Source organism: Phytohabitans maris, assembly GCF_031085175.1.
Classification (GTDB): Bacteria; Actinomycetota; Actinomycetes; order Mycobacteriales; family Micromonosporaceae; genus Phytohabitans; species Phytohabitans maris.
In genome coordinates, this window is record NZ_JAVHUY010000039.1 from 1 (window position 1) to 56,955 (window position 56,955).

General features: G+C 71.8%; 50 protein-coding genes and 2 pseudogenes (1 of these 52 only partly in view). 22 read left to right on the plus strand and 30 right to left on the minus strand.

What is annotated here, in order from left to right; all coding sequences use genetic code 11:
• The 5 genes and pseudogenes from RB614_RS32245 to RB614_RS32265 all read right to left on the minus strand — a co-directional run.
• Nucleotides 1-641, minus strand: a pseudogene (locus RB614_RS32245) (hypothetical protein); the annotation flags it as partial.
• Nucleotides 638-1,018: a hypothetical protein gene (locus RB614_RS32250; protein ID WP_308716462.1), complete on the minus strand. Its 381-nt coding sequence runs from the start codon at nucleotides 1,016-1,018 to the stop codon at nucleotides 638-640. The gene RB614_RS32250 and the pseudogene RB614_RS32245, both read right to left, overlap by 4 nt.
• 100 nt (nucleotides 1,019-1,118) lie before the next feature.
• The gene (locus tag RB614_RS32255) at nucleotides 1,119-1,688 is read right to left on the minus strand and encodes a hypothetical protein (RefSeq protein ID WP_308716463.1); all 570 of its coding nucleotides are present in this window, start codon (nucleotides 1,686-1,688) and stop codon (nucleotides 1,119-1,121) included.
• Nucleotides 1,685-2,365, minus strand: a complete 681-nt coding sequence (locus RB614_RS32260) for a hypothetical protein (RefSeq protein WP_308716464.1) — start codon at nucleotides 2,363-2,365, stop codon at nucleotides 1,685-1,687. Before RB614_RS32260 ends, RB614_RS32255 begins: the two co-directional genes overlap by 4 nt.
• Before the next feature lie 80 nt (nucleotides 2,366-2,445).
• Nucleotides 2,446-2,880, minus strand: coding sequence for a hypothetical protein (locus RB614_RS32265; RefSeq protein ID WP_308716465.1), 435 nt, complete (start codon nucleotides 2,878-2,880; stop codon nucleotides 2,446-2,448).
• 96 nt (nucleotides 2,881-2,976) lie between these two features.
• On the opposite strand from RB614_RS32265, the gene RB614_RS32270 reads away from it, so the two are divergent.
• Nucleotides 2,977-3,267, plus strand: coding sequence for a hypothetical protein (locus RB614_RS32270; protein ID WP_308716466.1), 291 nt, complete (start codon nucleotides 2,977-2,979; stop codon nucleotides 3,265-3,267).
• A 133-nt stretch (nucleotides 3,268-3,400) separates the two neighbouring features.
• On the opposite strand, the gene RB614_RS32275 is transcribed toward RB614_RS32270, so the two are convergent.
• On the minus strand, nucleotides 3,401-3,670 hold the full coding sequence (locus RB614_RS32275) for a DUF6343 family protein (protein WP_308716467.1): 270 nt from the start codon (nucleotides 3,668-3,670) through the stop codon (nucleotides 3,401-3,403).
• A gap of 371 nt (nucleotides 3,671-4,041) precedes the next feature.
• Here RB614_RS32275 and RB614_RS32280 point away from each other — a divergent pair, with 371 nt between their 5' ends.
• Both RB614_RS32280 and RB614_RS32285 read left to right on the plus strand, forming a co-directional pair.
• Entirely contained in the window at nucleotides 4,042-4,995 is a 954-nt protein-coding gene (locus tag RB614_RS32280; protein ID WP_487379839.1) for a hypothetical protein, read from the plus strand.
• Nucleotides 4,992-6,176 carry a 4-hydroxybenzoate 3-monooxygenase gene (locus tag RB614_RS32285; RefSeq protein WP_308716469.1) on the plus strand — a complete coding sequence of 395 codons (1,185 nt, stop codon included), beginning with the start codon at nucleotides 4,992-4,994 and terminating at the stop codon, nucleotides 6,174-6,176. Before RB614_RS32280 ends, RB614_RS32285 begins: the two co-directional genes overlap by 4 nt.
• Nucleotides 6,177-6,201: 25 nt before the next feature.
• On the opposite strand, the gene RB614_RS32290 is transcribed toward RB614_RS32285, so the two are convergent.
• Entirely contained in the window at nucleotides 6,202-7,152 is a 951-nt protein-coding gene (locus RB614_RS32290) for a 50S ribosomal protein L11 methyltransferase (RefSeq protein ID WP_308716470.1), read from the minus strand.
• A 69-nt stretch (nucleotides 7,153-7,221) separates the two neighbouring features.
• Here RB614_RS32290 and RB614_RS32295 point away from each other — a divergent pair, with 69 nt between their 5' ends.
• Nucleotides 7,222-8,388, plus strand: coding sequence for a nucleotide disphospho-sugar-binding domain-containing protein (locus tag RB614_RS32295; RefSeq protein ID WP_308716471.1), 1,167 nt, complete (start codon nucleotides 7,222-7,224; stop codon nucleotides 8,386-8,388).
• 69 nt (nucleotides 8,389-8,457) lie between these two features.
• Here RB614_RS32295 and RB614_RS32300 read toward each other — a convergent pair whose 3' ends face one another.
• Together RB614_RS32300 and RB614_RS32305 are read right to left on the minus strand one after the other, a co-directional pair.
• Nucleotides 8,458-9,291, minus strand: a complete 834-nt coding sequence (locus tag RB614_RS32300; protein WP_308716541.1) for a helix-turn-helix domain-containing protein — start codon at nucleotides 9,289-9,291, stop codon at nucleotides 8,458-8,460.
• 282 nt (nucleotides 9,292-9,573) lie between these two features.
• Nucleotides 9,574-9,813 (minus strand): DUF397 domain-containing protein, encoded by a 240-nt coding sequence (locus RB614_RS32305; RefSeq protein WP_308716472.1) that lies wholly within the window; start codon nucleotides 9,811-9,813, stop codon nucleotides 9,574-9,576.
• 323 nt (nucleotides 9,814-10,136) lie between these two features.
• Here RB614_RS32305 and RB614_RS32310 point away from each other — a divergent pair, with 323 nt between their 5' ends.
• On the plus strand, nucleotides 10,137-10,322 hold the full coding sequence (locus tag RB614_RS32310; RefSeq protein ID WP_308716473.1) for a hypothetical protein: 186 nt from the start codon (nucleotides 10,137-10,139) through the stop codon (nucleotides 10,320-10,322).
• A 148-nt stretch (nucleotides 10,323-10,470) separates the two neighbouring features.
• Nucleotides 10,471-12,072: a flavin monoamine oxidase family protein gene (locus RB614_RS32315; protein WP_308716474.1), complete on the plus strand. Its 1,602-nt coding sequence runs from the start codon at nucleotides 10,471-10,473 to the stop codon at nucleotides 12,070-12,072.
• A gap of 151 nt (nucleotides 12,073-12,223) precedes the next feature.
• Here the strand turns inward: RB614_RS32315 and RB614_RS32320 are convergent, their stop codons facing one another.
• The 11 genes and pseudogenes from RB614_RS32320 to RB614_RS32370 form a co-directional block, all read right to left on the minus strand.
• Nucleotides 12,224-14,050 (minus strand): GH39 family glycosyl hydrolase, encoded by a 1,827-nt coding sequence (locus tag RB614_RS32320; protein WP_308716475.1) that lies wholly within the window; start codon nucleotides 14,048-14,050, stop codon nucleotides 12,224-12,226.
• Between the two features lie 58 nt (nucleotides 14,051-14,108).
• On the minus strand, nucleotides 14,109-15,632 hold the full coding sequence (locus tag RB614_RS32325; protein WP_308716476.1) for a glucoamylase family protein: 1,524 nt from the start codon (nucleotides 15,630-15,632) through the stop codon (nucleotides 14,109-14,111).
• A gap of 8 nt (nucleotides 15,633-15,640) precedes the next feature.
• Complete coding sequence (locus RB614_RS32330; protein ID WP_308716477.1) at nucleotides 15,641-16,468, minus strand: carbohydrate ABC transporter permease; 828 nt, start codon at nucleotides 16,466-16,468, stop codon at nucleotides 15,641-15,643.
• 1 nt (nucleotide 16,469) lies between these two features.
• Nucleotides 16,470-17,411: a carbohydrate ABC transporter permease gene (locus RB614_RS32335; protein ID WP_308716478.1), complete on the minus strand. Its 942-nt coding sequence runs from the start codon at nucleotides 17,409-17,411 to the stop codon at nucleotides 16,470-16,472.
• A gap of 3 nt (nucleotides 17,412-17,414) precedes the next feature.
• Complete coding sequence (locus tag RB614_RS32340; protein ID WP_308716479.1) at nucleotides 17,415-18,683, minus strand: sugar ABC transporter substrate-binding protein; 1,269 nt, start codon at nucleotides 18,681-18,683, stop codon at nucleotides 17,415-17,417.
• Entirely contained in the window at nucleotides 18,680-19,738 is a 1,059-nt protein-coding gene (locus tag RB614_RS32345; RefSeq protein ID WP_308716542.1) for a LacI family DNA-binding transcriptional regulator, read from the minus strand. The genes RB614_RS32340 and RB614_RS32345 overlap by 4 nt, the downstream gene beginning before the upstream one ends.
• Nucleotides 19,739-19,782: 44 nt before the next feature.
• Entirely contained in the window at nucleotides 19,783-20,754 is a 972-nt protein-coding gene (locus RB614_RS32350) for a carbohydrate-binding protein (protein ID WP_308716480.1), read from the minus strand.
• A gap of 65 nt (nucleotides 20,755-20,819) precedes the next feature.
• Nucleotides 20,820-22,076: an acyl-CoA dehydrogenase family protein gene (locus RB614_RS32355; RefSeq protein ID WP_308716481.1), complete on the minus strand. Its 1,257-nt coding sequence runs from the start codon at nucleotides 22,074-22,076 to the stop codon at nucleotides 20,820-20,822.
• A 45-nt stretch (nucleotides 22,077-22,121) separates the two neighbouring features.
• Entirely contained in the window at nucleotides 22,122-22,577 is a 456-nt protein-coding gene (locus RB614_RS32360; protein WP_308716482.1) for a DUF6232 family protein, read from the minus strand.
• Nucleotides 22,578-22,770: 193 nt separating this feature from the next.
• Nucleotides 22,771-26,478 (minus strand): annotated as a pseudogene (hrpA, locus tag RB614_RS32365) (ATP-dependent RNA helicase HrpA); the annotation flags it as partial.
• Nucleotides 26,479-26,606: 128 nt separating this feature from the next.
• Nucleotides 26,607-27,026 carry a DoxX family protein gene (locus tag RB614_RS32370; protein ID WP_308716483.1) on the minus strand — a complete coding sequence of 140 codons (420 nt, stop codon included), beginning with the start codon at nucleotides 27,024-27,026 and terminating at the stop codon, nucleotides 26,607-26,609.
• Between the two features lie 762 nt (nucleotides 27,027-27,788).
• Between RB614_RS32370 and RB614_RS32375 the strand changes: the two genes are divergently transcribed.
• From RB614_RS32375 to RB614_RS32390, 4 genes are all read left to right on the plus strand, one after another.
• Nucleotides 27,789-29,048, plus strand: coding sequence for an ABC transporter substrate-binding protein (locus RB614_RS32375; protein ID WP_308716484.1), 1,260 nt, complete (start codon nucleotides 27,789-27,791; stop codon nucleotides 29,046-29,048).
• An 86-nt stretch (nucleotides 29,049-29,134) separates the two neighbouring features.
• Nucleotides 29,135-30,001 (plus strand): carbohydrate ABC transporter permease, encoded by an 867-nt coding sequence (locus RB614_RS32380; RefSeq protein ID WP_308716485.1) that lies wholly within the window; start codon nucleotides 29,135-29,137, stop codon nucleotides 29,999-30,001.
• Nucleotides 29,998-30,828, plus strand: a complete 831-nt coding sequence (locus RB614_RS32385) for a carbohydrate ABC transporter permease (RefSeq protein ID WP_308716486.1) — start codon at nucleotides 29,998-30,000, stop codon at nucleotides 30,826-30,828. The genes RB614_RS32380 and RB614_RS32385 overlap by 4 nt, the downstream gene beginning before the upstream one ends.
• The gene (locus tag RB614_RS32390) at nucleotides 30,825-31,388 is read left to right on the plus strand and encodes a DUF624 domain-containing protein (protein ID WP_308716487.1); all 564 of its coding nucleotides are present in this window, start codon (nucleotides 30,825-30,827) and stop codon (nucleotides 31,386-31,388) included. Before RB614_RS32385 ends, RB614_RS32390 begins: the two co-directional genes overlap by 4 nt.
• A gap of 46 nt (nucleotides 31,389-31,434) precedes the next feature.
• On the opposite strand, the gene recQ is transcribed toward RB614_RS32390, so the two are convergent.
• Nucleotides 31,435-33,282, minus strand: coding sequence for a DNA helicase RecQ (gene recQ / locus RB614_RS32395; protein ID WP_308716488.1), 1,848 nt, complete (start codon nucleotides 33,280-33,282; stop codon nucleotides 31,435-31,437).
• 233 nt (nucleotides 33,283-33,515) lie between these two features.
• Here recQ and RB614_RS32400 point away from each other — a divergent pair, with 233 nt between their 5' ends.
• The 3 genes from RB614_RS32400 to RB614_RS32410 all read left to right on the plus strand — a co-directional run bounded on the left by RB614_RS32400 (nucleotide 33,516) and on the right by RB614_RS32410 (nucleotide 38,341).
• Nucleotides 33,516-36,611, plus strand: a complete 3,096-nt coding sequence (locus tag RB614_RS32400; protein WP_308716489.1) for a M14 family metallopeptidase — start codon at nucleotides 33,516-33,518, stop codon at nucleotides 36,609-36,611.
• A gap of 178 nt (nucleotides 36,612-36,789) precedes the next feature.
• Entirely contained in the window at nucleotides 36,790-37,332 is a 543-nt protein-coding gene (locus RB614_RS32405) for a hypothetical protein (protein ID WP_308716490.1), read from the plus strand.
• A gap of 37 nt (nucleotides 37,333-37,369) precedes the next feature.
• The gene (locus RB614_RS32410) at nucleotides 37,370-38,341 is read left to right on the plus strand and encodes a hypothetical protein (RefSeq protein WP_308716491.1); all 972 of its coding nucleotides are present in this window, start codon (nucleotides 37,370-37,372) and stop codon (nucleotides 38,339-38,341) included.
• Nucleotides 38,342-38,345: 4 nt separating this feature from the next.
• On the opposite strand, the gene RB614_RS32415 is transcribed toward RB614_RS32410, so the two are convergent.
• From RB614_RS32415 to RB614_RS32430, 4 genes are all read right to left on the minus strand, one after another.
• The gene (locus tag RB614_RS32415) at nucleotides 38,346-40,841 is read right to left on the minus strand and encodes a DEAD/DEAH box helicase (RefSeq protein ID WP_308716492.1); all 2,496 of its coding nucleotides are present in this window, start codon (nucleotides 40,839-40,841) and stop codon (nucleotides 38,346-38,348) included.
• A 21-nt stretch (nucleotides 40,842-40,862) separates the two neighbouring features.
• Nucleotides 40,863-41,855 carry a TrmB family transcriptional regulator gene (locus RB614_RS32420; RefSeq protein WP_308716493.1) on the minus strand — a complete coding sequence of 331 codons (993 nt, stop codon included), beginning with the start codon at nucleotides 41,853-41,855 and terminating at the stop codon, nucleotides 40,863-40,865.
• 222 nt (nucleotides 41,856-42,077) lie between these two features.
• Nucleotides 42,078-42,767 (minus strand): tRNA (guanosine(46)-N7)-methyltransferase TrmB, encoded by a 690-nt coding sequence (gene trmB / locus RB614_RS32425; RefSeq protein WP_308716494.1) that lies wholly within the window; start codon nucleotides 42,765-42,767, stop codon nucleotides 42,078-42,080.
• A 60-nt stretch (nucleotides 42,768-42,827) separates the two neighbouring features.
• Nucleotides 42,828-43,460: a hypothetical protein gene (locus tag RB614_RS32430; protein ID WP_308716495.1), complete on the minus strand. Its 633-nt coding sequence runs from the start codon at nucleotides 43,458-43,460 to the stop codon at nucleotides 42,828-42,830.
• A gap of 121 nt (nucleotides 43,461-43,581) precedes the next feature.
• On the opposite strand from RB614_RS32430, the gene RB614_RS32435 reads away from it, so the two are divergent.
• The 5 genes from RB614_RS32435 to RB614_RS32455 all read left to right on the plus strand — a co-directional run bounded on the left by RB614_RS32435 (nucleotide 43,582) and on the right by RB614_RS32455 (nucleotide 48,266).
• Complete coding sequence (locus RB614_RS32435) at nucleotides 43,582-44,694, plus strand: cellulose binding domain-containing protein (protein ID WP_308716496.1); 1,113 nt, start codon at nucleotides 43,582-43,584, stop codon at nucleotides 44,692-44,694.
• 121 nt (nucleotides 44,695-44,815) lie between these two features.
• Nucleotides 44,816-45,304: a hypothetical protein gene (locus RB614_RS32440; protein WP_308716497.1), complete on the plus strand. Its 489-nt coding sequence runs from the start codon at nucleotides 44,816-44,818 to the stop codon at nucleotides 45,302-45,304.
• Between the two features lie 3 nt (nucleotides 45,305-45,307).
• The gene (locus RB614_RS32445) at nucleotides 45,308-45,922 is read left to right on the plus strand and encodes a class F sortase (RefSeq protein WP_428983152.1); all 615 of its coding nucleotides are present in this window, start codon (nucleotides 45,308-45,310) and stop codon (nucleotides 45,920-45,922) included.
• A 40-nt stretch (nucleotides 45,923-45,962) separates the two neighbouring features.
• Nucleotides 45,963-47,453, plus strand: a complete 1,491-nt coding sequence (locus tag RB614_RS32450; protein WP_308716498.1) for a PQQ-dependent sugar dehydrogenase — start codon at nucleotides 45,963-45,965, stop codon at nucleotides 47,451-47,453.
• Between the two features lie 60 nt (nucleotides 47,454-47,513).
• Entirely contained in the window at nucleotides 47,514-48,266 is a 753-nt protein-coding gene (locus tag RB614_RS32455; RefSeq protein ID WP_308716499.1) for an ROK family protein, read from the plus strand.
• Nucleotides 48,267-48,280: 14 nt separating this feature from the next.
• Here the strand turns inward: RB614_RS32455 and RB614_RS32460 are convergent, their stop codons facing one another.
• A complete protein-coding gene (locus RB614_RS32460) occupies nucleotides 48,281-49,204 on the minus strand; it encodes a proteasome assembly chaperone family protein (protein ID WP_308716500.1) in 924 nt (307 codons plus the stop codon).
• 31 nt (nucleotides 49,205-49,235) lie between these two features.
• Complete coding sequence (gene add, locus RB614_RS32465; RefSeq protein ID WP_308716501.1) at nucleotides 49,236-50,207, minus strand: adenosine deaminase; 972 nt, start codon at nucleotides 50,205-50,207, stop codon at nucleotides 49,236-49,238.
• Between the two features lie 479 nt (nucleotides 50,208-50,686).
• On the opposite strand from add, the gene RB614_RS32470 reads away from it, so the two are divergent.
• Nucleotides 50,687-51,544 (plus strand): peptidase M23, encoded by an 858-nt coding sequence (locus RB614_RS32470; RefSeq protein WP_308716502.1) that lies wholly within the window; start codon nucleotides 50,687-50,689, stop codon nucleotides 51,542-51,544.
• 38 nt (nucleotides 51,545-51,582) lie between these two features.
• Nucleotides 51,583-52,338, plus strand: a complete 756-nt coding sequence (locus tag RB614_RS32475) for an EcsC family protein (RefSeq protein ID WP_428983153.1) — start codon at nucleotides 51,583-51,585, stop codon at nucleotides 52,336-52,338.
• Here RB614_RS32475 and RB614_RS32480 read toward each other — a convergent pair.
• Nucleotides 52,310-53,161: an SGNH/GDSL hydrolase family protein gene (locus RB614_RS32480; RefSeq protein WP_308716504.1), complete on the minus strand. Its 852-nt coding sequence runs from the start codon at nucleotides 53,159-53,161 to the stop codon at nucleotides 52,310-52,312. The genes RB614_RS32475 and RB614_RS32480 overlap by 29 nt on opposite strands.
• 140 nt (nucleotides 53,162-53,301) lie before the next feature.
• Between RB614_RS32480 and RB614_RS32485 the strand changes: the two genes are divergently transcribed.
• Together RB614_RS32485 and RB614_RS32490 are read left to right on the plus strand one after the other, a co-directional pair.
• A complete protein-coding gene (locus RB614_RS32485; protein ID WP_308716505.1) occupies nucleotides 53,302-54,864 on the plus strand; it encodes a Na+/H+ antiporter in 1,563 nt (520 codons plus the stop codon).
• Between the two features lie 12 nt (nucleotides 54,865-54,876).
• Nucleotides 54,877-55,134, plus strand: a complete 258-nt coding sequence (locus RB614_RS32490; protein ID WP_308716506.1) for a UBP-type zinc finger domain-containing protein — start codon at nucleotides 54,877-54,879, stop codon at nucleotides 55,132-55,134.
• 17 nt (nucleotides 55,135-55,151) lie between these two features.
• On the opposite strand, the gene RB614_RS32495 is transcribed toward RB614_RS32490, so the two are convergent.
• Complete coding sequence (locus RB614_RS32495) at nucleotides 55,152-56,030, minus strand: LLM class flavin-dependent oxidoreductase (RefSeq protein ID WP_308716507.1); 879 nt, start codon at nucleotides 56,028-56,030, stop codon at nucleotides 55,152-55,154.
• 15 nt (nucleotides 56,031-56,045) lie between these two features.
• Nucleotides 56,046-56,955, minus strand: the 3' portion of a protein-coding gene (locus tag RB614_RS32500; RefSeq protein ID WP_308716508.1) for an NAD-dependent epimerase/dehydratase family protein. The gene runs 83 nt beyond the window's last position; only the last 910 of its 993 coding nucleotides appear in the window; the start codon falls outside the window, past its right edge — the gene reads right to left on this strand; it ends in the stop codon at nucleotides 56,046-56,048.

A 56,955-nucleotide genomic window follows, 5' to 3' on the forward strand; every position in this document is an offset into this window, starting at 1 on the left:
AGGCGGGCGGCGACCTCGTCCAGGTCATACACCGTCACCGCGATGTCGGCGGCGGCCGGCCCGGTCGCCTGCCGGATCTTCGCGTGCAGCACCTTCGACAGCGCCCGCTGCCGCCGCTCCGTACGCACCGCGGCCTCAGCGGCGGCGAGACTGCCGTACAGGCCCAGCGTCGGGTCGACGAGGGCGAGGTGCCGCGCACGCCGGGTCAGCCACGGGTGCCGCAGCCAGTGCACCAGGCCGTAGACCGGCGGGGTCGGCGGCAGCTTCCCGGCCGCGCGCAGAGCATCCCGGCGACGGGCCGCAGAGTCGATCAGCCAGACCGAGTACCCCAGGGCGGACATGCCGGCGAAGAACGCTGCCTGGCCCGGTTCTTCCCAGTGTCCGAGGAGGTTCACCAGCACCGCCCCGACTGCCACTGCGGCGGACAGCAGCCGGGACCACATCGCCCGCTCGCCGAGCTGCCGGCGGCGGTCGGCGTGCATCGACAAGACGGCTCCGCCGAACTCGACCGCGCCGACGGCCAGGAACGCGAACGGCGCCCACCAGTTCAGCCAGCCGGTAGCGGCCTGCCCGGAGCCGACCAGCGCGACGCCGAACACGACCACGTAGAACAGCCGCAGCGCGGTGCGGGTGTCGCTCATCGGGTGATCTCCTTGAGCTTGCCGGTGGCGATCGCGTGCTGCGTGGCCTTGGCATGGTGTGCGGCGAGGTAGCCGGTCGCCGCGAGGACACCGCCCACCGTGGCGACGTAGCCGATGCCGGCCATCGCGAGGACCCACGCGGCGACCGGCCCGGCGGCGACCCGGATGACGAACCAGCCGGTGACGTACGCGGTCGTGGTCGCGAAGAGGGTGAGGCGGGCCCGATACGACGCGCGCTGCCACCAGCGAACGAGCGTGACGGTCAGCCACGCGTGGTTGCCGACCAGGCCCAGGACGATCAGGGCCGTGCCCCAGCCGCCGCCGACGCAGATGCCAGCGGTGATCAGCGCGGTCGCTGCCGCGCACAGGGCGATCACCCGGCACCACCGAGGCGGGACAGGTCGGACCAGGCGGCCAGCCCAGCGAGGGCCACAGCGACGGCGACGGTGCGGTAGACGAGGCGGTTCACGAACGCGGTCACAGGTCCCTCACCGCCCGCTGGCCGTCGCGGACGACGTGGACGAGGAGCGGGTAGGTGGGCCCGTCGTGCCACGGCTTGATCTCGCGCCGGGTCAGGACCCGCCGTAGCCGGAACCCGGTGAGCGGGTCGGTGGGCACGTCGGTGCGGATCTCCACCTCGTCGCGGGTGACGCGGACGTCGAACACGGTCCGCCAGCCGACGTGGAGCAGGACCAGGTCGCCGACCTGGAGGGTGGCGACGTCCTCGGCGGCTGCGAGGTACACGCCGCCCTCGGCGTGGATGAACGTCCGTGCACAGCGGCGGCACGACCAGGACATGCCGCCCTTCGCCGGCCCGTGCTGGTCGAGGATGTACGGAAGCTTGCACCACGGGCAGCGCGGAGCGGTCGGGTCCGGATCCGCAGCTTCGCCGTACAGGTCGAAGGTGACGTAGCGGCGGACCCAGTCGCGGTGGGCGGCGTCCCGGGCCGCGTCGGGCCCGGCCGCCGACCGCCCGGTCACGCTGGGGCGAAGCAGGTCGGCGAAGGCGGCGACCTCGGCGGCCATGCCATAGACGCGGAGCTTCACCACTCACCGACCTCACGGTCGGCGTCGGACTCGGCGCGCAGCTTGGTGAGGTACTCGATCAGCGCCTCGCCCTCCAGTGGCTTCACCGGGGCCGACCGCCACGCCTCCGCCGTATCGTCGGCTCCGCCGAGGGCCAGCCGAGCACCGGACGCGAACGCCTTCCACAGCCCCTCGATGTCCTCCTCCTCGGTGAGGACCCGGAATGCCACCGATCCGTCCTGCCCGTCGTAGGGGGCGAGGTGGGCCAGTGCCTCCCTCCGCTGCTCGTCGGTGAGGTTCTGGTCGGCGACCACGGCCGCCTTGATCTGGTCGTGGGTGCGGGCGAGGAACGCCACGTCCTCCGCGATCTTGATCATGCGTTGGATGCCGGAGCGGATCTCCGCCTTGCTGTCCGGGTTGCTGCCCGGGTCCTGCAGGAACGCCGACAACTGGTGGGCGATCGCGACGTCCTCCGGGTCGATGCCGGCGGCGCGGGTCAGGTGTTCGACCGCCCGTTCGGCGGACTCGCCCTCGAACGGCACCGAGGGGGAGAGGCGCGCCATCTTCTCCTGGGCAGTCAGTACCGGGTCGACGAGCAGGGCGGTCGCCGTGGCGGCGTCGAACACGGGCAGGGTCAGGGTGTCGGCCCGGTCGATGCGCGAGTGCGCGGGGACCGGCGCGGTTGCGATGATGCTCACGGGTTCGTCCTCCTGGTGTTGGCAGGTATGGGCGGATCAAGGGCTCCGGCTGGTCTCCACACCGGTCGGGGCCCGTCTTGCTAGACGAGGGCCAGCTGCTCGGCCCTCGCCATCCGGTCGCGCTGCACGGCCGCGAGGTGCGCGGCCCGGATCTCGGCGAAGGTCCGGGGGCGCCGCCCCTCGGCGGTCGCCTTGAGCCCGGCCTCGATCTCGCGGATCGTCTTCTCCTCGGCCTTGACCTCGGCCGGGGTGAGGAGCGCGTCGGCGAGCTTGTTCAGGCGGCGCAGGCCGACCTGGTCCCGGCGGCGCATGACCTCGTGGATGTCCTCCTGCACGACCGCCTTGACGCGGTGTGCGCAGCGGAGGCAGAGGGCCGGGGTGTTGTCGGCGGTGAGCTCGCGGGCCGGGCCGATGATCCGGCCGTTGCCGCTGCCGCAGTGGGCGAGGCCGTTGAGGGAGAGGTGGAGCTTGGCGCCCTTGCGGGTGCTGACCTGGCCGACCATCACGTTCTGCATGGTATTCAGTCTAGAGGCAGAATGCATTGTAGTCAAGGTCAGACTGCATTCTGCCTCTATGGTGGAGGCATCCCGGTCCATGCGAGAATGGCGTCCATGCCAGAGACTGACGCCGTCAAGATCGAAGCCGCGAAGCGCGCCGTGGCCGATGCCGCTGCCGCGTATCAGGCCGCGGTCGAGGAGGAAAAGGCCGCCCTCACCGCCCTCGCCGAAGTCAAGGCGCGGCGAGATGCGGCGGGCGAGGCGGTGGCGAAGGCGCGGGTCCCGCTGCACGACGCGATCGTGGCGGCGGCGGCGCTGGACATCCGGCAGGTCGACCTGGTCAAGCTGAGCGGGTACACCCGCGACCGCATCTACAAGATCGTGCAGTCGTCCACTGTGGAGTGACTGCCTGCCCGTGGGCACATCCTGGACACAACAGCGCCGGATGCGACGTGATCCCGCGTGATGTGACGTGATGCTTGCGATGCAGGTCACAGGGCATGTCGATCTATCCCCCCAGGACCCGCTTTTGGGCGCTCTATTCGAAGAGCGAGTAGTGGTGGTTCGGGTCCTGGCGGTGGCGGATGCGGATGCGGCGGCTGACGACGACGATGTCGATCACCGCGACCGCCGCCAGCGCGGCGGCGATGACCGTCAGGACCGGGTGGTCGGCGAGGGCGAGCAGGACCGCCAGCGCCACCATGATCACGAGGCCCATCGAGGCGAGGAGAAGCCGCAGGTTGAGCGCGCTGTAGGCGTGTCCGACCGTCCCGCGCCGGCCACGGGGCTGCCCGGGTTGTGTGGTCATGCGATTCGGATACCCGATCCTGCGACTTCCACACTTGATAAAAGATTCTGCACGGCCGCTACCTGCGAATATGCAGAAGATCGCGGCGAGGGATTGACAGCGGTAAGGCACTCGCCGAGAATCTTGAGGGACTGCAGCGCCGCTGTCCGAATGGCATTTGAGTTTGGCCTGCGTCGTCCAATTCTCGTCGCCTGAAACCTTCTCGGAAGGGCGGGGACGCCGTGCATGGTGGCCTATTGTGCTTGCCTTATCCTGCGCTATTACCGACGACAAGAGAGCAGGTCGCGGGCGTTACACGCGACCTGTCTTATTCAGGGGTAATTGAGACCCTCTTCGATCCCGGTCTATGGGATGGAGAGTGGTCGGACAATGTGTCCACCCAAGATGGCGACCCCGAGTATGTCGAGCATGACCGTTATTTCCGGGTCACCCGAGTGAAACACAGGCCGGCCTTCGCGTTTGTGCGAGGCCTCCTCCAAACCCATTCTTGGGTACACGAAAACGGCCTGGCCATGGGTGTTTCGATTCTCGATCCGGTGGAGTGGCAGGAGATGTTCGCCGGGCTGGACGCGCTCCTGCGGTACGCGGCCGGCGACCGTCTCAAGGAGGGCGTGCCGGTCGTCCTGCGCCCCGCGCCGCGGCACGTCCGCGCCGGGTACGACCCGGAGCGGCGCTGGCTGGTCGGCCACCAGTTCATCTTCGCGCTGCTCCAAGGCGTGATCGTCGGCCTCAACTGCTACCTCGAGGCGGGCGGCGACGACCCGGACGGCGAGGCGGCGGCCGACGCCAACGCCGCGGTGCTGGTGGCGGCCGCGTTCATGCGCAGCTCGGCGGCGGCCATCAAGTTCACCGCCGACTTCGGCCCGGTCGACTACGACGCGCGCATCCGGCCGGCGATGAGCCCGCCCAGCGTGCGCGAGGGCTTCAGCGGCCTGCAGACCCGCGACCACGCCTACCTGGTCAGCCTCTTCACCCGGCTGCGGGAGACCGCCGCGGCGCACGGGGAGGGGGTGGCGGGCGAGGCGTTCGAGCAGTTCGTCGAGGCGACCGTGACGGCGTACGAGGCGCACAAGTTCATCTGTTCCCGCTTCGGCGGCGACATCCTGCCCAGCCTGCGCATGGCGGCCGCCTCCCGGGGCCGCTCGACCCAGTCCGGTGTCACCGCGCTCCGCCAGCTGATGCGGGCCCGCCTGTTTGCGCTGACCCCCGAGGGCACGCCGGCCCGCGCGGCCGTACCGGCCTCGATGCTCGGCTCGGTGCTCTCGGCTCCCGCCTCGACGCCGGCTTCGGGGTGCGCCTCCGCCGAAGGGAACGAGGTCCGATGACAACCACACAGGTCGGCATCGTCGGCGCGGGACCGGCCGGGATGCTCGTCGCCACCCTCCTGCGCCGGGCCGGCGTCGACTGCGTCGTGGTCGAGCAGCGCGACCGGGCGTACGTGGAGCAGCGCTCGCGCGGCGGCACCGTCGAGCACCGGGTGGTCGACCTGCTGCGCCGGCACGACCTGGCCGGCGGGCTGCTCGCCACCGGGCAGGTGGAAAACAAGATCGAGTTTCGGATGGCGGGTCGCCGCTACCCCCTGCGGTACGACCCGGTCGCGCAGGGGCGCAGCCACTACATCTACCCCCAGCAGTTCCTGGTGCGCGACCTGGTCGAGGCGTACCTGGCCGACGGTGGCGACCTCCGCTTCGAGACGCCGGCCCGGGTGATCACCGGTATCGAGGGCGACCGCCCGCGGATCGAGGTGGAGAGCCCGTCCGGCGGCTCCGAGGTGATCGAGTGTGACGTCGTGGTCGGCGCCGACGGCGAGTACGGCGTGGCCCGCCGCACGGTGCCCGCCGGCGCCCTGCACGCCTACGAACACCAGTACGGGTACGCGTGGCTGGCCGTGCTCGCCCAGGCCCCGCCCTCCAGCGACTGCGTCATCAACTCCATCCACGAGTCCGGCTCCTGCGTGCACGTGCGGCGTACCCCGGAGGTGAGCCGCTTCTACCTCCAGTGCGCGCGCGACGACACGACCGAGGACTGGCCGGAGGAGCGGATCTGGAAGGAGATCCGGCTGCGGCTGGCGCTGGACGAGCCGTGGACCCTCCACGAAGGACCGATCCTCTCCACCGGTACGGTGCGCATGCGCAGCCTGGTCTGCGCGCCGATGCGGCACGGCTCGCTCTTCCTGGCCGGCGACGCCGCGCACGTCGTACCGCCGGTCGGGGGCAAGGGCTTCAACGTGGCGCTGGCCGACGCCGAGGAGCTCGCGCTCGGGCTGATGGACCGCTTCCTGCGGCACGACCACGAACGGCTCGACGCGTACTCGCCGACCCGGCTGGCCCGCATCTGGCGCGTACAGGAGTTCGTGCACTGGATGATGGACCTGGTCAACACGCCAGGGCTGGGCACGCCGGCCGCACCGTTCCTGCACCGGGTGCAGATGGCCCGGCTGGAGCGGATCGTCGCCTCACCGCCGTACGGCGCGGCCTTCCTGGAGGACTACATCGGCTACTGGTGAGCCGGCACGCGGGTGGCGCGCCCGGCTACTGGTGAAGCACGTTGGTGGCGCGCCACTCGTCGCCGGTGGCGAGGGTGACCTCGTCGCCGGCCGTCACCGCCCGGGGAGTCGCCAGTGGACTGTACGCCTCGGCGGTCCACACCGACCGCCCGCCGCAGAGCAGCTCCTGCGTCCAGATCACCCCGCTCAGCCGCCCGGGTGTGGCGATCGTCAGCCGCAGCTCGGGCGGAAAGCCGGTGAACGCCGGCCCGGTGTAGTCGAACGTCGCGAAGTCGTGGCTCGCGGTCAGCACCCGCACGTCCTCGCGCGGGAAGCGGAGCGAGCCCATCGTCGTGGGGGAGCGCCACTGTGGACGCACGGCGCTCTCCGGCCGGCTCGCCGAACGTGCCACGCCCTGCTTGGCCGCGTCGACCAGCGGCTGGAAGTCGAGCCCGTACGCCCCGCGGAGGGCGCCGGCCGCGTCGTCGAGGTCGGCGAGCTCGGTCGGCAGGTCCCAGTCGAGCCGGTCGCAGCCCACCGCCCGGTAGCGCACCGCCTCGGGCAGCACCGTGCAGCCCTCGGCGCAGAAGCGGTCGCGCACCTCGTGGACCGTGCGGGCGCGCTCCTCGTCGACCAGCGGGTTGTTGACGTGGATGAACGCCAGCAGCAGGTCGAAGCGGCGGCTCAGGTCGACGCCGGAGAGCTCCAGCTGGGACAGGTCACCCTCGACCACCGTCATCCGGTCGGTGAACCCGTTGTGCGCGGCCAGCGTGCGCGCCATCGCCACGTGGTGCCGGTCGACCGCGACCGCCTCGCCCGCGCCGGCCGCCAGGGCCACAAAGGACAGCAGCCCGCTGCCGGTGCCCGCGTCTAGCACCCGCATGCCCGGCCGCACTGCGGCGGCGACCGCCCGCTGCACGGCGTGGCCGCGGTCGAGGCTGAGCAGCAGTCGCATGTGGAGGTCGACGGTGAACGGGATGTCGCCCGGCTTGGCCACAGATCCTCCACGATGGACGGTCAGGCGGGGTCGCAGGGGTCGGCGCGTGTCAATGCTAGCCTAAGGCCGGTGCGAGTGCTCTTCGCGGTTTCTCCGGGGATCGGCCACCTCTTCCCGACCATCCCGCTGGCCTGGGCACTGCGCGCCGCCGGCCACGAGGTGCTGGTGGCGACGGCGGCCGAGGGTGTCGAGGCGGCCGTCCACGCCGGGCTGCCAGCCGTCGAGACCGCGCCGGCCAGCGCGATCGCCGCCATCTTCGGCGCCGCGACCGGCCCACCCGACGAGCGGGCCCGGCGGATGAGCGAGCGCGGCCGGCGGATCGCCGAGGCCGGCCACGCGGTGCACGATCTGCTGCTGCGCACGTTCGGCGAGGTGTCCGCGGTGACCGCCGGCGTGACCGCGGAGGTGGCCCGCCGCTGGCGCCCCGACCTGGTGGTCCACTCCCGGCTGCAGGGCGCCGGCCTGGCGGTGGCGAGCGCGCTCGGCGTGCCCGCGGTCGAGCACGGCTTCAACTTCCAGAGCGAGCCCGACCTCGCCGCCCGCTTCCTGCCCCACCTGGCGGCGGCGTACGAGCGGGTGGGCGCACCACTCGCCCTGCCACCCCGCCGGGTGGTCGTCCACGTCGCGCCACCGGAGATGATGCTCGGCCCGGCCGGTGGCGAGGCCTGGTCGATGCGATACGTGCCGTACAACGCCGGCGGCGACCTGCCGCGGTGGCTGTGGGAGCCACCCGAGCGCCCGCGCGTGCTCATCACGATGGGCACGGTCGTGCCGCGCCTGCAGGGCGTGGGTGGCCTGTCCCGGATGCTGGCCGCCGCGCCCGACGTCGACGCCGAGTTCGTGCTCGCCCTGGGCGGCGACGCCGACCTGGCCCCGCTGGGCCCGCTGCCCCCCAACGTCCGCCCGGTCGGCTGGGTCCCGCTCCACCACCTGCTCACCGGCAGCGCCGCCGTCGTCCACCACGGCGGCTCCGGCACCACGATGGCCGCCCTGGCCGCCGGCGTCCCGCAGCTGGTCCTCCCGCACGGCGCCGACCAGTTCGTCAACGGGGGACAGGTAGCCGCCCTGGGCCTGGGCCTCTGGTGCCCACCCGCCGAGGTCGACGCCGCCACGGTCACGAAGCTCCTGGCCGACGAGACGATCGCCCGCTCCGCGCGGTCCGCGGCCACGCGCATGGCCGGACTCCCCGCGCCCGCCGACCTCGTCACCCCCCTGACGACCCTCACCCACCCCTGACGGCCCGACCAAGAGCCTTGGGCTACCGCAACGGACGTCGCGGTAGCCCAGATGTCCGGAATGGACCTGCTACGGCTCGCGGTCGTAGTCGCGGAGGATGCTCTCGAGCAGCGCCAGCGTGCGGTCGGGGGGCTCGGCCTCGACGCAGAGGCGCTCCATCGCGGCCGCGTACTGGTCGACGTCGTCGCGCTTGTCGAGGTAGAGCGCGCTGGTGAGCTGCTCCATGTAGACCACGTCGGGCAGCTCGGCGTCGGGGAAGCGGAGGATCGAGAACGCTCCACCCGCCGCCGCGTGGCCGCCCGCGCTGAACGGGACGATCTGGATGGTCACGTTGGAGAGCTTGGTGGCGTCGATCAGCGCGGCGATCTGGGTGCGCATCACGGTGTGGCCGCCGATCGGGCGGCGCAGGACGGCCTCGTCGAGCACGGCCCACAGGTGCGGCGCGCCCGGGCGGGTGAGCAGCTGCTGGCGGGCCATGCGCACGTCGACGCGGCGGTCGATCTCGTCGAGGCCGGCGGCGCCGTGGCTGATCATCACGACCGCCCGCGCGTAGTCGCGGCTCTGCAGCAGGCCGGGGACGAACTGCACCTCGTACGTCCGGATCATCCCGGCGTTGGACTCCAGGCCGAGGTAGGCCTGGAACCAGCTGGGCAGCACGTCGCCGAAGCGGTGCCACCACCCCTGCGTGTTGGCCTGGCGGGCCAGGGCGAGCAGGGCCTCGCGCTCGGTCTTGTCGTTTACCCCGTACAGCGTCAGGAGGTCGGCCACATCCCGCTCCTTGAACCCGACCCGGCCGAGCTCCATCCGGCTGATCTTGGACTCGGATGCCCGGATCTCCCACCCGGCGGCTTCGCGGGTCACGCCGTTGGCCTCGCGGAGCTTACGCAGCTGTGAGCCGAGCATGATCCGCAGCACGGTCGGCCCGCCGGCTCCGGCCTCCGGCCCTGTCGTCACGCTGCCCTCCCGGCTCGCTCGCTAGCTGCCGGGGGTAAGCATGCCATGACCGTCTGGAGAGGAGGATCCCCGTTTCGTTCATCCTTGGCGCGAAACGCCAAAGGGCCAGTTGGCGCGGGGTGTCAAAGTGGCCCCAGCAGCGCGGGATGCCCGAGGAGACCGGCGGTGCGGGGGTGCCAAAGGGGCTGGCCGTGGCGCCGGCCACCCCCTACTTCCGGGTAACCACTGCCCTCAGGTCAGGAGGTGGTCGAAGTCCCCGTCTCTGGCGCCCAGGATGAACGCGGCTATCTCCTCCGTGGTGTAGATCAGCGCGGGCCCCTCGGGGTCCCGCGAGTTGCGGATCGCGATCCCGGCCCCGCCGGGCAGCTCTGCCACCTCGACACAGTTTCCGCTGGGGTTGCTGCGGCGGCTCTTGCGCCACGCGACCGCCGGCAGCTGGCCGGCGGGCGTGCCGTTGACAATCTGGCTCATCGACGTCTTTCTCATCGGCCTGCGTACGGGCTTGGGGCACGGACGCTAGGGTTCGATCAGATCATCTGCACGTGCATCAGCCCTTGCGTCTGCAAGGGCCAGCTAGCATGATAACTCTGTGCTACTAGTGCAAGGTCGTTCACGTTTTGTGACGGAAACGCGGGCCAACGGCGACCCGCGGGGCACCCCCCTCTGTCCCCATTGCCATCACGAAGCCAAAACCACCTGCTGGGAGTAGAAGCATGCCTGCCCCAACCATCGAACCGACCCAGCGCGACCCCCAGGCCGTGGCCCCTACGGACAGTTACAGTCCGGCGGACCGCGTGTGGGTCTACCGTGGCGGCACGTGGCGTGCCGGTGTCGTCGAGGCGGTCTCCCCCCGGGCCGCCACGGTGACCTACCGGCCGAACAGTGCGCGCGGCACCGGCGTCGACACGCTGACCGCGCCGTACATGTTTCCGCGTGCGGACATCGACCCGCTCCTGGATCGCGCGCCACAACGCCGGTGAGCGCCTTGTCCGGCCCTGACCCACGACAGGACCGGACAAGGCCAGCACTCGTTACGGCGCACTAACGCGATCGAAACACATCGCTGCGAGTGTTTCCTGGCTGATCTTGAGATCCTTCGATACGAAGGGCCTCCGATCGAGAGGAGACATGGTGGCGATACCACAAACCCGCCGGCAGTTCCTCCAAGCGGTCGGTGTGACCGGCGGAGCGGGTGTCCTCTACAGCACGATGGGCGCGCTCGGCCTGGCGCCGGCCGCACAGGCGGCACCGCCGTTCCGCGCGCCGCGCGAGTCCGACTTCACGCTGACCGGCCGATCGCACCGGTCGGTGCTGGTCCTCGGCGCCGGCATCGCGGGCCTGGCCACGGCGTACGAGCTGCGCAAGGCGGGCTACCAGGTGCGCGTCCTGGAGGCGCGCAAGCGGCCCGGCGGTCGCAACTGGACAGTGCGCGGCGGCACGGTCGAGACCGACCTCGACGGCCACACCCAGCGCGCCGCGTACGCCAAGGGGCAGTACCTCAACGCCGGGCCGGCCCGCATCGCCCAGCACATGGTCACGCTGGACTACTGCCGCGAGCTGGGCGTGCCGATCGAGATGTTCGGCAACCAGAACGCGGACGGCTACTACTACAACGAGGGCGTCGGCGTCCTCTCCGGCACCCCGATCCGGCACCGCACCGCCAAGGCCGACGTCTACGGGTACGTCTCGGAGCTGCTCGCCAAGGCAACCGACCAGGGCGCGCTGGACGGCCAGCTCACGGCGGAGGACAAGGAGCGGCTGCTCACGTTCCTGCGCAACTTCGGCTCGATCGGTGGGCGCGCGGACGGCTGGAAGTACACCGGCAGCACGCGGCGCGGGTACCTCGTCGACCCGGGGGCCGGCAACGAGGCGGGCACGCCGAACCTGCCCCCGTACGCCCTCTCCGACGTGCTCGCCAGCGGCGTGGGGCAGTACTTCTCGTTCGAGTTCGGCTGGGACCAGGCGATGCTGATGTTCCAACCGGTGGGTGGCATGGACCGGATCGCGTACGCGCTGGAGGACGCGGTCGGCGCCCACCACATCACGTACGGGGCGGAGGTCCGCTCGCTCACCGACAAGGGCTCGGGCGTGGAGGTCGTCTACACCGGACCCGGCGGGCGGCCCAGCCTCGCCAAGGCCGACTTCTGCGTGTGCACGATCCCGCCCCAGGTGCTCGTGAAGATCCCTACCAACCTCAGCCAGCCGGTCAAGGAGGCGCTCGCCTACGCGCAGCCGGTGAGCACCGGCAAGATCGGGCTCCAGTACGGCCGGCGGTGGTGGGAGGAGGACGAGAGGATCTACTCCGGCATCACCAACACCAACCTCGACCTCGGCACGATCTGGTACCCCTCGTACGGCTACCACGGCGCCAAGGGCATCCTCGTCGGCTACTACAACTTCGGTGCCAGCGCCGACCTGTACGCCTCGCTCACCCCCGCCGAGCGGCAGGCGCGGGCCGTCGAGCAGGGCGTGAAGATACACGGCGAGAGGTACCGCACCGAGCTGGAGACCGCGTTCTCGGTGGCGTGGCCGCGCACGAGGTACAGCGAGGGCGGCTGGGTCTCCTGGCCCTCCCGCACGAGCGGCCACTATGGACGGTTGCTGGAGCCGGACGGCAACGTCTACTTCGCCGGCGACCACCTCAGCTACTACATCGCCTGGCAGGCCGGAGCGTTCGAGTCCGCCCGCAAGGTCGTCACCGACCTGCACACCCGCGTGCTGTCGAGCTAGCCACCTGGCGGCCTCACCCTCCACGCTTGGCCCGCCCCGTAGGCGGTGCCTGCTCTCGATGGTTGTGAATCTAGAACGCTTAGGGCGGATATAGAGCCCTAAACGTTCTAGATCGGCTTTGGATCCGCTCCCGCCCGAGGCAAACGGTGGGTCAGGTGACGGGCACCAGCTCCACGCAGGAGATCGACGGCATCGGCAGGTCGAAGGCGATCGCCGCGGCGCCGTCGCGGACCTCCAGCAGCCGGGACGGCTCCGCCTCCGCCACGCGGTCGGCGTCGCGTAGCGCCGCCCACTGGCGCTCGTCGGGCCAGTCGCGCCCCTCGGCGATCGTGTGCCACCGCGCCGCGACGTTCGAGTGCGTCGCGTCGACCCGCCAGCGGGTCATGCGGTACGACGGCGCGGGCAGCCCGGTCAGGTCGACGGTGACCGCCCGATCGAGCTCGGCGTCGCCGTCGGCCTTGGCGTGATCGAGCGTGGTGTTCCAGAGCAGCACTGTGACCGTGCCGTCGCCGGAGCGCGCCGCCCACGCCTCGACCAGCCCGCCGGCGCCGTCGCCGGTGAGCGTGACCGGCAGCTCGGTGTCGCCGAGCCGCTGGGCGAGCGCCAGCGCCCAGTACTTCGGCTTGGCCAGGTTGCCGACGGTCAGCAGCCCGAACCCGCCGTGCGTGAGCCGCGGCGGGCGTCCCAGCTCCTCGAAGTGGTCCGAGGCGACCCACGGCGCGAGCGCCTCGACCCGCCCGGCCGCCGAGCGCATGCCGCGGAGCAGGAACGCCGCCGCGAACACCGTGTCGTTGACCTCGCTGCCGTGCGTGGCGGTCACGCCCCACTCGGTCCACAGTAGAGGCCGGTCGCCGGCGAGCGGGCGCAGGTCGAGCGGTGGACTGCCGTACGTGTGGGTGGAGACGAAGTCCACAGGGGACTTCCGGGCGAGCTGGTCGTCGATCCACCCGACGGCGGCCGAGGCGGGACCGCCCACCCGCAGCCCCGGGTCGACGGCCTTCACCGCGCGGGCGGTCTCGTCGTACAGCCGCCAGAACTCCTCCGGCGTGCCGGACCAGAAGACCGACAGGTTCGCCTCGTTCCACACCTCGAACCACCAGTTGTCGCGCACCTCCGCCAGCCCGTACCGGCCGACGAGGTGGGCGGTCAGCTCGCGCACCAGCCACGACCACCGGTCCCAGTCGCGCGGTGGCGAGACGATCGCCTGGTACGCGAAGACCGTCCGCGAAGGGTCGCTGGCCAGGTCGCGCGGCATGTACGACAGCTCGACGACCGGGCGCATGCCGAGCTCCAGCACGGTGTCGTAGACCCGGTCGACGCCGCTGAAGTCGAGCCGCGGCTCCCCGTCGACCAGCTTGTACACGCCGAGGTCGTCGCAGAGGATCGCGTGCGCCCGTACCTGCTGGACGCCCAACTCGTCGCGGACCCGGCGCAGCGCCGCGGTGAGCTCGGCGCCGATCGGCCGGCCGCCGCTCGTGTCGGTGCTGAGCAGGTGGCTCAGGTGCTCGGAGCCGACCACGGCCCGCCACGGCCGGTGCAGGAGCCCGGCGTCCCCGTCCGCCGCCACCGTCACGCCGACCTCCGCCGGACCGCCGGAGTGGGCGGCCGCCGCCACGGGCACGCTGAGCGGCCCCATCGAGGTCACGGTGCCGAGCGGCGCGACCGCGTACCAGTACTCGCGGAACGGCTCGCCGGTGGTGTCCGCGTACGGGCCGTGCGGCACCGCGAGCACGTCACCGCCGCCGTGGTCGACCGGCTCGTACGGCCCCGAGGGGCTGGTCGCGCGGTGCACCGCGTACCCGATGGCGCCCGGCACCGGTGCCCAGTCGACGGTGACGTGACCGCGCCCGCCGTTCGCGACCAGCTCCCCGGGTGCCGGCAGGTCGGCCGGCACGATCTCGCCGGGCGCCCGGTCCTGGGCGCCACCCGCGCCCATGAGCTGTGCCCACCGTTCGCGGGCGACGTCTTCGACGGTCACTGTGCCTCCTGGTTCGCTCGCTCGGCTGCGCCCAGAGCCGCCGCGCCAACTCGCTCGCTCACCGCGCCCTCACGTTGAACGTCTCCATCGCCAGCAGCGGGCGCAGCGCCCGCTCGATCCGCGGGGTCACGAACGCCCGGTGGATCGAGTCGTGGCCCAGCTCGTTGCCGAGCGCGCCCAGGATCATGGCCTGGTCGAGCGCCAGGTACCGCTTGGCCACCGTGCCGCTGCGCACCGCGACCGCGTCGTAGAAGCCGCCCGGCCCGTACGCGCCGAGGTTGGCCTTCATCTTCGCCAGGTTGTCCAGGACCGCGCGCTTGGCGTACGGCAGCGCGAGGAAGGCCGCGTGCGGCGTCACCACACCGTCCCCATAGGTCGGTGCCGGGCCGGCGGGGCGGCAGTCGCCGAAGCCGCCGTCGTAGTTGGACGACTCCACATCGGACGGGTAGCCGCCCGGGTCCATGCCCATCGCGTCGACGCCCCAGACGCGGTAGCCGCCGAACGGGTCGGAGGCGGGGGAGAAGCCCCAGTAGCCGTACTTCGCGTCGCGCAGGCCGTGCTCGATCTGCCCCGCCACGGTCGCCGGGTGGTTGCGGCCCCAGCTGCGCGGGCCCCACTTCGCCTCGGGTACGAACAGGTCCGGCATCAGCGCCTCGAACATGTCCCCGCCCCAGCTCGGTACGAACTGGATGCCCCGGTACGTGTACGAGCCCTCGAAGACCGGCACGCCAAGGTGGGTGGCCTGGAAGCCGGTGGGCTGCTGCTCCAGCCAGTCCCAGTCGCAGGTGGCCGGGAACGTGCGCTGGGTCGCGAAGTAGTGCGCCGGCGGGATCTGGCCGAACGCGATGCCGAGGTAGCTGGCGATCCGCGGCTCGGTCACCGCGATGTCGTAGTGGTTGCAGGTGTACCAGACGTCCGGCCCGCGGTCGCGGTAGTTGTCCACGACGAAGCACTCGGTCGGCTCGGTGTCCCAGAAGCCACCCCGGATCAGCCCGGCCGGGAAGTCGGGTCCGCGCGCCTCGGGGTTGTAGTAGAAGCCGAAGTCCATCGGCGCCAGCAGGCGGCTGGCGAGCGCCCGGTGCTCCGGAAACGCGTTGCTGACCACGACGAGCGCGGCGGCCAGCCAGCCGTTGTCCACGCTGGACAGGAACGGGGTGCGCGGCGTGCCGTCCTCCGGCCAGGTGGTGATCACCGTTCCGGTGTGCGGGTCGTACCAGTTGTAGAACATGCCCGAGTCGTCGTGCCGGTCCAGATCGGACAGCCCGTCGAGTGCGGCACCGACCACCTTGGACGCCTCGCGACCGGAGACGATGCCGATGTCGCGGGCGGCGACGGCCGACCACATGAGACCGCCGATGTTCGTCGGCGACGTGTACGCCGAGCGGCTGGCCGGTGCGAGGTCACCGCCGATGTTGTCGGACGGCAGGCCGGTGGCCGGGTCCACCATGGCGACCATCGAGCGCCAGGTGTCGCGCGCGTACGTGGTCAACGCGTCGGGCGCGGCGGTCGCGGGGGCCGGGGCGGTCGCGGGGGCCGCGGGTAGGAGGACAAGAGCCAGACCGACGGAGAGGAGACGTCTCATGGAAACCCTCACTTGAGTCCGGTCGTCGCGATGCCCCGCAGGAAGTGCCGCTGGAGCAGGACGAACACGATGACCACGGGCAGCAGGACGGCGACCGCACCGGCGAGCACGAGCCCGTAGTCGATGCGGTTCTGGCCCACGCTGTAGAGCGCGAGCGCGACGGGGAGCGTGTACCTGTCCTCGGTGGTGGCCACGACCAGCGGCCACAGGAAGTTGTTCCAGGAGGCGAGGAACGTGAGGATGGTGAGCGTGGCCAGTGCCGGCCCGCAGAGCGGCAGCACGACCCGGGCGAAGATGCGCAGCTCGCCGGCACCGTCCACTCTGGCCGCCTCGATGAGCTCGTCCGGGACGGACAGCAGGTACTGCCGCATCAGGAAGACACCGAAGGGCGTGGCGAGGAACGGCAGGATTAGGCCGCCGTACGAGTTGACCAGCCCGAGGTTGCTGACCATCACGAACTGCGGCACGAATGTCACCATGCTCGGCACCATCAGCGTGCCGAGCACGACCAGGAACAGCGCCCGCTTGCCGGGGAAGCGCAGCTTGGCCAGCGCGTAGCCGAGCAGCGAGCAGAAGGCGAGGTTGCCCAGGGTGGTGAGCACCGCGACGATCGCCGAGTTGGCGAACGCCTGCGGAAAGTCCAACCTGGACAGCAGTTCGCGGTAGTTGTCGAGGGTGAAGACCTCCGGCCACCAGGTCGCCGGGATGCGGCGGATCTCCGCCTCCGGCTTCACCGACGACAGCACCGCCCACAGGAACGGGCCGACGACCACCAGCAGCCCCGCGCCGAGCACCACGTACAGCCCGACGCGCGCGACGAGATCCCTGCGCCGCATGTCAGTCCCTCGATCCCAGGAGGCGGAACTGGAGGATGGACAGGCCCACGATGACGGCGAAGAGCACGTAGCTGACCGCCGCGGCGTAGCCGTAGTTGCCGAAGCCGAACTGGTTGTAGATGTGGTACGAGACGGAGAGCGTGGAGTCGAGCGGGCCGCCCCGGGTCATCACCAGCGGCTCCTCGAAGAGCTGCAGGTAGCCGATGCTGGTGACCACACCGCCGAACAGGAGCGTGGGGCGCAGCAACGGCACGGTGATGTGGCGAAACTGGGCCCACCGCCCGGCACCGTCCAGAGTGGACGACTCGTACAGGTCGGCCGGGATCGCCTGGAGTCCGGCCAGGAAGATCACCATCAGAAAGCCGAAGTTGCGCCAGACCGCCATCACGATGATCGACGGCAGCGCCAGGTCGGCGTCACCCAGCCAGTTCGGCCCGTCGACGCCGACCAGGCGCAGCGCGTTGTTGACCAGCCCGGCCTCCGGGTCGAGCAGAAAGCGCCACACCACGGCGAGCGCCACGATGCTGGTCACCACCGGCAGGTAGAAGCCGACCCGGAAGAGCGTGCGAAACCTGACCAGGGCGGAGTTGAGCGCGCTCGCCGCGGCCAGCCCGACCGCCATCGTCAGCGGTACGCCGACGACCACGAAGATCGCGGTGTTCAGCGCGGCCCGGCGAAACTGCGCGTCGTCCAGCAGCCGGGTGTAGTTGTCCACCCCGACGAACTCCACCGCGAACGGAGTGCGCAGGTCGGTGGAGCGCAGGTCGGTCACGCTCATCACCAGCGAGGCCACCACCGGCACCGCCATGAAGAGCAGGAAGAGCAGGGTGAACGGGGTGGCGAAGAGCCAACCGGCGAGCCGTTGCCGGATCCGGTACGGCCGGCGGGGACCGGCCGTACCGGATGTCGCCTTGGCCGGTGCCGTGGCCGTCGTGGCGGCCATGGCTCAGGCCCCGGTGCCGATGCCGCTCGCGCGCTGCTGCATCGCCTTCGCGGCCGCCGCCGGGTCCGTACCCGACTTGGCCACCTTCTCGACCTCGCCGTCGATGACCGCGGCCACCTGCTCCCAGGTGGGTATCGCCGGCGGCGACTTGGCGTCCTTGAGCTGCTCGCCGAAGGTGGCGAGGATCGGGTCGCCGGAGAGCGTCGGGTCGCTCCACGCGCCCTGCACCGCGGGCAGGTCGGAGACCGTCTGGTACCACTTGATCTGCACCTCGGGCCGGCTCAGCCAGGAGACGAACTTCCAGGCGCCGTCGCGGTTCTTGGCGTCCTTGAAGACGGCCAGGTCGCTGCCGCCGACGAACGACGTCGCGGACTGCTTGCGCGGCATCGCCGTCACCGCGAACTTCTCCTTGAACGCGGCGCCGCCCTGATCGGTCAGCAGGCTCACGTGCCACGGTCCGGAGATGAACGCGGCGAGCGAGCCGTTGATGAAGCTCTGCTCCAGCGCGCCCTGCAGGGACAGGTCGGTCGGCGGCGAGAGCTTTTCGGTGAAGAAGGACTGGTAGTACGCCAGCGCCTCGGTCATCTGTGGACTGTCCAGAGTGAACGCGTCGCCGTCGGCCAGGCCGGCCCCGTTGGACCAGGCGAACGGCATGAAGCTCTGCCAGCTGCCGGTGCCGCCGGGCTGGAGGTTCATGCCCCACTTCGTGCCGCCCTTGTCCCGCATCGCGGTGGCGAACGACTTCAGCTCGTCCCATGTGGTCGGTGCGCTCACGCCGGCCTTGGCGGCCAGGTCCTTGCGGTAGTAGATGAGCCGGGTCTCGACGTACCACGGCACGCCGTACGAGGTGCCGTCGACGACGGTGGTGTCCCACGCGCCGGGGAAGAAGTCGCCGCGCGCGACGGTGCCTTCGGGGGTCGGGTCGAGCGCGCCGGTCTTGGCGAACTCGCCCATCCAGGTCGTGCCGAGCATCGACACGTCCGGGGTCTGCTTGCCGGCGATCGCGCTGGCGATCTTCTGGTGCGCGGCGTCCCACGGTACGGCGGTCACGTTGACCTTCGCGTCCGGGTTTTCCGCCATGAACTCCTGGGCGAACGCGCCGAGCTTTTCTCCCTCGGTGCCCATGGCCCATACCGTGATCTCGCCGGTGGCCTTGCCCTCGGCCACCGGCTGCGCGGCGTCGCCACCGCCGCCGGAGTCGCGGCCGCAGGCGCCGAGCACCAGCGCCGCGACGAGCATCGCGGCGGTGCCCAACCGCCGATGCGTTGTCATGTCTGTACCTCCCGGGGTGGTGGGCCGGTCCGGTGGGTGCCGCAGCTGCGGCGGACCGTGAGCTGCGTGGGGAGGACCTGGCTGCGCACCGCGCTCGGCGGGCGCGACCGGTCCGAGCCTCGTTCGGTGATGCGGTCGTGCAGCCAGTGCGCCGCGGTGGCGCCCAGCTCCCGCATCGGTTGGCGCACGGTGGTCAGCCCGGCGAACCGGGCCGCCATCACGTCGTCCCAGCCGGTGACCGCGAGGTCGTCCGGCACGGTCAGGCCGGCCTCGGTCGCCGCCGTGTGCACGCCGAGGGCCACCTCGTCGTTGGCGCACACCACGGCCTGCGGCCGGGAGCGCCGCCGCAGCAGCGCCTCGGCCGCCGCACGGCCGGCCTCGATGTCGAAAGAGCAACGCACAGGAGCCGGCACGGGTACGCCGCCGGCGCGCAGCCCGGCGGCGAAGCCCGCGTACCGCCCGGCGACGTCGGGGGAGTCGTCCGGGTCGCCGACGAAGGCGAACCGCCGGTGGCCGTGCGCCAGCAGGTGCTCGGCCAGCTCGCGAGCGCTGCGCTCGTTGTCGGTGCGGATAGTGTCCACTGTGGAGATCGGGTCGCGGGCGACCAGCACGAGCGGCGGCCCGCTCGCGGCGATGCGCTCCACGACCTCGTCGCCGACGGTACGGCCCATGACGACCATGCCGTCGACCCGGTTGGCGAGCTCGAGCACCTGTGCCGCCGCGTCCCGCCGGCCGTGCGTGGCCAGGATCAGCACGCTCCGGCCGAGGTCGGCGGCGACCTCCTCGTAGCCGAGGACCACCTCGGCGTAGTACGGCCCGATGAGGTCCGGAAACACGATGCCGTTGGCCGCGTGCTGGCCCTCGGCCAGCGAACGCCCGAGCCGGCTCGGCGTGAACCCGAGCTCCTCGACGGCGGCGAGCACCCGCGCCCGGGTCTCGGGCGTCACGAGATCGGAGTCCCGCATCGTCCGCGACACGGTCGCGATGGAGACACCGGCGCGCTGCGCGACCTGGTAGATGGTGACTCCGGCGCGCCGCTTTGAAAGCGCTTTCATCGCCACGACGGCAGTCTATACCCGAGCGGTTGTCGAGCTAAACCTCAGCCGAGAAGACTGATTCGATCCAGTCTCGGCGCCCAGCCGTCAGGGTTGCTGAAAGTCAGGTTGTTCCGGCCGCCGACCAGCACGATCGTGAAGGTCCGGGAGCCGACGACGTCCCAGTCGCCGCTCGACGGGAACGACAGCCGCAGGTGGGTCTCGCTGTTGATCGTGAGGATCGCGGTCCGGTCCTCGCCGCTGACGTAGTCGACGGTCAGCGCGTACCGGTTGGTCGCCGGCACCTCCACCTCAGTGAAGGAGACGAGACCGGGCCGCCGGTCCGACCCGGTGCCGATGCCCTGCACGATGCGGCCGCCCCCGGCCTGGCGCAGCGAGAGCACCTCGGCGCCCCCGATGAGCGCGGCGTCCTCCGCCTCGTACGTGCGGGTGAACGGCCCGGCGTCCGATGAGGCGGGCGCGGCCTTGGCGCGGGACGGGGTCGGCGAGGCCTCGGCCGGACCGATCTCCTGGTCGGCGCTGGGTGCCGGCGCCCTGGGCGGGCCGGTGGGCAGGGCGAGCCCCCGCCCGGCGTCCGGTGACTTTTCGCCGTCGGGGGAGAGCGTGGCCACCGCCACGATCGCCAGCGCCAGTACCGCCACCCCGGCCAGCCCGAGGCGGATCCGCTGGCGGTGCGGTCCGGGCGCGGCGATCTCGCGGAGGCCGCGCCGGCCCAGGCGGACGTACCGGCCGGCCGTGGCCGCCGCCCCCGGATCGGCGCCGGACGGCGGGGGCACGGGAGCGGAGACCGGCGCGTCCAGGTCGAACGGCGGGGCCGCGTAGGGCGTGGGCGGCCGCAGGTGCTCCGGTTCCTCGTCGTCCGGTACCGCGTGCGCGCCCCTTCGGGCCGGCGCGGTGGGCGACGGCGCCGCAGGCAGCGCGAGTCGCGCCATGCCACGCTGGTCTGTGCCGCGTGGCGGCGGCAGCCAGCCGCCGACCCGCAGCCGGTCCATACCCTTGCGATCCGCAGTCGTCACATCCGCACCTCGCCTGGTCCCCAACGGTCCAATACGGGGCGCGGAGATTATCGGATCAATCCTCGTCAGGTATAAATTCCGGGCGGCGGGTCCCAGCCCGACAGCACGTTCGCGCCGATCTCGATGTGCTTCCAGTCCACCGGGTCGTGCAGGGCCAGCGTGCGGGCGTCCCGCCAGTACCGGTCGAAGCCGGTGCCGGTGCGGGTCGCACTCGTCCCCATCAGCGCGAACGCGTCCGTCGTCGCGGCCAGCGCGGCCTTCGTGGCGGCCGACTTCGCCGCGAAGATCGGCACGGCCAGCTCGGTGCGGCTCAGCTCGCCCCGCTCGAACGCGTCCAGCAGGTCACCGGTCGCCATCGTCAGCGCGTACGCCCCGGCCAGCCCCGCGGTCAGCTCGCCGGCCAGCCGCTTCACGACCGGGTCGTCGGCGGCACTGTCCACACCGGCGGACGGCCACGGGCGGGCCCGCGACGACACGAACGGCACCGCCGCGCTCAGCGCACCGATCCCGATCCCGACGAGTACGGCGGCGAAGCCGGCCTGGTAGCGCAGCGAGTTCTGCGGGAGCGGGGCGCGGCCGGGCAGGCTCGCCCGCAGCGCCGGGTCGGTGCGCACCTGGCGGAACGTCACCGTCCCCGAGTCGGTGGCGCGCTGGCCGAGCATGTCCCAGTCGCGGTGGACCGTGACCCCCTCGGCGTCCCGGGGCACGAGGTTGAGCTGGAGCCCGAGGAGGAAGTTGTCCGCCGCCCCCTCGGCCGCCGGGTTGAACGCCCACACCGCGATCAGGTCCGCCTCGGCCGCGCCGGTCGTGTAGATCTTCTCGCCGTCCACAGTGAACCCGCCGTCGGGATGGGGCGTCGCGACGGTACGCCACGGGTCGTCCACCTTGCGCCCCGACTCGGCCACGGCCAGCCCGAGGATCGCGCCGTCCCGGATCCGCGCGGAGAGCGGCGGGCGCAGCTCGTCCGGGCAGTACACGAAGATCTCCCGGGTCAGCTCGTCGTGCACCTTGAATATCTGCGCCACGGACGAGTCGGCGGCCGCGATGCGCACCTGCGCCTCCAGCGAGACGCGGTGGGAGGCGCCGAGGCCGCCCCACTCCGCTGGGAGTCCACTCTGGAGGATGCCGCTCCGCTTCAGCGCGGCCACCGAGGCGGTGGGGTAGCGGCCTGCGGCGTCGGCCGCCGCGGCGGCGGGCGCGATGTCGGTGTCGAGTACATCTTGGAGGGTGGCCAGCGCCGCCAGCTCGTCGGGGCGGAAGCGGGCGGCCGACGGTGCGGGGACCGCCGCGCCGAGCAGCGCGCGGGGCGTCGGGGCAGTCACGCCCACCAACCCTACCGGCGCCGGGCCCGCCCCGCCGCCACCCGGCTACCGCGGGAGTCCGTGGCGGCCGAACTCGACGGAGCGGATCAGCGCCCGGCTGACCTGACCGAACTCCTGCTCGTCACCGGTCTCGAAAAGCAATGTGGGCCGACTCCGGTAGTCGGCCCACATCTGGAAGCTCGCCGGCCAGCGCCGGCCGCAGAACATGATGCCCCCTAAGGCGGCCGCCGCGGTGAGCGCGGCGATGGCCCAGGCCGCCGGCGTGCTGAACACCGCCGCCACCGGCGCCACGACGGACAGCTCGGCGAGGCCGACCAGGAGGGCGGCGCGTGCGGGGGACGACATCGGCCCGCGCGCCCGCTCGATCTGGCGCAGCTCGGCGATCGGGAACCGCTTGCCGTAGACGACCAGCAACTGGTCGGTGACGGCGACGCCGCGCTGGTTGTAGAAGGTGGTGAACCCGGGCGACCGGCCGGGAGGGCTGAGGTGGTCGATGCTCATGCCCGTCCTCGCTTCGCTGCGGGCGGGCATGAGGCTGCACACGCGCTGAGTTCGATGATTCGCTCGCTGCGCTCGCTCATGGCGGCCTCCTTCGCTACCTCTCACTATCGGTTGCCAGGCGTCGGATGGCAATAGCGCAATCTGCTAGGTGGCAGATAGCGCCATGGCTGGCACGCCACGCGGCCGTGGTCTGCTACAGGCTGTCCATTGCGCGGTATATGCGCTGTTCCGAGATGGGGTACGCGGTGCCGAGCGCCTGCGCGAACAGGTTGATCCGCAGCTCCTCGATCATCCAGCGGATCTCGTGCAGTGCGTCGCTCGGCGGCACCTCCTGCCGCAGCTGGGCGTACTCCCGCTGGATCTCCTCGACCACACGGGTCTGCTGCAGGTCGCGCTGCGGGTTCTGGGGCAGCCGGTCCAGCCGCCGCTCGATCGCGGTGAGGTAGCGGACCAGGTCGGGCAGGCGGCGCTGTCCGGTCGCGGTCACGAAGCCGCGGTAGACCAGCGCGGAGAGCTGGGCCCGGGCGTCCGCGAGGGAGGGCATGAGGTCGAGGCGCACTCCGGGCCCGCCGCGGTCAGGGGAGTAGGACAGCGCCTTCAGCCGCTGTTCCACCTGGTACGCGGCCGCGAGCACCCGCCGCACCTGGCCGACCACCGCGGCGAGCCCGTCCACGTACCCGGTGCGGACCGCGTCCCGCAGCTTGGCGAACCCCTCCTCGTCCCACGCCGGGCCGCCGGCCTGCGCCATCAGCTGGTCGACCACCGCGCCCGCCGCGTCCTCCAGCAGGTCGGCGACGCCTTTGTGCGGGTTGCGGCTCAGCGCCAGCTTGTCCTCGTTGGAGAGCCGGCCCTGCATGACCTTCGCGGGGGACGCCAGGCCGAGGAGCAGCAGCCGGCGGGTGCCGGCCCACATCGCATACCGCTGCTCGGCCTCCGTCTCGAAGACGCCGACTCCGACCGACTCACCCTCGTCGACGAGCGCCGGGTACGCGTTGACGGAGTACCCGGCGCGTTCCTGCCGGACCGTCCGGGGCAGCGTGCCGAGGTCCCAGGCGCGCAGGCCGTGCCGGCTGATCCCGGGCGCCGCCGCGGCGACCGTCTCCCGGACGGTGGCCCGGAGCTGGGTCTGTAGCGCGGCGAGGTCTTTGCCCTCGGCGAGCGCGGCCCTGCCCTCGTCCTCCACCCGGAACGTCATCCGCAGGTGGTCCGGCACCTTCGACAGGTCCCAGGCGGCGCGCGGCACCGGGGTACCGGTCATCCGGCGCAGCTCCCGCTCCAGCGCGTCGAGCAGCGGCCCGTCCGGCGCCATCCGGTCCAGCGCGGCGCGGGCGTAGTCGGGCACCGGTACGAAGTTGCGCCGCACCGGCTTGGGCAGCGACCGGATCAGCGCCACGACGAGGTCTTCGCGCAGCCCCGGTACCTGGCGGTCGAAGCCCTCGGGGCGTACCCGGGACAGCAGCGGGAGTGGAATGTGGACGGTCACGCCGTCGGCCCCGGTACCCGGCTCGAACTGGTAGGTCAGCTTCAGCGCCAGCTCGCCCTGGCGCCACTCGTCCGGGTAGTCGGTGGCCTCCACCGCGCCGGCCCGCTCGTTGATGAGCATGGCCTTTTCGAACGTGAGCAGGTCGGGCTGCCGCTGCCGGGTCTTCTTCCACCAGCTGTCGAAGTGCCGGGCCGACACCACGTCGGCGGGGAGTCGCTGGTCGTAGAAGGCGAAGAGCGTCTCGTCGTCGACCAGGATGTCGCGCCGCCGGGCCCGGTGCTCCAGCTCCTCCACCTCGGCGAGCAGCTCCCGGTTGTCCCGGAAGAACGCGTGGTGGGTCTCCCAGTCGCCCTCCACCAGCGCGTGCCGGATGAAGAGCTCGCGAGCCAGCGGCGGGTCGATCCGGCCGAAGTTCACCTTGCGGCCGGTGACCAGCGGCACGCCGTACAGCGTGACCCGCTCGACCGCCATCACGGCGCCCTGCTTCTTCTCCCAGTGCGGCTCGCTGTAGCTCCGCTTGACCAGGTGGCCGGCGAGCCGTTCGACCCACTCCGGCTCCACTTTGGCCACGATGCGGGCCCAGAGCCGGGACGTCTCCACCAGCTCGGCGGCCATCACCCACTGCGGCTGCTTCTTGAACAGCGCCGAGCCCGGGAAGATGCCGAACTTGGCGCCGCGCGCTCCGAGGTACTCGTGGCGTTGGGTGTTTTTGAGGCCGACGTGCGAGAGCAGTCCACTGAGGAGTGACTGGTGGATCCGCTGCCCGTCGGCGGGCGCTGCCTTTGGCGGCTTGACCGCCTGGCGCAGCTGCCCGTAGAGGTCCTGCCACTCGCGCACCCGCAGGTAGTTGAGGAACTCGTTGCGGCACATCCGCCGGAACTGGCTCGACGACAGCGCCTTCTGCTGCTCCTCCACGTACTTCCACAGGTTGAGGTACGCGAGGAAGTCCGACTCCTTGTCGACGAAGCGGGCGTGCTTTTCGTCGGCGGCCTGCTGCTGGTCGGTCGGGCGCTCGCGTGGGTCCTGGATGGACAGTGCGGCGGCGATGACGAGCACCTCGTGCACGCAGCCGTTGCGCTCGGCCTCCAGCACCATCCGCCCCAGCCGCGGGTCGACCGGCAGCTGGGCGAGGCGGCGGCCGAGGTTGGTGAGCCGTTCGCCGTCGAGCGCGCCGAGCTCGTGGAGCAGGTCGACGCCGTCCTTGACGTTGCGGCGGTCCGGCGGCTCCACGAACGGGAACGCGGCCATGTCGCCCAGCCCCAGCGCGCGCATCTGGAGGATGACCGAGGCGAGGTTGGTGCGCAGGATCTCCGGGTCGGTGAACTCCGGGCGCGCGAGGAAGTCGTCCTCCGAGTAGAGCCGGATGCAGATGCCGTCGGAGGTGCGGCCGGAACGGCCCTTGCGCTGGTTGGCCGAGGCCTGCGAGACCGGCTCGATCGGCAGCCGCTGCACCTTGAGCCGGTGGCTGTACCGGGAGATGCGCGCGGTGCCGGGATCCACCACGTACTTGATGCCGGGCACGGTGAGCGAGGTCTCGGCGACGTTGGTGGCGAGCACGACGCGGCGCCCGGTGTGCGACTGGAAGACCCGGTGCTGCTCGGCCGTGGAGAGCCGCGCGTAGAGCGGGAGGATCTCGGTGTGCCGCAGGTCGCGGCGGCGGAGGGCGTCGGCGGTGTCCCGGATCTCCCGCTCGCCGGAGAGGAAGACCAGGATGTCGCCGGGCCCCTCGGCGCACAGCTCGTCGACCGCGTCGAGGATCGCCTGCGTCTGGTCCTGCTCCTCGTCTTCGCCGACGGGGCGGTAGCGCACCTCGACCGGGTACGTGCGGCCGGAGACCTCCACGATCGGGGCGTCGCCGAAGTGCTTGGAGAAGCGCTCGGGATCGATCGTGGCCGATGTGATGATCACCTTGAGGTCGGGGCGGCGGGGGAGGAGCCGCTTGACGTACCCGAGGATGAAGTCGATGTTGAGGCTGCGCTCGTGCGCCTCGTCGATGATCAGCGTGTCGTACTGCCGCAGCATCCGGTCGTGCTGGATCTCGGCGAGCAGGATGCCGTCCGTCATCAGCTTGACCAGCGTGCCGTCGCTGACCTTGTCGGAGAAGCGCACCTTGTATCCGACGGCGCTGCCCAGCGGCGTCCCCAGCTCCTCGGCGATCCGGTCGGCCACCGTCCGCGCCGCGATCCGCCGCGGCTGGGTGTGGCCGATCAACCCCTCGACGCCCCGCCCCAGCTCAAGGCAGATCTTGGGCAGCTGGGTGGTCTTGCCCGAGCCGGTCTCGCCGGCCACGATCACGACCTGGTGGTCGCGGATGGCGGCGAGGATGTCGCCTTTCTTCTGGCTGACCGGGAGCGCCTCGGGGTAGCTGATTTCCGGCACGCTCTCCCGGCTCTCGCGGCGAGCGGCCAGCCGCAACTCCCGATCCATGGCCCACCAAGCTTATCCTGCCTGGCCAGCGCATTTTTCGCGCCGGCCAGGCGGGGGTTCGGGTCCGGTCGGTCAGCCTCCCGGCTCGGCGCGGTCGCGGTCCCCGGCGGCGAGGGCGGTCAGCTGATGTCGAAGAGCGGCCCGGTGATGGTCAGGCCGAGGTCGTCGCCGGCGAAGGAGAAGAACGCGAACAGCATCAGCGCCGCCCCGGCCAGCGCCGCGTCCTTCTGGAACTGGACCAGCTCCATCTGCCGCACCTGCGGCTCGCTCTCCTTCCAGAACGGGTGCATGAGCAGCGCCGTCGGCACCAGGAAGACGACCAGCAGCAGCGCGCCGAGGTCCGCCCAGATGCCGAGCAGCACGAGCAGCCCGCCGACCGCGATGAGCAGCCCGCTGACGAGAGTCGCGGCGTACGCCTGCGGCACGCCCTTGCTGGACGCGTAGCCGGCCATCGCCTTGGTCTGGGTGAGGTGGCCCACGGCGGAGCCGAGAAAGAGAGCGGCGAAGAGGATGCGTCCGATCAAAACCAGGATGTCCATGCCTACCTCCACGAACGGAGACGACTGCGACGAATACCCTTGACGTCTCAAGTATCCGCTCGTCAAGTACCCGGTTCAAGTGATGGTCATCGTTGGACCGCGGTTTGGGGCACCTGGCACGTTAGAGACATGTCGCGTTTGCGCAGGCGCGCAGCTAGTGACCTGGGCGGCAGCGGGTTGCAGACTTCCGTCTGGCGCCCCCACAAAGGAGCAGCGGCCCTGTGCCGAAGGCAAAGCGGGTGGTCCTCGCGGTTACCGCCGCGGGGGCTTCCTGGCCCGGCCCGCCGCCTCCCGCGCGCCCGAGCCTCCTAGCGATCCCGGCCGCCGGCGGTGTAGGTCCGCCGGTCGCCCGATCCGAGACATCCGAGCTATCGCGGCAGCCGCCGCGGTCCGGATCCCGTGGGGGGCGGTATCCCATTGCCGTTGTGCCGCAAGCCTTCCTTGACCGGCGCGGGAAGGTGGGGTTCGCGGGCGTCCCTGGCGAAAACCGCCCCTCCGCGGGCAGCAATTCGCCACGGACAGCTTGGCACCCCGTCAACCGGGCGGCGAACGGGCCGGGATCTGGTCGTCGTCGCGCGGAGCGTGGGCCGGGCGGGCGCTGGCGGGGCGCGGGGCTTTTGTTGGGAGTCTGGCTCAACATCACGCAGTTGTAACGTTTTAGGGCCGGGATTGACGTCGATGTAACGGAACCATAACCTGGGCCAGGCAAGCGCTTACCTGTGGCGCACCTCACTTGGGCCTCGGAGGTCTCACATGGGCGTTATGAAACGGTTCACCACTGTTCTCGCCGCCGTGTCGCTCGTCTTTGCCGGTGCGGCCTGTGGCGGAGACGATGAGGCGGAGTCGGGGCCGGTCACGCTGCGTTACTCGTGGTGGGGAAACGCCGACCGCGCCGCGCTGGTGCAGAAGGCGATCGACCTGTTTCAGACGAAGAATCCGAACATCAAGGTCACCCCGAGCTTCCAGGAGTTCGAGGCGTACTGGCAGAAGATGGCCACCGATACGGCCGGCGGCAACGCGCCGGACGTGCTCCAGATGGACTTCGCCTACCTGCGGGAGTACGCGGAGCGCGGCGTGCTCTACGACCTCAAGAAGCAGGAGGGCGAAAACCTCAACACCGGCGACCTGCTCGAAGGGCTCAAGGGCGCCGGCGAGGTCGACGGTGGGCTCTACGCCGTACCGGTCGCCGGCAACACGTGGGGCTACGTCTACAGCCCGGCCGCGTACAGCAAGGCGGGCGTGCCGGAGCCGAAGCTCGGCTGGACGTGGAACGACTACCGGGCCGCGATGGAGAAGATCACCAAGAGCACCGGCGGCAAGATGTACGGCGGCGGCAACTACATCGGCACCTATTACAACCTGGAGGTGCAGCTCCGCCAGGAGGGCAAGCTGCTCTACACCGAGGACGGCAAGCTCGGCTTCGACAAGCCGCGGCTGGCGAAGTTCTTCAACGAGGGCAAGCAGCTCGCCGACGCCAAGATCGTGCTGCCGGTCGAGAAGGGCGTGCAGATCAAGCCCAAGTTCGCGCTGGAGATGGACCTGATCGCCGGCGACCTGGGCTGGGACAACTTCATGACCCGGTACGCGGCGGCGACCAAGACGGAGCTCAAGCTCGGTCCGGTGCCCAGCGACAACCCGGCGCAGCTGGGGCAGTACCTCAAGCCCTCGATGCTGATGAGCGTCTCGGCGAAGTCGAAGCACCCGGAGGAGAGCGCCAAGCTCATCGACTTCTTCATCAACGACCCCGGGGCGGGCGAGATCCTCGGCGCCAACCGCGGCATACCGGCCACCAACGGCCAGCGCGCGGCGGTCAAACTGGAGGGGCCGTTCGCGGCGGTGGCGGCGTACGAGGAGAGCATCAAGACCCAGCTGGAGAAGGCGCCACCCGCCCCGCCGAAGGGCGCCGGCACGATCGAGCAGGCGTTCATCCGGATCTCCGAGGAGCTCCAGTACGGCCGGATCAGCGTGGACCAGGCGGTGGACCAGTTCTTCACCGAGGCGAACGAGACGCTCGAATCCTGATGGCGACAGTCGCACCGACCCGCCGGGCGGAAGCCCCGGGACAACCGGCGGGCCCGCGCACACGGGTCCGCCGGTCGGGTGACGGGGTGGCGGGGTACCTGTTTCTCTCCCCGTGGATCCTCGGCATCCTGCTGCTGACGATCGGCCCGATGCTCACCTCGCTGTACCTCTCCTTCACCGACTACAGCCTCTTCACCGCTCCCGAGTGGGTCGGCCTCGACAACTACAAGCGGATGTTCGAGGACGCGCGGTGGCTCAAGTCGGTGCAGGTGACCACCATCTACGTGGCGGTGGCCGTGCCAGTGAAGCTGGCCGCCGCGCTCGCCGTCGCGCTGCTGCTCAACAACAAGCGCAAGGGGCAGGGCTTCTACCGGGCGGCGTTCTACGGGCCGTCGCTCATCGGGGCGAGCGTGAGCCTGGCCATCGTGTGGAAGGCGCTCTTCACCGACGACGCGGTCGTCGACCGGGCGCTGCGGGTGGTCGGCATCCACACTGGAGGGTGGGCCGGCAACCCGGACTTCTCGCTGCTGATGCTGGTGCTGCTCGGCGCCTGGCAGCTCGGCGCGCCGATGGTCATCTTCCTGGCCGGGCTCAAGCAGGTGCCGGTGGAGCTGCACGAGGCGGCGCATGTGGACGGTGCCGGGCGGTGGCGCCGCTTTCGCTCCATCACGCTGCCGATGATCTCGCCGGTGGTCTTCTTCAACCTGCTGCTGGAGACCATCAACAGCTTCCAGGTCTTCACCTCCGCGTACATCGTGGGCGGACCCAACGGCTCGCCCGCGGGCACCACGCTCTTCTACACCATCTACCTGTACGACCGGGGCTTCTCCGACTTCCGCATGGGCTACGCCTCGGCGATGGCGTGGATGCTGCTGCTCGGCGTCGGCCTCATCACGCTGTTTCTCTTCCGCACCGCCCGCGGGTGGGTCTACTACTCAGGGGACAAGCGATGAAACTGTCCACTGTGGCCTGGCATGCCGGTGTGCTCGCGGTGCTGGCGATCGTGCTGTACCCCATCGTGTGGGTCGTGGCGGCGACCTTCAAGCCGTCGGCGGACATCATCGGCAGCCTCAGCCTGCTGCCCAGCGCGCCGACGACCGCCAACTACGAGCGGGCGGTCGAGGGCATCGCGAGCATCAGCATCGGCCGCTTCTTCTGGAACTCGACCATCCTGGCGGTACTGTCCGTCGTGGGCACCGTCGCCTCGTCCGCGCTCGCCGGCTACGCGTTCGCGCGGCTGCGGTTTCGGGGGCGGGGCGCGATGTTCGCCTTGATGATCTCGACGCTCCTGCTCCCGTTTCACGTGCTGATCATCCCGCAGTACGCGGTCTTCCAGCGGCTCGGCCTCATCGACACGTACGTGCCGCTGCTGATCGGCAAGTTTCTGGCCGCCGAGGCGTTCTTCGTCTTCCTGATGGTGCAGTTCATGCGAACCATCCCGCAGGAGCTCGACGAGTCGGCCAAGATGGACGGTGCCGGGCACTGGGGCATCTTCTGGCACATCATCCTGCCGCTGGCCCGACCGGCGCTCATCACGACCGCCATCTTCACGTTCATCTGGAGCTGGAACGACTTCTTCGGCCCGCTCGTCTACCTCAGCACCCCGGACAAGTACCCGCTGCCGCTCGCCCTCCAGCTCTTCGTGGACGAGGCGTCCGGCTCCGACTTCGGCGCGCTGATGGCGATGTCGATGCTGGCGCTGGTGCCGGTCATCCTCTTCTTCCTGTTCTTCCAGCGCTTTCTGGTCGAGGGAGTCTCCACGTCGGGGCTGAAGGGATGAAGCGCCTGGTCCTCTTCGGAGAGTGCCTGCTCGCCGGCCTCCTCACCGCCCTGCTCGCACTCCCGCTCGTCACGCTCCTGCCCGCCCTGGCGGCCGGCTGCGCGCACATCCGGGCCCATGTGGACGGTGAGACCACGGCGGTCCGCGCCTACTTCGCCCGCTTCCGCGCCGCGTTCCCGGGGAGCCTCAAGCTCTCGCTCGCGGTGGTCGCGGCGTTCGCGGTGGCCATTGTGGACGGTCTTTTCCTGCGCGCCGCCGTGCCCGGCGGCGCCTTCGTCGCCGCCTTCGCCGGCCTGGCGGCGGTGACCCTGTCGGTGGTCCTGCTCCGCGCGGCGGCCACCTGGTCGCCCGGTCGCTCCTGGCCTGATCTGGTACGCCAGGCCGCTGCCCGCGCCGCCACGAGCGATCCGTCGGGGTCCCTGCTCCTGGTGATGGCGCTTGCCCTGCTCGTGCTCGTCACCTGGCAGCTGCTGCCGCTGGCGCTGCCCATGCTCGGCTGCGTGCTGATGGCCGCCGTGGCGGTCGAGCGCCGCTACGCGGTGATCCTGGCCCGCCCGTGATCGAAGCTCCTCCCATGTCGTTCTAGCGACGTGAGGGGAGCTTTGATCACGGCTGGTCCTGGTCGGCCGCGAGCGCCTGCAGGATCTGCTGGCCGAACTTGGCCAGCTTGGCCTCGCCGACCCCGCTGACCGTGCTCAGCGCGGCGAGCGTGCGCGGCGACTCGACGGCGATCTGGCGGAGGGTCGCGTCGTGGAAGATCACGTACGCCGGGACGCCCTGCTCCTTGGCGGTCGCGGCCCGCCACGCGCGGAGCCGCTCGAAGACCGGCGCGGCCGCCGGTGGCAGCTCGGCGGCGGCCGCGGCACCCCCGCGCGACCTGGCGGTCTTGGCGGTCGCCACCCGCTCCGGCTCGCGGCGGAGCTTGACCTCGCGCTGCTTGCTCAGCACGCCCTTGCTGCCCTCGGTGAGCGCGAGCGTGCCGTACTCACCCTCGACCGCGAGCAGTCCCTGGGCTAGGAGCTGGCGCACCACCGCTCGCCACTCGCTCTCGCTCAGCTCGGTGCCGATGCCGAAGACGCTGAGCTGGTCGTGCCGGTGCTGGGTGACCTTTTCGGTGCGCTTGCCGAGCAGGATGTCGATCGACTGGGTGGCGCCGAAGCGCTGATTGCGCTCGCGGTGCAGCCGCAGCACCGTGGAGAGCAGCTTTTGCGCCGCTATCGTGCCGTCCCACGACTCCGGCGGCGCGAGGCAGGTGTCGCAGTTGCCGCAGGGCCTGCTCTCCTGCCCGAAGTACGCGAGAAGCTGCACCCGCCGGCACTCCACCGTCTCGCAGAGGGCGAGCATCGCGTCGAGGTGGGCGGCGAGGTTGCGCCGGTGGGCCAGGTCGCCCTCGGAGCCGTCGATCAGCTTGCGCTGCTGCACGACGTCCTGCAGCCCGTACGCCAGCCAGGCGGTCGAGGGGAGCCCGTCGCGGCCGGCGCGGCCGGTCTCCTGGTAGTACCCCTCCACCGACTTCGGCAGGTCGAGGTGGGCGACGAAGCGCACGTCGGGCTTGTCGATGCCCATGCCGAACGCGATCGTGGCGACCATGACCAGCCCGTCCTCGCGCAGGAAGCGGGACTGGTTGGCGGCGCGGGTGCGCGCGTCGAGCCCGGCGTGGTACGGCAGCGCGGTGACGCCGTTGTCGACGAGGAACTCGGCGATCTTTTCCACCGAGGCGCGGGAGAGGCAGTAGACGATGCCGGCGTCGCCCGCGTGCTCGGTGCGCAGCAGGTGGAGCAGCTGCTTGCGGGGCTCGTTCTTGGGCACGATCCGGTACTGGATGTTGGGCCGGTCGAAGCTCGCCACGAAGTGGCGGGCCCCCTCGAGCTGGAGGCGCTTGGCGATCTCGGCGTGGGTGGCGGTCGTGGCGGTCGCGGTGAGCGCGATCCGCGGCACGTCCGGCCACCGCTCGTGCAGCATCGACAGCGCCAGGTAGTCGGGGCGGAAGTCGTGACCCCACTGCGACACGCAGTGTGCCTCGTCGATCGCGAAGAGCGCGATGTTTCCGCGCTCGAGCAGCCGCTGCACCCCGGGCGTGCCGAGCGCCTCGGGCGCCAAATAGAGCAGGTCGAGGTCGCCGGCGAGGAAGGTGGCCTCGACCGCCCGGCGGGTGTCGAAGTCGAGCGTCGAGTTGAGGAAGTCGGCCCGCGTGCCGAGCGCCCGCAGCGCGTCGACCTGGTCCTGCATCAGCGCGATGAGCGGGGAGATCACCACGGCGGTGCCCTCGCGGACCAGGGCGGGGATCTGGTAGCAGAGCGACTTGCCACCGCCGGTGGGCATGAGCACGAGCGCGTCGCCGCCCCCGCTCACGTGCTCGATGATCTCGCGCTGGTCGCCCCGGAAGGAGTCGTACCCGAAGACCCGGCGCAGGACGCGGAGCGCCTCGGTCTCAAGATCTACAGCGGGAGCCACCCGCCGATTCTACGGGGTCGGCCGCTCCGGCCAACCCGCCCGTGTCACCCGTTTCGGGCTCACTCCGGAATCACGCGAATGGTGACCATGCCGGCGTGTACAACGCCCAAAGTGGACAGAAAACGGGCTCGACGGAGTTGACTTGATCGCGCCAGGGCCGAAGGGGCGATTGACAGCTACCAGGTGTGACAGGAGGCTCGCGCGTGGACGACCTTCAACATAGAGGAGGCGCAATGAGGACAGCACGGTTGGCGACCGCCTGCGTGCTCACTCTGGTGGGTGCGTTGACACCCGCCATACCGGCGGGAGCGCAGGCGCCGTCGAGACCCGGCGGCGGCCAGGACAAGCTGGAGGTGTACGTCGGGACGCTGACCCCCCAACAGCTGGAGACCACCCGGTCCGCCGGCGTGGACCTCGCGGAGGCGGCGGTCTCCACCGACAAGTCCGGCAACTCCGCGGTCGAGCTCGTACTGAGCGGGTACCAGGCGGCGAAGCTCGCGACCAAGGGCGTGCAGCTGTCGCCGAAGCAGGTGGAGGGCAAGGCCGCCTCGCAGGCGCTGCGCGAGCAGTCGGCGCAGGGCTGGTCCGCCTTCCGGTCGTACAGCGAGCCGGGCGGCATCCGCGACGAGCTCACGGCGACCGCGGCCCGCTTCCCCAAGATCGCTAAGCTCGTGTCGATCGGCAAGACGCTCAACGGCCAGCCGATCCTCGCCGTCAAGGTCACCAAGGCCGCCCGCAACGTGCCGGACGGGCAGCGCCCCTCGACCCTGTACCTCGGCACGCAGCACGCCCGTGAGTGGATCACGCCCGAGATGGTCCGCCGGCTGATGCACCACGTGCTCGACTCGTACGGCACGGACGCCGAGATCACCAAGCTGGTCGACAGCACCGAGCTGTGGTTCCTCCCCGTGGCCAACCCGGACGGGTACGACTACACGTTCACCCCGGACAACCGCCTGTGGCGCAAGAACCTGCGCGACAACGACGGCGACGGCCAGATCACCACGCTCGACGGCGTCGACCTCAACCGCAACTTCGCGTACAAGTGGGGCTACGACAACGAGGGCTCCTCGACCGACCTCGCGAGCGACACGTTCCGCGGCACCGGGCCCAACTCCGAGCCCGAGACGCAGGCGCTCGACCGGTTCTTCCGCCGGGTCGGCTTCGAGTTCTTCATCAACTACCACTCCGCCGCCGAGCTGCTGCTCTACGGCGTCGGCTGGCAGCAGGCCACGCCCACCCCGGACGACGAGATCTACAAGGCGCTGGTCGGCGACGACGCCAACCCGGCGGTGCCCGGCTACGACCCGGACCTCTCGGCCGAGCTCTACATCACCAACGGCGACACCGACAGCCATGCCACCGTCAACTACGGCACGCTGGGCTTCACGCCGGAGATGTCGACCTGCGCGACCGCGTCCGCGTCGGTGCCCGACGACGAGTGGGAGCCGGAGGACTGCGTCAGCGACTTCATCTTCCCGGACGACGAGGACCTGATCGCCGCCGAGGTCGCGAAGAACATCCCGTTCGCGCTGGCGGTCGGCAAGTCGGCGCTCGACCCGGACGACCCGGTCTCGGTCGTCGGCCGCACCACCCCGGACTTCGTGATCGACCCGTTCGACGTGTCGTACGGGCGCACCCAGCCGGTCGCCACGATCGCCCGGCGGGCGCTCAAGGACGTCCACATGCACTACGTGATCAACGGCGCCCGCCCCAAGACGGTGGACGTCAGGGAGTGGAAGGGCGGCGAGAAGTACGGCGGCAGCCACGACGACTACTACGCCGAGCTGCGCGGCAAGGTGACCGGCGCCAAACCGGGGGACCGGGTCGAGGTGTGGTTCACCGGCCGCAAGCCGAAGGTCGGCGTCGTGGCCAGCGACCACTTCACGTACACGGTCAACAGCGACATCGGCGGTGAGGTCCTCGTGCTCGCGGCGGAGGACGTGACCGGCCTCAGCCCGGCGCAGGAGGGCACCTCGGCCAAGTACGCCGACGAGCACGTCGCGGCCATCAACGCGGCGGGCTACACGACCGACGTGTACGACTTCGACACCCAGGGCCGCGAGGCGCCGCACCACCTCGGCGTGCTCTCGCACTACAAGGCGGTGGTCTGGGAGACCGGCGACGACGTGATCCTGCGGTCGCCGGGGCAGGTGCCGGGCACGACGACCAAGTCCGCGCTCGACACCGAGCTGGCGGTACGCGACTACCTGAACGAGGGCGGCAAGGCCCTCATCGGCGGGCAGAACGCGTTGATGGCCCAGGGTGCGAACGGCGCCTACTACTACAACCCCGCCGCACCGCCGGAGTGCACCGACCCCGACGACGTGGCCTGCCTGCCGCTGCTGAACGACTTCCCGCAGTACTGGCTCGGCGCGCACACGTACGTCAGCGGCGGTGGCACGGCGGGGGACGGCGCGCACTACCCGGTCGAGGGCACCGGGCCGCTGGCCGGGTGGGACGGGGCGCTCAACGCCGAGGGCTCGGCGGGCAACCAGACGCACACCGCCTCGTTCCTGCCGACCTCCAGCTTCCTGCCGGCGGACGAGTTCCCGCAGTTCACCAGCGAGATCGCGGGTGACTGGATGCGGCCGGGCGCGGCGCCGTTCGACCCGCTGACCGGCGCCTGGTACGTCTACAGTGGCCAGTCCGACCAGTCGTACAAGCGGCTGAGCCGGACGGTCGACCTGACCGGCGCCACCAGCGGCGAGCTGCGCTTCTGGAGCTCGTACGACACCGAGGCGGAGTGGGACTTCTTCTTCGTCGAGGCGCACGAGGTGGGCACCGACACGTGGACCACGCTGCCGGACGCCAACGGGCACACCGGCACCGGGACCGGCGAGAGCTGCGCCTCGGGCTGGGTGCCGCAGCTGCACCCGTTCCTCGGCCACTACCAGGGCGCGGACTGCTCGCCGACCGGCACGACCGGTACCTGGAACGCGGCCACCGGCCCGTCCGGCGGCTGGGTGGAGTGGTCGGTCGACCTGTCCGCGTACGCGGGCAAGCAGGTCGAGCTCTCCATCTCGTACGCGTCCGACTGGGCGACCCAGGGGCTGGGCGTCTTCCTCGACGACGTACGCGTGCTGGCGAACGGGGCGCCGGTCGCGGAGACCTCCTTCGAAGGGGACCTGGGCGGCTGGACGGTGGCCGGCCCGCCGGCGGGCTCCGACCCGAACAGCGGCGACTGGGCCCGCAGCCAGAGCGCGTTCGAGGAGGGTGGCGTCGTCGTCACCCCGGACACCGTCTACACCGGATTCGGGTTGGAGGGCCTCACGCCGGCCGCCCGGGACCAGTTCGTGGCGAAGTCGCTCGGCCACCTGCTCGGCTGACCGTCGTTCCACTGTGAAGGGGCCCGCGCCGCACGACGCGGGCCCCTTCCACCGTTCAGCCAGCGTCATTTGACGCCGTCCAAAATATCCGGACACTTCTGCAATTTGTCTGATTAATCCGGATAGGCTGACCTAGCCTGGGCCAGGTAGGACGGCAGCCCAGAGTGAAAGGTGAACCATGAGGCGTCTACGTAGGCCACTCCTCCCCATCGCCGGGGCCGCGCTGGCACTCGGTCTCTTCGCGGCGCCCGCCGCGGCGGCACCGACCGGAGACACGACGGCGAGCTTCACCGTGGCGGCGGGCACGCTCGACGTCGTGGTGCCGGCGACCGCCACCATCGGCTCGGGCGGCGCGCCGGGCACCAGCATCAGCGGCTCGCTCGGCTCGGTCAGCGTCGACGACACGCGGGCCGCGGCCGACGCGAGCTGGACCGTGACCGTCACCACCACCGCGTTCACCACCGGGGGCGGCACCGCCTCCGAGACCGTGGCGGCGACCGACGTCGACTACGCCTCGGGGCCGGCCACGGCCACGACGGGCACCGGCACCTTCACACCGACCGGCGCCGCCGCCCCGATCGGCACCGGGATCACCGCCTTCTCCCACACCGGCGGCACCGGCAACAACTCCGCCGCCTGGAACCCGACCCTCAACGTGAACGTGCCGCTCGCCAACGTCGCCGGCACGTACACGGGGACGGTGACCCATTCGGTGGCATAGTCACCGCGGCCGGTGGGTGCGGGCGGCGCTGCTGGCCATGCTGGGGTTGGGCGCCGCGGGCTATCCGGCCGCGGGCGCGCAGGCCGCGCCGGAAGGCGACGGCAGCTTCGGCATCCAGCTGCTCGACGCACCCACCGACCGCCGCGACGATCCGCGGGCGCACCGGTACATCGTGGACCACCTGGCGCCCGGCTCGGTGATCCACCGGCGGGTGCGGGTGGTCAACAACGCGCGGGACACGCTCCACATCGAGCTGTACCCGGCCGCGGCCACGGTGAACAAGTCGGGGTTCCACTTCCTCCCCGACCGGGCGACCAACGAGCTGACCTCGTGGATGTCGGTCAAGCCGGCCAGCCTGACCGTCGACGCGGGACAGGCGGTGACGCCGACCGTGACCATCACCGTGCCGCCCCGGGCCAGCGCCGGCGAACGGTACGCGGTGGTCTGGGCCGCGGTCAGCTCCGCGCCGGGCGGTGCGGTGCGCCAGGTCTCCCGGGCGGGCGTCCGCGTCTACCTCAACGTCGGCCCCGGCGGCGACCCGCCGTCCGGCTTCGACATGGGCGAGCTGACACCCGGGCGGGGCAAGGACGGCACCCCCTGGGCGGACGTGACCGTGCAGAACACCGGCCAGCGCGCGCTCGACATCACCGGCGAGATGCTGCTCTCCGACGGGCCCGCCGGCGCGCGGGCCGGACCGTTCAAGGTGGCCGGCGGCACCACCGTCGGGGTGGGCCAGTCCGGCAAGGTGACCGTGCCGCTGCCGCGAAACCTCCCCAACGGACCGTGGACGGCGCGGGTTGACCTGCGCAGCGGGCCGGTGAGCCGGAGCGCCTCCGCGCGCGTCGCCTTCCCCGACCCCGGCGAGACCGGGCTGATCGCGCTCTTCACCGGGGCGAACACCACGCGTACGGTGGTCGCCGTCTCGGTGCTGGTGCCGCTCGTGCTGCTGACCGGCCTGGCTGCGGTGGCCCGCCGCTCGCGGCGCAGAGCAGCCTCGCAGGCGGCCTGAGGCGCTACGCGCCGACCGAGAGCACGCGGACCGCGGCGGCGCCCAGCTCGTCGGACTCGGCCAGGTCGACGTCCGCGGTGACGGCCCAGTCGTGGTGGCCGGCGGGGTCGTCGAGGATCTGGCGAACCGTCCAGCGGTCGCGGCCCTGGTCGATCATCAGCAGGGCCGGGCCGCGGGCGTCCGGTCCGGTGCCGATGTCGGCGTGCTCGGCGAAGTACGGCTCCAGGGCCGCCTCCCACGCCTCGGCGTCCCAGCCGGCCTCGCCGTCGAGCGCGCCCAGCTCGTCCCAGCGGCGCAGCGCGGCCAGCTCGACCCTGCGAAACAGGGCGTTGCGGACCAGGACGCGGAAGGCGCGGGCGTTGCGGGTGACCGCGGGCGGGCCCTCGTCGACCCGCACCTCGGCGTCCGGGCCGTCGGTGCCGCCGCGCAGCCGCTCCCACTCGTCCAGGAGGCTGGAGTCGACCTGGCGGACCAGCTCGCCGAGCCACTCGACCAGGTCGACCAGCTCCTCGGTCTTGGCCTCGTCGGGCACGGTCTGGCGCAGCGTCTTGTACGCGTCCGCGAGGTAGCGCAGCACCAGCCCTTCCGAGCGGGACAGGCCGTAGAAGGCCACGTACTCGGTGAAGGTCATGGCCCGCTCGTACATGTCGCGGGCCACCGACTTCGGCGAGAGCTCGTAGTCGCCGACCCAGGGGTGGCCCTTGCGGTACGCCTCGTAGCCCACATCGAGCAGCTCGGCCAGCGGCTTGGGGTGGGTCACCTCCTCGAGCAGCTCCAGCCGCGCCTCGTACTCGATGCCCTCGGCCTTCATCGCGGCGACCGCCTCGCCGCGGGCCTTGAACTGCTGCGCGGAGAGCACCTGCCGGGGATCGTCCAAGATGGACTCGATGACCGAGAGCACATCGAGCGGGTAGGTGACGGCGTCGCGGTCGAGCAGCTCGATGGCGGCCAGCGCGAACGGCGACAGCGGCTGGTTGAGCGCGAAGTCGAACCGCAGGTCGACGGCGAGCCGGATCGGGTCGCGGGTCACCACGCCGGCGGCGAGCAGCGCCCGGTACATGGCGATGGCCCGGCGGATGTGGCGGCGCTGGGTGGTCCGGTCGTCGTGGTTGTCGGTGAGCAGGTGGCGCATCGCGGCGAACGCGTCGCCGCCCCGGCCGATCACGTTGAGCAGCATCGAGTGGCTGACCACGAAGCTCGACGTGAGCGGCTCCGGCTCGGCCTCGACCAGCCGGTCGAAGGTCGGCTTGCCCCACCCGATCGAGCCCTCCGGCGGCTTCTTGCGCACCACCTTGCGGCGCTTCTTCGGGTCGTCACCGGCCTTGGCGAGCGCCTTCTCGTTTTCGATGACGTGCTCGGGGGCCTGCACGACCACGTTGCCCACCGTGTCGTACCCGGCCCGCCCGGCCCGGCCGGCGATCTGGTGGAACTCGCGCGCCTTGAGCAGCCGGGTCTTCGTGCCGTCGTACTTGCTCAGCGCGGTGAACAGCACCGTCCTGATCGGAACGTTGATGCCCACGCCGAGCGTGTCGGTGCCGCAGATCACCTTGAGCAGGCCGGCCTGGGCCAGCGTCTCCACCAGCCGCCGGTAGCGCGGGAGCATGCCGGCGTGGTGCACGCCGACGCCGTGGCGCACCAGGCGGGAGAGCGTCTTGCCGAAGCCGGCGGTGAAGCGGAAGTTGCCGATGGCCGAGGCGATGGCGTCCTTCTCCGCGCGGGTGGCGAGGTTGATGCTCATCAGCGCCTGCGCCCGCTCCAGCGCGGCCGCCTGGGTGAAGTGCACGATGTAGATCGGCGCCTGGTGGGTGGTGAGCAGCTCCTCGATCGTCTCGTGCAGCGGCGTCGTCACGTACGAGAAGAAGAGCGGAACCGGCCGGGCGGCCGAGCGGACGACGGCGGTGGGCCGGCCGGTGCGCCGGGTCAGGTCCTTTTCGAAGAAGGAGACGTCGCCGAGTGTCGCGGACATCAGCACGAACTGGGCCTGCGGCAGCTCCAGCAACGGCACCTGCCACGCCCAGCCCCGGTCCGGCTCGGCGTAGAAGTGGAACTCGTCCATCACCACCACGCCGACGTCCGCCTCGGCGCCCTCGCGGAGCGCGATGTTGGCGAGGATCTCGGCGGTGCAGCAGATGATCGGGGCGTCCTCGTTGACGCTGGCGTCGCCGGTGAGCATGCCGACGTTGTCCGCGCCGAAGGCCGCGCAGAGGGCGAAGAACTTCTCCGACACCAGTGCCTTGATCGGCGCGGTGTAGAAGGTGGTGCGGCCGGTGGCCAGCGCGGCGAAGTGCGCGCCGAGCGCGACCAGGCTCTTGCCGGAGCCGGTCGGCGTGCTGAGGATCACGTTGGCGCCCGACACGATCTCGATCAGCGCCTCTTCCTGGTGGGGGTAGAGGGCGAGCCCCTGGTCGGCGGCCCAGGCCGCGAACGCGTCGAAGGTCGCGTCGGGCCCCGGGTCGTCACGGGGGATATCCGCACGGGGGATGAGGTCGGTGAGCGTCATGGCCCACCAATGGTGCCAGGTCTACAACCACCCGCGCTCGCGCGCCTGCCACCCGAGCTGGAGCCGGGAGCGGGAGTGGGTCAGCTCCATCAGATGCTGCACCCGGCGTACGACCGTGCGCCGGCTCACGCCCAGCCGGGCGGCTGCCGCCTCGTCGGTGAGGCCGGCCACGAGCAGCGACAGCAGCTGGCGGTCGGCCGCGGTGACGCCGGTGTCGGCGGTCGGCTGGTCGTCGGCGCCGAGCGCGAGCGGGGTGGCGACCGCCCAGATGGTCTCGAACAGGGCGATCAGCGCGTCCAGCAGCCCGCACGGGTGCACCAGCAGGGCCGCGTCGTGCGCCGACGTGGCGTACGCGAGGGGCAGCAGGGCCAGTTCCCGGTCGGCGATCGCCAGCTTGGTCGGCAGCGTCTCGACCAGCCGGGCCTGCTCGCCCGCGCGCAGGTGGGTGGCGGCGGCCGCGGCCATGTCCGGGTCGGCGAGGGCGTTCGCGTCGTACACGGCCCGGTAGCTGACGCCGGCGGCCTCCCGGTCGAGCTGGGTGCGGTTGACCCCGGTGCCCTTGGCGTACGGCGGCGCGGTCAGCACCCGCATCTCCTTGCGGGCGGTGCGCTGCACCCGGTCGAACGCGCGTCCCACCGCCGCCCGGCCGGAGACGATCTCGATCAGCTCCTCGGTACGCCGGTTGGCCACCAGGTGCTCGACCTCGTCGGCGAGGCGGAGCGCGGCTTCCCGGGTCCGCTCCAGCTCCTCCATGCGGCGCCGGACCAGCTGCTCCACCGCCAGGTCGGGCGGGACGGGTACGACCCGCTCGTGCGGTGGCGGGGTGCGGTGCACGAGGCCCTTGCGCTGGAGCCCGGCGACCGCCCGGCGGGTGCCCGCGGCGGTGAGGCCGATCCGGTCGGCGAGCTGGGGGAGCGGGGCGCTGCCCTGGCGCACCAGTGACAGGTACGTCGACTCCTCCGCGGCGCTCAGCCCGGCGGCCTGGAGCACGGTGCACATCCCTCGTTGACGCATCTGCGACATGGCGCAGCTGCGCTGACCGTAGATCCTTTACCGCCCTGATGACAAGTGTGAGAGTGATCGCGGCCACCGCACGGACAGGCCGGGGCCGAGCCCCCCTCTGGCACACGCCATCCTCGGCCCCAGCCACCGGCCGCGCCGCTCCCGCCTCGGGGTGAGGCTCGGGCTTGAATCGCGGGTCCGCGGCTGACGCGGGCCGGGGCACATCAAAGGTCTCTAACGGCGCCGGAACGCCAGGTCGAAGATCTCCCGGCCGGCCTCGACGCCGCGCTGCTCGAACTTGGTGACCGGGCGGGCGGCCAGCCGCGGCGCGTAGCCGTCGTGCTCGTTGGCCAGGCCTGAGTCGGCGCTCAGCGTCTCGAGCATGACCTCGGCGTACTCGGCCCAGTCGGTCGCGCACCGCAGCAGGCCGCCGGGGGCGAGCCGGGAGCGGAGCAGCGCCACGTGGTCGGGCTGGAAGAGGCGGCGCTTGTGGTGGCGCGACTTGGGCCACGGGTCGGGAAAGAAGGCGTGCACCGCGGCGAGGCTCTCCGGCACGAGCATGTGGCGCAGCAGCGTGATCGCGTCGCCGAGTCCGACCCGTACGTTGGTCAGGCCGCGCTCCTCGACGACCGCGAGCAGGCTGGCCACGCCGGGCGTGTGCACGTCGACGGCGAGGTAGTCACGGGCGGGGTCGGCGCTGGCCATCGCGATCGTCGCCTCGCCCATCCCGGAGCCGATCTCCAGCACCACCGGCGCCCGCCGCCCGAAGAGGCCGGCGAGGTCGAGCCGCGCGGTGGGCACCTCGGGAATCGCGACGCCCCAGCGGGGCCAGAGCCGGGCGAGCGCGTCCGCGTGCCGCCCGTTCATCCGCCCGCGCCGCGGGTGGAAGGTGCGGACGCGCGCGAGATGGGTGCCGGTAGACATGATCCGCCAAGGATACGGCGGCGCCGGCCGCGCCCCCTCGACCGGCGCCGCCCAGTCGGGTCAGGCCACGGCGGTCCACATGGCGGCGAAGGCGGCCGCCTCGCCGGTCAGCCACCGCTCTATCTCCTGCGGGTTTGTCGACGGGTCGGGGCGGTGGACCGTCGCGCGCCGCACGTCGACCACCACGGGCTCGGCGTGCGGGAGGACCTGGGGCATGTGGCGGGACATCAGGTGGAGTGTGGCCAGGAGCGCCTCGTCGGCCGGCGGCTCGGGGTCGAAGTGCAGCCGGACCGCCTCGGCGCGGCCGTCGTCGTAGCGCAGGCCGAGGTGCGGGTTGACCTTGATGGAGAGGCCGCCGAGCACGCCGAGCGCGTCGCGGGTCTGCGCCAGGCCGACCGCGGCCGGGTCGCCGAGGGTGCCCAGGTAGGCCAGGGCGCCGGGGGTGAGCGCCTCGTACAGCGGGCGCCAGCGTGGTCGGACCAGGTCGATGGAGGCTTGGAGGTGGGCGCCGCCGGTGCGGAACTGTATGTCGGCCTTGAGCGCCTTGACCAGCGTGCCGTGCGGGTTGAAGCCGGAGCCGGACTCGCGCTGGCGGCGCAGGCCGGAGACGAAGGTGGCCTTGCGAGGGCCGGTGCGCCCGACATAGCGGGTGAAAGCGAGCAGTGTGGCGTACGGGGGAGGGGCGCCGGTCACAGCAGTCTCCTAACCGAAAGTGACGAGCCGTGTTCGTACACACATGCTAATCCGCCGGTACGACAAACTTAGTCCCTGAACCGGTTGAGCTTCGATGTATCCACATGCTTCAATGCGGTGCATGTGGAGAAGGTCCCTGCTCGCCGGCCTGCTGGCCGCCGTCGCGTTCATCGCCGCCCAGCAGGTCGTGGTCGCCCCGGAGGCCAGCGCGGCCGCCCCGGTGCGGGTCATGCCGCTCGGCGACTCGATCACCGGCTCGCCCGGCTGCTGGCGCGCCACCCTCTGGAACCGGCTGCAGAGCAGCGGCCTCACCGACGTCGACTTCGTCGGCACACTCCCGCCCCAGGGGTGCGGCGTGGCGTACGACGGGGACAACGAGGGGCACGGCGGCTTTCTGGCCACCAACGTCGCCGACCAGAACCAGCTGGTGGGCTGGCTCGCCGCCACCCGCCCGGACGTCGTGATGATGCACTTCGGCACCAACGACGTGTGGAGCAACCGGTCGAACGACGTCATCCTGGCGGCGTTCGCCAAGCTCGTCGACCAGATGCGGGCCAGCAACCCGAGCATGCGCATCCTGGTCGCGAAGATCATCCCGATGGGCACGAGCCAGTGCCCGGAGTGCGGGCAGCGCGTGGTGTCGTTCAACAACGCGATCCCGGCCTGGGCGGCCGGCAAGACCACGAGCCAGTCGCCGATCACCGTGGTCGACCAGTGGACCGGCTTCGACACCGCCACCGACACGTACGACGGCGTCCACCCCAACGCGGCCGGCGACCAGAAGATGTCGGACAAGTGGTACCCGGCGCTCGCCGCCGCGCTCGGTGGCGTGACCCCGACGACCGGCCCGCCCACGACCGCCCCGCCGACCACGGCGCCCCCGACCACGGCGCCCCCCACGACCGCGCCGCCGACCACCACACCGCCCCGCGCCGGGTGCGTCGCGACGTACCGCGCTGTCGGGCAGTGGCCGGGCGGCTTCCAGGGCGAGGTCACCGTGCGCAACGCCGGTAGCGCGACGACGAACGGCTGGACGGTGCGGCTGACCTTCGCGAACGGGCAGGCGGTCAGCCAGATGTGGGGCGGCTCGTACACCCAGAGCGGGTCCACTGTGACCGTCACCAACGCCGGCTACAACGGCGCGATCGGCCCGAACGCCTCGGCCACCTTCGGCTTCATCGCGAGCTGGACCGGCACCAACACGGCACCCACGCTCACCTGCACCGCGACGTAGCTCCCACCCCTCCCCACGATCAAAGCTCCCGCCATGTCGTTAGAGCGACTTGAGGGGAGCTTTGATCACAAGCACGTGCGGGTGACTTGAAGGTCTCCTCGATCACGGGGAGAATCCGACCATGGGAGGACGCGGCGCCATCGCAGCGGCCGCCGCCGTCGTGGCCGTGGTCCTGTCCACCGCGGCGCCCGCCCGCGCCGCGGCGACCTATGTCGAGCTCAATCCCGCGACCGTCCAGGCTGGATACCTGGTGGGCATCCGCGCGAGCTGCGACGACAACACCAAACCGGCCACTGTGGAGTCGGAGGCGTTCGGCGAGGTCAAGGTCTACCCGCAGTTCGACGTGCTGACCGCGGCCGTGACCGTGCCCGCCGACAAGGTCCCCCGCCGCTACGACGTGCGGCTGACCTGCGACGGCGGCGGTTCCGCCACGGCCCGGCTCAACGTGCTCGAGGGTGGGCGGCCGAGCGAGGGGCCGGCCACCGGGTTCGGCGGGATGGCCGGCGGCGGTTCGGGTGGCCTGCTGGTCGGCGGCGGCCTGGCCGCGATCGCGGTCGGTGCGCTGCTCGGGGTGTATACGCTGCGCCGCCGGCGCGCCGAGACCGCCTGACCGATGGCCGCCACGCGGTTCACCGGCCCGGTCGCCATCGTCGTGGCGCTCGCCGGGGTGCTCGCGGTCGGCGCCGGGCTGACCGAGGAGACCGGCCTCTGGGCGGCGATCTCCCGTGAGTCCACGCCGCCGCCGCGCGAGTTTCCGGTGCTGGAGCCGAGCCGCCCGATCCGCATCGAGATCCCCTCGATCGACGTCGAGGCGCCGGTGCACGGGGTCGGCCTCGCCGACGACGGCTCGATCTCGGTCCCCTCGGTGCACCGGCACAACGAGGCCGGCTGGTACGACCGCGGCCCGACCCCCGGCGAGTTCGGCCCGGCGGTCCTCGTCGGGCACGCCGACACCAGGGACGGCCCGTCCATCTTCTTCGCGCTGCCCAAGCTCAAGCCCGGCGACAAGGTCGAGATCACCCGGCGGGACCGCTCGATCGCGATCTTCGAGGTCAACTCGGTCGAGCGCTTCGGCAAGTCCAAGGTCCCCGCCGACCGGGTCTACGGCGACTACACCCGTCCCGGCCTCCGCCTGATCACCTGCGGTGGCCGGTGGCTCGGCGGGAGCATCGGGTACCAGGACAACATCGTCGCGTTCGCGTCGCTCGTGGAGACCAAGAACGCGTGATACATTGACGGCGATCGCTGCATGTGCAGAGGAGACCGCCGTGCGTACCCGAATCGTCGTCGCCCTTGCCGCCCTCGTGGCGACCGCCGGCGGTGCCGGCGTGGCCGTCGCGGCCAGCGCCGCCGCCGACGCTCCGATAACCACCCTGGCCAACGGCAACTTCAACTGGTCCGCCCCGCAGACCGCGGCGAGCGGGCTGACCGTGCCGTGGGGGCTGGCCTTCCTGCCCGACGGCAGCGCTCTGGTCAGCGAGCGCAACAGCGGCCGCGTGCTGCGCATCCCGCCCGGCGGCGGCTCGGCGCAGCAGGTCGCCACGATCAGCGGCGTCTCGGCGACCGGCGAGGCCGGCCTGCTGGGGCTCGCGGTCTCGCCGACGTACGCGCAGGACGGCTTCGTCTACGCGTACTTCACCTCGGCCTCGGACAATCGCATCGTCCGCTTCACGCTCGCCAACCCGACCACCCAGACGCCGATCCTGACCGGGCTGGCCCGGGCCAGCATCCACGACGGCGGGCGGATCGCGTTCGGGCCCGACGGCATGCTGTACGCGGGCGTCGGCGACGCCGGCAACACCGCGAACGCCCAGAACGCGCAGAGCCGCAACGGCAAGATCCTGCGGATGCGGCCGGACGGCAGCACCCCGCCGGACAACCCCACCGCCGGCTCACTTGTATACAGCCTCGGCCACCGCAATGTGCAGGGGCTGGCCTGGGACTCGTCCGGGCGGCTCTACGCCAGCGAGTTCGGGCAAAACACCTGGGACGAGGTCAACCACATCGTGCCGGGCGGCAACTACGGCTGGCCGACGGTCGAGGGGCGGGCCGGTGACCCGCGCTTCCGCGACCCGATCGTGCAGTGGACCACCGCCGAGGCCTCGCCCAGCGGCGCGGCCATCGACGGCAACGCGCTCTTCGTCGCCGCGCTGCGCGGCACCCGGCTGTGGCAGGTCACGCTGGACGGCAGCGGCGGCGTCACGGGCAACCCGGTCGCGCAGCTCCAGGGGCAGTACGGGCGGCTGCGCACGGTCGCGGTCGGCCCGGACGGCTGGCTCTGGGTCGCCACCAGCAACCGGGACGGCCGCGGTACGCCCGCCGCCAACGACGACCGGGTGCTGCGCTTCCCGCCGGTGGGTACGGTGACCACCCCGCCGACCACGCCTCCCACGACGCCGCCGACCACGCCACCCACCACCCCGCCGACGACGCCGCCGGTCACCGGCAGTTGCGCGGTGGCGTACCAGGTGAACCAGTGGAGCAACGGCTTCACCGCGAACGTGACGATCACCAACCGCGGCGCGGCGATCAACGGCTGGACGCTCACCTGGACGTTCGGCGGCAACCAGCAGGTCACCAACTCCTGGAACACCCAGCTGACCCAGAGCGGCACCGGCGTGACCGCGCGAAACGTCGGCTGGAACGGCGCGATCCCGACCAACGGCAGCCAGACCTTCGGCTTCCAGGCCAGCTACGGCGGCACCAACAACCGCCCGGCGGAGTTCCGCCTCAACGGCACCGCCTGCGCGAACGCCTGATCCGGAAGCGCTCCGGCCGGTCACCGGGCCGGCCGGGGCGGTGGCGGGCACACTGACGTGGTGACTACCACGCTGGCGATCGACTGTGGCGGGGGCGGCATCAAGGCGTCCGTGCTGGACGAGGCGGGCACCATGCGGGCCCACCCGGTGCGGGTGCCCACGCCGTACCCGCTGCCGCCCGCCCTGTTCGTGCAGACCCTCGGCGACCTGGCGGGCAAGCTCCCCACCGCCGACCGCGCCACCGTGGGGATGCCGGGCATGATCCGGCACGGGGTCGTGGTGGCGACGCCGCACTACGTGACCCGCAACGGGCCGCGTACCAAGGTCGACCCGGACCTCGTCGGGCAGTGGGCGGGGTTCGACGCCCGTACCGCCCTCACCGACACGTTCGGCCTGCCGACCCTGGTGCTCAACGACGCCGAGGTGCACGGCGCGGGCGTGGTCGCCGGCACCGGGCTGGAGCTGGTGCTCACGCTCGGCACCGGGCTCGGCTGCGCGCTCTTCGACGGCGGCATCCTCGCGCCGCACCTGGAGTTCTCCCAGGCGCCGGTGCGGTGGGGGATGAGCTACGACACGTACATCGGCGAGCACGAGCGGCGCCGCCTCGGCGACGCGTTCTGGTCGCGGCGGATCCGGGCGATCGTCGACGGCCTGCGCCCGGTCTTCATGTGGGACCGGCTCTACATCGGCGGCGGCAACGCCCGGCGGATCCGGCCCGAGCAGCTCACGAAGATGGGCGACGACGTCGTCGTGGTGCCGAACACCGCCGGGATCATCGGCGGGGTGCGGGCCTGGTCACTGACCCGTCCGTGACCTCCGGGCCGCCGCTACTGGCCCGGCCCCGAGTCGCCCGACTTGCCCTGCTCGGCGAGGAACCGCTCCAGCTCGGCGCCGAGCTCCTCGGCCGTCGGCAGCGGGCCGGTGTCGGCCAGCAGGTTGGCACCGCGCTGGCGGCCGCGGGTGAACGCGTCGTACTGCTCTTCCAGCGCCCGCACCAGCTCGGCCGCCTCGGCGGTCTGCGCGATCTGCTGGTCGATGTCGGCGCGCACGGCCTCGGACGACTGGCGCAGCCCCTCGGTCGGCAGCAGCAGGCCGGTCGACTTGGAGACCGAGGTCAGCAGCTGCTCGGCGGCCGCGGGGTATTCGGCCTGGGCGAGGTAGTGCGGCACGTGGGCGGCGAAGCCCATCGCGTCGTGTCCCTTTTCGCCGAGGCGGAACTCCAGCAGGTGGCCGGCGCTGCCCGGCACCTGGACCCGCTGCAGCCACGGCTCGTAGCCGGCGACCAGCTCGCGGCGGGTGCCGTGGGCGGTGATGCCGGTCGGGCGGGTGTGCGGCACGGCCATCGGGATCGCGTTGAGCCCGACGGTGAGGCGCACGCCGAGCCGCCCGACCACCTCGGTCAGCGCGGCCACGAGCCGCTCCCACTGCAGGTCGGGCTCGGGGCCGGTGAGCACCAGGAACGGGGTGCCGGCGTCGTCGTGCAGCAGGTGCAGCTCCAGCTTGGGCGCCTCGTACGACTCCCAGTGGTCCTCGATGAAGATCATCGGTGGGCGGCGGGAGCGGTAGTCGAGCAGCTGGTCGATGTCGAAGGTGGCCACCGGCCGCGACCCGAGGGTCTCCACGAGGTGCTCACGGGCCAGGCGCACGGCGTTGCCCGCGTCGACGAAGCCGCTCAGCGCCTGCACCAGCACCGGCCGGCCCAGCTCGGGCAGGTCGTCGGCCAGCTCATACAGGCCATGCGGATCGAGCACCAGTCCTCCTCGGGAGAATGCCTACCCGTAATTAAACCCCGGCGACCCAGGCATCGATTCCCGCCGTGAGCCGCCGCCGTACCTCCGCCGGCGCGGCCGAGGCCTCCACCGAGTGGCGGGCCAGCGTGGCCAGGTCGGCGTCGGCGCAGCCCAGCTCGTGCCGGGCGATCTCGTACTGGCCGTGCAGGCCGCCCGGGAACAGCAGCGGGTCGTCGCTGCCGAGGGCCACCCGGACGCCGGCGTCGAGCAGGGTACGCAGGGGGAGGGCGGTGTAGTCGGCGATGACCCCGAGCGGCGGGTATGACGTGGGGCACACCTCGAGCGCGACGCCCTTCGCGGCGAGCAGGTCGAGGGTGCCCGGGTCGGCGCTCGCGGTCAGGCCGTGGCCGATCCGGTGCGCGCCGAGCAGGTTGACGCAGTCGCGTACGTGCCAGGCCGGCTCGTAGAAGCCCGCGTGCGGTACGGCCAGCAGTCCGGCCTCCGCCGCGATCCGGAACGCCGGCGCGAAGTCGGCCACCCGCCCGCGCCGCTCGTCGTTGGAGAGTCCGAACCCGATCACGCCGGCGCCGGCGTACCGGGCGGCCAGCCGGGCCACCTCCTGGGCCACGTCCGGCGGGCGGGCCCAGCTCGCGGCCAGCACGACGCCCATCGGGTGGGCGCGGGCGCCGGCGAGCACCGCCTCCACCACGGCCTCCTGGCCGCCGGCGCGCTCGGCGTAGGAGGTGGGGTCGACCTGGAGCTCCACCCACCCCGCGCCGTCGGCCGCGTCGTCCGCGGCGGCCTCCGCCACGACCCGGGCGATGTCATCGGGGGTACGCAGGGCGGCGCGCGCGGCGTCGTAACGCGTCTGGAAAGCGGCCCAGCCGTGCGCCATGCCGGGGCCGAGCGGCGGCGGCACGGGTACGCCGTAGCGGTCGGCGAGCTCGGCCAGCGTCTCCGGGCGCATCGAGCCGGTCAGGTGGAGGTGGAGGTTGGCCTTCGGCAGGTGGCGGAGGTCACGCACCCGCCCGACCCTAGTCCCGGTGGCTGCGACTACGCTGCGTCCACATCCGACTACGAGGCGTTGAATCCGTTCCTCCGTACGGGTTGCGGGGCGTCGAGGGGTCCTCGGCCGAACGGAGGAGGTCGAGGCATGTCGCTCTTTGATCATCGAACACGGAGGATATCTACCCTCATGTCAGGACTCTCTGGGCATACCCGACTTGCCGGTCTGGCGAGGTTGTGGACCTCGCGACGCCTAGTGACGCTGAGTGACTGATTTGCTTGGCTAACAAAGTGGTGGGCGTCACAAAATCACTCTATGTAAGCGCAAGGAGTGCTGTCTAACCTCGCTGGATGCGTGACGACGACAGCAAGTTCCCCCAGTACGCCGCCGCAGCCAGCAGTAACCGTTCGGCTGATGGCGGATCCACCGGACGGCATCGGGCAGCTCGTGATCTTCACGTTCCGTCATGGGCTCAGGCGGCGTCCTGGGCCCGGACGTTGCCCTCGGTAGTCGAGGAGCGAGCGAGGCGATGGGCGACCGACCTGCCCGCCTGGCTCCGCGCCCGCGACTGGTCGCAGGTCCGCGGCCACCTGGACACCGGCAAGGTGCGGCTAACCGTGGCGACCGGGATCATCGGCGTCCTCGGCTTCGCCGCCTTCGCCGAGACCGGTGCCGCCAGCAGCGGCCCGGTGACCACGGTCTCCCCGGTGACCGCCGCACAGGCCGAGGCGCAGCGGGCGGAGGCGGCCGGCGCCCCGGCGTCCCGCGCCGAGCGGGCCGAGGCCGGGGCCAAGGCGGCCGCCGACCAGAAGAAGTCCACGAAGGACAGTGCCGCCGCACAGAAGCCTGCGGCCCAGGCCCCCGCCACCACGAAGGCCGCCCCGAAGGCACCGGCCAAGCTCACGCCGGTCGCCGGCCTCTCGCAGGTACAGACCGAGAACGCCGCCGCGATCGTCCGGGCCGGCGCCAAGAACGGCGTCCCCGAGCGCGGCATGATCATCGCGGTGGCCACCGCGATGCAGGAGAGCACCCTGCTCAACCGGGCCAGCGAGGTGCTGCCCGAGTCCAAGAACTACCCGCACCAGGGCACCGGCTGGGACCACGACTCGGTCGGCCTCTTCCAGCAGCGCACCAGCTCCGGCTGGGGCCCGGTGGCGAGCCTGATGCAGCCCGAGTACGCCGCGACGAAGTTCTACCAGGGCCTGCTGCAGGTGCCCGGCTGGGACCGGATGCCGCTCACCTACGCCGCGCAGGCGGTGCAGGTCTCGGCGTTCCCCGAGGCGTACGCGCGGCACGAGGGCGCGGCGACCGCCGTCGTGCGCGGGCTGCTCCAGCAGGGCGCCGCCAACGGCTGACCTCCGGGATGGGCGAGGGGTGGTCGCGTCCGGGCACTATGGAACGACCCCCTCGCCCCCCGGAGGCACCCGTGACCGAACCTCAGCCGCCAGCGGCGGCGTCCGAGGAGCCCGCCGCGGAAGGTGGACCCGCCGAGCCGCCCGCCGGCTTGTGGGACCGCATGAAGAGCGACCCGCAGTACGCGCCGGAGCACCTCGCCCTGGAGGCGGTCCGGCGGCTCGGCCCCGAGGCGAAACGCTGGGTCGAGCTCTCCCGGGCCCGGCAGCCCGGCGTACCCCCGGACGAGCTGGCCCGCCGCGTCACCCGCCGCTTCGTCAACCTGGCCCGCCTCTCCGGCGCGGTCTCCGGCGCCGCCGGCCTGCCCGGCGCGGTGGTCGACGTGGGCGTGCTCGCCTGGACCCAGGCCCGGATGGTGCTGCACGTCGCCGCCGCGTACGGGATCGAGCCCACGCACAACGACCGGGCCACCGACCTGCTCGTCCTGCAGAAGGTGCACAAGGCCGCCGAGACCGCGCGCCTGGCGCTGGGCGTGGCGGCGGGTCGCGAGCGGGCCGGTGCGCTCTTCGGCCAGCCGGTCGCGGCCGGGCGGACGTTTCTGCGGCTCGGCGTCAAGCTGGCCCAGATGGCCGGCGTCGGCGCCGCGAAGCGGATGGTCGCCAAGGTCGTGCCGGGCGCCGGCGTCGTCTTCGGCACCTGGGCCAACTCGGCCGCGACGAAGGACCTGGCCCGGCGCACCCAGGCGCTCTACCGCCAGCCGCGGCTGCCTAGGCCGCGAAACGGCGAGGGTACGTGACCTCGGAAAGCTTTCGCTGACCGTCCGAGTCCGGGTGAAACCAGTCGACCCGGTTGATCATGTCGAGGTTGAACCGCACCCGGTGGGCGGCGCCGCCGTCGTAGACGCACTGCCGGCCGTACGCCTTGCAGGCGGCCGCGAGCTGCGCGTTGTACGCGTCGACCCGGGCGGCCACGGTGGCGCGGCGGGCGGCGTCCGGTCCCGCGTTCGACGTCGGGTTGGCCAGGAGCGCCGGGCAGATGCCGCGCGCCCAGGCCTTCACCGCGCGGGCCTCGGTGTGCCCGACCTCCCAGAGGCGGTTGAGGTCGGGGATGCTCACCACCAGTACGCGTGCCTTGGGCAGCCCGCTCTTGAGGCGGCCCAGAGTGTCGTCGAGGTCTCGCCGGAAGTCGGCGACCGGCGTCATCTCCTCGACCCGGGCGCGGCAGATGTCGTTGGCGCCGATCAGCACCGTCACGTACTCGACCCTGGCGTCGACCGCCTTGTCGGCCTGGGGCGGCAGGTCGGCCGCTCGGGCGCCCGGCTCGGCGAAGTTGTGCGCGTTGCCCTTGATCGCCTTGTTGTCCCCGCGCAGCCGGCGGTAGTGGCTGTTGACCAGGCCGCTCTCGCCCGTCGACCACGAGTGCCGGCCGCACCGGTGGAAAGTGATGCAGGAGCCGAGGCCGGTGGTGATCGAGTCGCCGAGGGCGGCCATCGACGACGGAAGACCGCTCTTGGACGGCGTGGTCGTGGCACCGGGCCGGCCGCCGCCGCTGCCCTCCTCGCAGGCCAGGGCCACGATCGCCGCCAAGGCGAACAGGATGGTGGTCCAGCGTCGGCGCATCGCGGCATCCCCCGATGTCTCGGTGGCGGACAGCAACGGCCTGACTACTCTAACGAAGCATCTTGGTGCGGCGCCCCCCGCTTCCGCGGAACGCCCGCGCGGCGGGCACGACACGCGGGCGGCACCTTAAGCTTCAGCGCATGGATGGGCTGGGCGAGATCGTCGCGCTGGTGGCGATCGCGATGATCGGCACGGCGTTCGCCCGCAAGCTGGGGCTGCTGGCGCCGATCGTGCTGGTGGTCGCCGGGCTCGGCTTGTCGTTCCTGCCGTTCGTGCCCGAGGTGCACCTCGAGCCGGAGCTGGTGCTGGTCGGCATCCTGCCGCCGCTGCTGTACGTGGCGGCGATCGAGATGTCGGTGCCGGCCTTCCGGTTCAACCTCCGGCCGATCCTGCTGCTCGCGGTGGGGCTGGTCGTCTTCACCGCGTTCGTGGTCGGCACCGTGCTGCACCTGCTGCTGCCCGACGTGCCGTACCCGCTGTGTGTGGCCTTCGGCGCGGTGGTCGCGCCGCCCGACGCGGTCGCCGCCACCGCGGTGGCCCGGCGGATCGGGCTGCCCCGCCGGCTGGTCACGATCCTCGAAGGCGAGAGCCTGATCAACGACGCCACCGCGCTGGTGACGCTGCGCGTGTCGGTGGCGGCCGCCACCGGCGCCGCGGTCGGCTTCCTCGACGTGGCCGCCGACGTGGCGCTCGCGGCGGGCGGCGGCATCGCGATCGGCGGGGCCGGCGCGCTGGTGCTCGCCTTCCTCCACAAGCGGATCAAGGACCCGCTGATCGACACCGCGCTCTCGCTGCTCACGCCGTTCCTCATCGTGCTGCCCGCCGAGGCCGTGCACTCCTCGGGCGTCGTGGCCGTGGTGGTCGCCGGGCTGTACATCGGCCACCGGATGCCCACGCTGATGTCGGCGGCCTCCCGGCTGCAGACCGACGGGTTCTGGCGGATGGTCCGGTTTCTGCTGGAGGGCATGGTCTTCCTGCTCGTCGGCCTCCAGCTCCGCGAGATCCTGCGCGACCTGGACACCCCGTTGAGCGAGGTCGTCTGGGTCACCGCCGTGGTCGTGCTGACGCTGATCCTGGCGCGGTTCGTCTGGGTCTTCCCGGCCACGTACGCCGCCCGGCTCGTGCCGAGGGCGCGCCACCGGGACCCGGCCACCTCGGCCAGCTACCCGGCGGTGATCGGCTGGGCCGGGATGCGCGGCGTGGTGACGCTGGCCGCCGCGCTCGCCCTGCCCGAGACGAGCGAGGTCGCGTACCCGCGGGAGCTCTTCGTCTGGCTCGCGTTCGCGGTGATCGTCGTGACGCTGGTGCTGCAGGGCGCGACGCTACCCTGGTACGCGCGCCGCCTGCGGGTGCCGCCGGACGACCCGACCCAGGACACGCTCGCCGAGGCCGCGATCCAGAACGCGGCCAGCCGCGCCGCCCGCGACCGGCTGGAGGCGCTCGCCGACGGCGCCCCGGCGATCACGGTCGAGCGGCTGCGCGAGCTCGCCGAGCACCGAAACAACAAGGCGTGGGAACGGCTGGGCGGCGGCGCGGAAACGCCGTCCCGGGCGTACGGTCGGCTCCGCCGCGAGATGATCGACGCGGAGCGCGAGGTGTTTCGGAGCGCCCGCGACGAGGGACGCATCCCCGAGGAGGTGCTCCGCCGGGCCCAGCGCGACCTGGACCTGGAGGAGTCCTTGCTGCAACGGACAGAGGAGTAGGGAGTAACAGGCATGGCGTGTACGCATCTCGCCGAGGCCGGCACGGTGGAGCCGCAGAGCACGGAGGGCTGCCAGGACTGCCTGGCCGCCGGCCACCGCGACTGGGTGCACCTGCGGCTCTGCCTCAGCTGCGGCCGGGTCGGCTGCTGCGACTCGTCACCGGCCAAGCACGCGAGCGCCCACTACCGCGCCACCGAGCACCCGGTGATCAAGTCCTTTCAGCCCGGCGAGGACTGGCGCTGGTGCTACGCGGACGAGCAGCTCGGCTGAGTCCACCCCGTGGAGGCTCACGGAACCAGGGGGCGGACCTCCTGCGCGACGAAGCGGACGAAGCCCTCCAGGTCGGGCTCGTCGGGCGTGGGCTGGAGGACCACGGTGTCGGCGCCGGCCTCCACCCAGCGCTGGATGGCCTCGGCGAACTGCTCGGCGCCGCCGGCGATGCTCCGGCCCTCGATCGTGTCGTAGCCCCACTTTCTGCGCTCCCCGTCGAGGCGCTCGGCCGCGCTCGGGCCGGTCGCGGCGTGCACGTAGACGACGGTGGTGTGCGGGTCGCCGGCGCCGGTGGAGCGGCGCGCCCGCCCCTCGTCGACCAGCGCGCGGGCCGCACGCAGCTCGTCCGGGCTGTTGCCGCCGGTGACGATCGTCCCGTCGGCGATCTCGCCGCAGAGCCGCAGCGACCTCGGCCCGGTCGCGCCGGCGAAGATCGGCGGCGGTGCGGCCGGCGGCCAGTCGAGCCGGACACCGTCGAGCGACACATAGCGCCCCTTGGTGGTGACCCGCTCGCCGGAAAGCAGGGCGCGCAGCGCGTCCGCGTACTCACGCAGGAGGGTGACCGGCGACTCGACCCGCGCCCCGACCTGGCCCATCCAGGACTGCACGCCGTGGCCGATGCCCACCACCGCGCGGCCGGGGAAGAAGCGGTTGAGCGCGGCCATCTCCATCGCGGTCAGCGCCACGTTGCGCAACGGCACGGGCAGCAGACCCACGCCGACCCTGAGCCGCTCGGTCCAGCCCAGCGTGGCGGCCATGCTGGCGATGCCGCCCTGGAGAAAGCAGTCTTCCCAGAGCCACAGCTCCTCGAGCCCCGCCTCGTCGGCGGCCCTGGCCACGGAGCGCAGCCGCTCCGGCGGAAACTGGGGCAGGTAAACGGCGCCGAGTGTCGTCATGCCCGCGATACTGCCTCACGCCCCTGACAAAGCGGCGATCAGCTCGCGCTCACGCTCGGGGCTCAGGCCGGCGGCCCGCTTGCGGTCCAGGCCCCGCTCCCGTTCCCAGGCGAGGGTGTCGGCGAGGACCTGCTCGCGCGGGCGGTGCCGCAGCCCGGCGCGGACCGCGGCGGAGCCGTCCCGGGCCATGAACGACTCCCAGCCCGGCGTGCCCACCCACATGGCCAGCGATTCTTCGCCCATGAACTCGGCGACCTCCCGCGACCGCAGCCACGCCGGCTCGGCCGGGACCACCGGGCCCTCGTGCCCGCCGACCGCGCGGGACAGCGCGATCCACTCGCCGAGCGGCAGCACCGGGCCGACCGCGTCGTACGTGCCGGTGGTGCCCGCCTCGGCGGCGCCGATCAGCCAGGCGACCAGGTCGCGCACGTCGACCACCTGCGTGGCCTGGTCGGGCACGTCCGGTACCAGCAGCGGCGCCTGGCGGTCGCGGGCGGCGCGGGCCACCCAGTAGCCGGTGCGGTCGGTGTGGTCGCCCGGCCCGCCGATCAGTCCTGAGCGGGCGATCAGCAGCCGGTCGCCGGCCGCCGCCCGGCAGGCCCGCTCGCTGGCCACCTTCGCCTCGCCGTAGAGCTCGCGGTCGACGGTGTCGAGGTCGGTCGGCGGGAGCAGCGGGGCCGACTCGTCGGCGCCGGGCGTGCCGTAGCCGGCGTAGACGTTGCCGGAGGAGACGTACGTCCAGTGCCGGGCCCGCGGGGCGAGGGCCGCCAGCGCGCCGCGCACGAAGCCCGGCTGCCACGACACGTCGACGACCGCGTCCCAGTCGCGGTCGACCACCCCGCCGTACGCGTCCGGCGCGCTCCGGTCGGCGGCGACCAGCGTCGCGCCGCCGGCCACCGCGCCGCTCTCACCCCGCGCGAGGCAG

Excerpts from the sequence above, each read along its gene's own strand:
- RB614_RS32265 (WP_308716465.1), bottom strand. The coding sequence starts at position 2,880 with ATGCAGAACGTGATGGTCGGCCAGGTCAGCACCCGCAAGGGCGCCAAG.
- RB614_RS32270 (WP_308716466.1), top strand. The coding sequence starts at position 2,977 with ATGCCAGAGACTGACGCCGTCAAGATCGAAGCCGCGAAGCGCGCCGTG.
- RB614_RS32275 (WP_308716467.1), bottom strand. The coding sequence starts at position 3,670 with ATGACCACACAACCCGGGCAGCCCCGTGGCCGGCGCGGGACGGTCGGA.
- RB614_RS32285 (WP_308716469.1), top strand. The coding sequence starts at position 4,992 with ATGACAACCACACAGGTCGGCATCGTCGGCGCGGGACCGGCCGGGATG.
- RB614_RS32300 (WP_308716541.1), bottom strand. The coding sequence starts at position 9,291 with ATGCTCGGCTCACAGCTGCGTAAGCTCCGCGAGGCCAACGGCGTGACC.
- RB614_RS32305 (WP_308716472.1), bottom strand. The coding sequence starts at position 9,813 with ATGAGCCAGATTGTCAACGGCACGCCCGCCGGCCAGCTGCCGGCGGTC.
- RB614_RS32315 (WP_308716474.1), top strand. The coding sequence starts at position 10,471 with ATGGTGGCGATACCACAAACCCGCCGGCAGTTCCTCCAAGCGGTCGGT.
- RB614_RS32325 (WP_308716476.1), bottom strand. The coding sequence starts at position 15,632 with ATGAGACGTCTCCTCTCCGTCGGTCTGGCTCTTGTCCTCCTACCCGCG.
- RB614_RS32330 (WP_308716477.1), bottom strand. The coding sequence starts at position 16,468 with ATGCGGCGCAGGGATCTCGTCGCGCGCGTCGGGCTGTACGTGGTGCTC.
- RB614_RS32335 (WP_308716478.1), bottom strand. The coding sequence starts at position 17,411 with ATGGCCGCCACGACGGCCACGGCACCGGCCAAGGCGACATCCGGTACG.
- RB614_RS32340 (WP_308716479.1), bottom strand. The coding sequence starts at position 18,683 with ATGACAACGCATCGGCGGTTGGGCACCGCCGCGATGCTCGTCGCGGCG.
- RB614_RS32345 (WP_308716542.1), bottom strand. The coding sequence starts at position 19,738 with ATGAAAGCGCTTTCAAAGCGGCGCGCCGGAGTCACCATCTACCAGGTC.
- RB614_RS32360 (WP_308716482.1), bottom strand. The coding sequence starts at position 22,577 with ATGAGCATCGACCACCTCAGCCCTCCCGGCCGGTCGCCCGGGTTCACC.
- RB614_RS32370 (WP_308716483.1), bottom strand. The coding sequence starts at position 27,026 with ATGGACATCCTGGTTTTGATCGGACGCATCCTCTTCGCCGCTCTCTTT.
- RB614_RS32375 (WP_308716484.1), top strand. The coding sequence starts at position 27,789 with ATGAAACGGTTCACCACTGTTCTCGCCGCCGTGTCGCTCGTCTTTGCC.
- RB614_RS32385 (WP_308716486.1), top strand. The coding sequence starts at position 29,998 with ATGAAACTGTCCACTGTGGCCTGGCATGCCGGTGTGCTCGCGGTGCTG.
- RB614_RS32390 (WP_308716487.1), top strand. The coding sequence starts at position 30,825 with ATGAAGCGCCTGGTCCTCTTCGGAGAGTGCCTGCTCGCCGGCCTCCTC.
- RB614_RS32400 (WP_308716489.1), top strand. The coding sequence starts at position 33,516 with ATGAGGACAGCACGGTTGGCGACCGCCTGCGTGCTCACTCTGGTGGGT.
- RB614_RS32405 (WP_308716490.1), top strand. The coding sequence starts at position 36,790 with ATGAGGCGTCTACGTAGGCCACTCCTCCCCATCGCCGGGGCCGCGCTG.
- RB614_RS32410 (WP_308716491.1), top strand. The coding sequence starts at position 37,370 with ATGCTGGGGTTGGGCGCCGCGGGCTATCCGGCCGCGGGCGCGCAGGCC.
- RB614_RS32415 (WP_308716492.1), bottom strand. The coding sequence starts at position 40,841 with ATGACGCTCACCGACCTCATCCCCCGTGCGGATATCCCCCGTGACGAC.
- RB614_RS32420 (WP_308716493.1), bottom strand. The coding sequence starts at position 41,855 with ATGCGTCAACGAGGGATGTGCACCGTGCTCCAGGCCGCCGGGCTGAGC.
- trmB (WP_308716494.1), bottom strand. The coding sequence starts at position 42,767 with ATGTCTACCGGCACCCATCTCGCGCGCGTCCGCACCTTCCACCCGCGG.
- RB614_RS32435 (WP_308716496.1), top strand. The coding sequence starts at position 43,582 with ATGTGGAGAAGGTCCCTGCTCGCCGGCCTGCTGGCCGCCGTCGCGTTC.
- RB614_RS32440 (WP_308716497.1), top strand. The coding sequence starts at position 44,816 with ATGGGAGGACGCGGCGCCATCGCAGCGGCCGCCGCCGTCGTGGCCGTG.
- RB614_RS32445 (WP_428983152.1), top strand. The coding sequence starts at position 45,308 with ATGGCCGCCACGCGGTTCACCGGCCCGGTCGCCATCGTCGTGGCGCTC.
- RB614_RS32475 (WP_428983153.1), top strand. The coding sequence starts at position 51,583 with ATGGAACGACCCCCTCGCCCCCCGGAGGCACCCGTGACCGAACCTCAG.
- RB614_RS32480 (WP_308716504.1), bottom strand. The coding sequence starts at position 53,161 with ATGCGCCGACGCTGGACCACCATCCTGTTCGCCTTGGCGGCGATCGTG.
- RB614_RS32485 (WP_308716505.1), top strand. The coding sequence starts at position 53,302 with ATGGATGGGCTGGGCGAGATCGTCGCGCTGGTGGCGATCGCGATGATC.
- RB614_RS32490 (WP_308716506.1), top strand. The coding sequence starts at position 54,877 with ATGGCGTGTACGCATCTCGCCGAGGCCGGCACGGTGGAGCCGCAGAGC.
- RB614_RS32495 (WP_308716507.1), bottom strand. The coding sequence starts at position 56,030 with ATGACGACACTCGGCGCCGTTTACCTGCCCCAGTTTCCGCCGGAGCGG.